The organism is Buttiauxella sp. S19-1, assembly GCF_022134725.1.
GTDB classification, from domain to species: Bacteria; Pseudomonadota; Gammaproteobacteria; order Enterobacterales; family Enterobacteriaceae; genus Buttiauxella; species Buttiauxella ferragutiae.
The window spans coordinates 1-49,251 of sequence record NZ_JAHWLU010000025.1; the positions used below are offsets into that span (position 1 = coordinate 1).

General features: G+C 50.1%; 40 protein-coding genes. 22 read left to right on the forward strand and 18 right to left on the reverse strand.

Annotation, left to right across the window (positions count from 1 at the left end; genetic code table 11):
- The first annotated feature begins 115 nt into the window (after nt 1-115).
- Complete coding sequence (locus MES37_RS08375) at nt 116-1,417, forward strand: MFS transporter (RefSeq protein WP_064545025.1); 1,302 nt, start codon at nt 116-118, stop codon at nt 1,415-1,417.
- Nucleotides 1,418-1,434: 17 nt separating this feature from the next.
- Entirely contained in the window at nt 1,435-3,798 is a 2,364-nt protein-coding gene (locus MES37_RS08380) for a glycoside hydrolase family 31 protein (protein ID WP_237931025.1), read from the forward strand.
- A gap of 136 nt (nt 3,799-3,934) precedes the next feature.
- Here MES37_RS08380 and MES37_RS08385 read toward each other — a convergent pair whose 3' ends face one another.
- Complete coding sequence (locus MES37_RS08385) at nt 3,935-5,530, reverse strand: ABC-F family ATPase (protein WP_064545022.1); 1,596 nt, start codon at nt 5,528-5,530, stop codon at nt 3,935-3,937.
- A 232-nt stretch (nt 5,531-5,762) separates the two neighbouring features.
- Between MES37_RS08385 and ldtB the strand changes: the two genes are divergently transcribed.
- The 6 genes from ldtB to MES37_RS08415 all read left to right on the forward strand — a co-directional run bounded on the left by ldtB (nt 5,763) and on the right by MES37_RS08415 (nt 10,628).
- A complete protein-coding gene (gene ldtB, locus MES37_RS08390; protein ID WP_064545113.1) occupies nt 5,763-6,683 on the forward strand; it encodes a L,D-transpeptidase in 921 nt (306 codons plus the stop codon).
- Nucleotides 6,684-6,877: 194 nt separating this feature from the next.
- Nucleotides 6,878-7,279 carry a CidA/LrgA family protein gene (locus MES37_RS08395; RefSeq protein WP_133521928.1) on the forward strand — a complete coding sequence of 134 codons (402 nt, stop codon included), beginning with the start codon at nt 6,878-6,880 and terminating at the stop codon, nt 7,277-7,279.
- Nucleotides 7,276-7,971, forward strand: coding sequence for a CidB/LrgB family autolysis modulator (locus MES37_RS08400; protein WP_064545019.1), 696 nt, complete (start codon nt 7,276-7,278; stop codon nt 7,969-7,971). The genes MES37_RS08395 and MES37_RS08400 overlap by 4 nt, the downstream gene beginning before the upstream one ends.
- Nucleotides 7,972-8,101: 130 nt before the next feature.
- A complete protein-coding gene (gene cdd / locus MES37_RS08405) occupies nt 8,102-8,986 on the forward strand; it encodes a cytidine deaminase (RefSeq protein WP_121815220.1) in 885 nt (294 codons plus the stop codon).
- A 131-nt stretch (nt 8,987-9,117) separates the two neighbouring features.
- Entirely contained in the window at nt 9,118-9,831 is a 714-nt protein-coding gene (gene sanA / locus MES37_RS08410; RefSeq protein ID WP_133521930.1) for an outer membrane permeability protein SanA, read from the forward strand.
- Nucleotides 9,832-9,854: 23 nt separating this feature from the next.
- Nucleotides 9,855-10,628: a hypothetical protein gene (locus MES37_RS08415; RefSeq protein WP_121815219.1), complete on the forward strand. Its 774-nt coding sequence runs from the start codon at nt 9,855-9,857 to the stop codon at nt 10,626-10,628.
- A gap of 41 nt (nt 10,629-10,669) precedes the next feature.
- Here MES37_RS08415 and mglC read toward each other — a convergent pair whose 3' ends face one another.
- From mglC to MES37_RS08450, 7 genes are all read right to left on the reverse strand, one after another.
- On the reverse strand, nt 10,670-11,680 hold the full coding sequence (mglC, locus tag MES37_RS08420; RefSeq protein WP_064545011.1) for a galactose/methyl galactoside ABC transporter permease MglC: 1,011 nt from the start codon (nt 11,678-11,680) through the stop codon (nt 10,670-10,672).
- Nucleotides 11,681-11,699: 19 nt separating this feature from the next.
- Nucleotides 11,700-13,220 (reverse strand): galactose/methyl galactoside ABC transporter ATP-binding protein MglA, encoded by a 1,521-nt coding sequence (gene mglA / locus MES37_RS08425; RefSeq protein ID WP_064545008.1) that lies wholly within the window; start codon nt 13,218-13,220, stop codon nt 11,700-11,702.
- A gap of 203 nt (nt 13,221-13,423) precedes the next feature.
- Nucleotides 13,424-14,422, reverse strand: coding sequence for a galactose/glucose ABC transporter substrate-binding protein MglB (mglB, locus tag MES37_RS08430; protein WP_064545006.1), 999 nt, complete (start codon nt 14,420-14,422; stop codon nt 13,424-13,426).
- 290 nt (nt 14,423-14,712) lie between these two features.
- Nucleotides 14,713-15,735, reverse strand: coding sequence for an HTH-type transcriptional regulator GalS (gene galS, locus MES37_RS08435; protein WP_064545004.1), 1,023 nt, complete (start codon nt 15,733-15,735; stop codon nt 14,713-14,715).
- A 155-nt stretch (nt 15,736-15,890) separates the two neighbouring features.
- On the reverse strand, nt 15,891-17,048 hold the full coding sequence (gene yeiB, locus MES37_RS08440; protein WP_133521932.1) for a DUF418 domain-containing protein YeiB: 1,158 nt from the start codon (nt 17,046-17,048) through the stop codon (nt 15,891-15,893).
- A gap of 19 nt (nt 17,049-17,067) precedes the next feature.
- A complete protein-coding gene (gene folE / locus MES37_RS08445; RefSeq protein WP_064545000.1) occupies nt 17,068-17,733 on the reverse strand; it encodes a GTP cyclohydrolase I FolE in 666 nt (221 codons plus the stop codon).
- Nucleotides 17,734-17,849: 116 nt separating this feature from the next.
- Nucleotides 17,850-18,974 (reverse strand): YbfB/YjiJ family MFS transporter, encoded by a 1,125-nt coding sequence (locus tag MES37_RS08450; RefSeq protein ID WP_237931029.1) that lies wholly within the window; start codon nt 18,972-18,974, stop codon nt 17,850-17,852.
- A 106-nt stretch (nt 18,975-19,080) separates the two neighbouring features.
- Between MES37_RS08450 and fghA the strand changes: the two genes are divergently transcribed.
- A complete protein-coding gene (gene fghA / locus MES37_RS08455; RefSeq protein WP_237931045.1) occupies nt 19,081-19,911 on the forward strand; it encodes an S-formylglutathione hydrolase in 831 nt (276 codons plus the stop codon).
- A 76-nt stretch (nt 19,912-19,987) separates the two neighbouring features.
- Here fghA and cirA read toward each other — a convergent pair whose 3' ends face one another.
- From cirA to yieE, 4 genes are all read right to left on the reverse strand, one after another.
- A complete protein-coding gene (gene cirA / locus MES37_RS08460; protein WP_237931083.1) occupies nt 19,988-21,958 on the reverse strand; it encodes a catecholate siderophore receptor CirA in 1,971 nt (656 codons plus the stop codon).
- Nucleotides 21,959-22,453: 495 nt separating this feature from the next.
- Entirely contained in the window at nt 22,454-23,923 is a 1,470-nt protein-coding gene (locus MES37_RS08470) for an amino acid permease (RefSeq protein ID WP_064544994.1), read from the reverse strand.
- 205 nt (nt 23,924-24,128) lie between these two features.
- Complete coding sequence (locus MES37_RS08475) at nt 24,129-25,238, reverse strand: SDR family oxidoreductase (RefSeq protein ID WP_064544992.1); 1,110 nt, start codon at nt 25,236-25,238, stop codon at nt 24,129-24,131.
- Between the two features lie 170 nt (nt 25,239-25,408).
- Nucleotides 25,409-26,275, reverse strand: coding sequence for a DNA-binding transcriptional regulator YeiE (yieE, locus tag MES37_RS08480; RefSeq protein ID WP_064544990.1), 867 nt, complete (start codon nt 26,273-26,275; stop codon nt 25,409-25,411).
- Nucleotides 26,276-26,379: 104 nt separating this feature from the next.
- On the opposite strand from yieE, the gene MES37_RS08485 reads away from it, so the two are divergent.
- Both MES37_RS08485 and nfo read left to right on the forward strand, forming a co-directional pair.
- Complete coding sequence (locus MES37_RS08485) at nt 26,380-27,429, forward strand: YeiH family protein (RefSeq protein ID WP_121815216.1); 1,050 nt, start codon at nt 26,380-26,382, stop codon at nt 27,427-27,429.
- A 66-nt stretch (nt 27,430-27,495) separates the two neighbouring features.
- Complete coding sequence (nfo, locus tag MES37_RS08490) at nt 27,496-28,353, forward strand: deoxyribonuclease IV (RefSeq protein WP_064545109.1); 858 nt, start codon at nt 27,496-27,498, stop codon at nt 28,351-28,353.
- 52 nt (nt 28,354-28,405) lie between these two features.
- On the opposite strand, the gene fruA is transcribed toward nfo, so the two are convergent.
- The 3 genes from fruA to fruB are packed head-to-tail and all read right to left on the reverse strand — an operon-like array spanning nt 28,406 to nt 32,182.
- Entirely contained in the window at nt 28,406-30,097 is a 1,692-nt protein-coding gene (gene fruA / locus MES37_RS08495; RefSeq protein WP_064544986.1) for a PTS fructose transporter subunit IIBC, read from the reverse strand.
- 16 nt (nt 30,098-30,113) lie between these two features.
- Nucleotides 30,114-31,052, reverse strand: coding sequence for a 1-phosphofructokinase (fruK, locus tag MES37_RS08500; RefSeq protein ID WP_064544984.1), 939 nt, complete (start codon nt 31,050-31,052; stop codon nt 30,114-30,116).
- Complete coding sequence (fruB, locus tag MES37_RS08505) at nt 31,049-32,182, reverse strand: fused PTS fructose transporter subunit IIA/HPr protein (protein WP_064544982.1); 1,134 nt, start codon at nt 32,180-32,182, stop codon at nt 31,049-31,051. Before fruB ends, fruK begins: the two co-directional genes overlap by 4 nt.
- A 370-nt stretch (nt 32,183-32,552) precedes the next feature.
- Here fruB and setB point away from each other — a divergent pair, with 370 nt between their 5' ends.
- Complete coding sequence (gene setB / locus MES37_RS08510) at nt 32,553-33,734, forward strand: sugar efflux transporter SetB (RefSeq protein ID WP_064544979.1); 1,182 nt, start codon at nt 32,553-32,555, stop codon at nt 33,732-33,734.
- 13 nt (nt 33,735-33,747) lie between these two features.
- Here setB and MES37_RS08515 read toward each other — a convergent pair whose 3' ends face one another.
- Together MES37_RS08515 and MES37_RS08520 are read right to left on the reverse strand one after the other, a co-directional pair.
- On the reverse strand, nt 33,748-35,355 hold the full coding sequence (locus tag MES37_RS08515) for an ABC transporter substrate-binding protein (RefSeq protein ID WP_237931086.1): 1,608 nt from the start codon (nt 35,353-35,355) through the stop codon (nt 33,748-33,750).
- Between the two features lie 138 nt (nt 35,356-35,493).
- Complete coding sequence (locus tag MES37_RS08520; RefSeq protein ID WP_237931088.1) at nt 35,494-35,748, reverse strand: YkgJ family cysteine cluster protein; 255 nt, start codon at nt 35,746-35,748, stop codon at nt 35,494-35,496.
- A 166-nt stretch (nt 35,749-35,914) separates the two neighbouring features.
- Here MES37_RS08520 and yeiP point away from each other — a divergent pair, with 166 nt between their 5' ends.
- Nucleotides 35,915-36,487, forward strand: coding sequence for an elongation factor P-like protein YeiP (gene yeiP, locus MES37_RS08525; protein ID WP_064544972.1), 573 nt, complete (start codon nt 35,915-35,917; stop codon nt 36,485-36,487).
- A 113-nt stretch (nt 36,488-36,600) separates the two neighbouring features.
- Here yeiP and uxuA read toward each other — a convergent pair whose 3' ends face one another.
- On the reverse strand, nt 36,601-37,794 hold the full coding sequence (uxuA, locus tag MES37_RS08530) for a mannonate dehydratase (protein ID WP_064544970.1): 1,194 nt from the start codon (nt 37,792-37,794) through the stop codon (nt 36,601-36,603).
- 208 nt (nt 37,795-38,002) lie between these two features.
- Here uxuA and MES37_RS08535 point away from each other — a divergent pair, with 208 nt between their 5' ends.
- The 9 genes from MES37_RS08535 to MES37_RS08575 form a co-directional block, all read left to right on the forward strand.
- The gene (locus tag MES37_RS08535) at nt 38,003-39,466 is read left to right on the forward strand and encodes a mannitol dehydrogenase family protein (RefSeq protein WP_232887294.1); all 1,464 of its coding nucleotides are present in this window, start codon (nt 38,003-38,005) and stop codon (nt 39,464-39,466) included.
- A gap of 132 nt (nt 39,467-39,598) precedes the next feature.
- A complete protein-coding gene (locus MES37_RS08540) occupies nt 39,599-40,579 on the forward strand; it encodes a CobW family GTP-binding protein (RefSeq protein WP_133521939.1) in 981 nt (326 codons plus the stop codon).
- A gap of 42 nt (nt 40,580-40,621) precedes the next feature.
- A complete protein-coding gene (locus tag MES37_RS08545) occupies nt 40,622-41,329 on the forward strand; it encodes a phosphatase PAP2 family protein (protein ID WP_064544964.1) in 708 nt (235 codons plus the stop codon).
- 421 nt (nt 41,330-41,750) lie between these two features.
- Nucleotides 41,751-42,317: a bifunctional murein DD-endopeptidase/murein LD-carboxypeptidase gene (mepS, locus tag MES37_RS08550; protein WP_064544962.1), complete on the forward strand. Its 567-nt coding sequence runs from the start codon at nt 41,751-41,753 to the stop codon at nt 42,315-42,317.
- Nucleotides 42,318-42,559: 242 nt separating this feature from the next.
- Nucleotides 42,560-44,137: a cyclic di-GMP phosphodiesterase gene (locus MES37_RS08555; RefSeq protein WP_064544960.1), complete on the forward strand. Its 1,578-nt coding sequence runs from the start codon at nt 42,560-42,562 to the stop codon at nt 44,135-44,137.
- A 157-nt stretch (nt 44,138-44,294) separates the two neighbouring features.
- Nucleotides 44,295-46,103, forward strand: coding sequence for an extracellular solute-binding protein (locus MES37_RS08560; protein WP_121815212.1), 1,809 nt, complete (start codon nt 44,295-44,297; stop codon nt 46,101-46,103).
- An 8-nt stretch (nt 46,104-46,111) separates the two neighbouring features.
- Nucleotides 46,112-47,209, forward strand: a complete 1,098-nt coding sequence (locus tag MES37_RS08565) for a microcin C ABC transporter permease YejB (RefSeq protein WP_064544956.1) — start codon at nt 46,112-46,114, stop codon at nt 47,207-47,209.
- A complete protein-coding gene (locus MES37_RS08570; protein ID WP_121815211.1) occupies nt 47,206-48,231 on the forward strand; it encodes a microcin C ABC transporter permease in 1,026 nt (341 codons plus the stop codon). The genes MES37_RS08565 and MES37_RS08570 overlap by 4 nt, the downstream gene beginning before the upstream one ends.
- A gap of 1 nt (nt 48,232) precedes the next feature.
- Nucleotides 48,233-49,251 (forward strand): ATP-binding cassette domain-containing protein (locus tag MES37_RS08575; protein ID WP_237931099.1); only part of this gene is annotated, 1,019 nt, incomplete at its 3' end.

The following is a 49,251-nucleotide window of genomic DNA, read 5'->3' on the forward strand; positions in this document are numbered from 1 at the left end:
GCTATTTCTTGGCAAGCATTCATTAAAATAATTATTAATCAATGAGATACAAATTTATTCAATCAATGAATGGATAAATTTTTCCGATAGATACAGCTGCTTCGTGGAGAACGACATGAGTCATGGCATTAATCCGGGTGTCACTGCCGTAAAGGGCAGGCGCACCATCCGCAACCTGCGTTGGTGGGTTCTGGTGCTGTTCTTGTTAGGCGTTACCGTTAACTACATTACCCGGAACTCACTGGGTATTTTGGCTCCAGAGCTGAAAACCAGTCTTGGTATTACCACTGAACAATATTCCTGGATTGTCGCTTCATTCCAGCTTGCTTATACCCTCTTCCAACCGATTTGTGGCTGGCTGATTGACGTAATCGGCCTCAAGCTGGGCTTCTTAATTTGCGCAGGTCTTTGGGCGGTAGTGTGCATCATGCACGCAGGTGCCGGAAGCTGGCTGCATCTGGCTATTTTGCGCTTCTTTATGGGCGGTGCTGAAGCTGCGGCAACCCCGGCTAACGCCAAAACGATTGGCGAATGGTTCCCGAAAAAAGAGCGCCCTATTGCTGCGGGTTGGGCAGGCGTTGGTTTCTCGATTGGTGCCATGCTGGCACCGCCAATTGTCTATTTTGCGCATGCCTCTTTCGGCTGGCAGGGCGCGTTTATGTTCACCGGCGTGTTAGCCATGTTGTGGGTTATTTTGTGGTGGATGTTCTATCACAACCCGGAACAGCACCCGAACCTCAGCAAAGAAGAACTGGAGTTCATCAAACAAGATAACGAACCTGCTGCGGTGAAACTGCCTTTCCTGACTGCACTGAAAACCGTCGGCAAAAACAAGCGTTTCTACGGTATTGCTATCCCTGCTTTTATGGCCGAACCGGCATGGGCAGTGTTGAGCTTCTGGGTTCCGCTGTATCTGGCAAACGAACGTGGAATGGATCTCAAACAAATTGCCATGTTCGCCTGGCTGCCGTTCCTCGCCGCCGACCTCGGCAGCGTGGCAAGTGGCTATCTGACCAAGCTTTATACCCGCTGGTTCGGTTACTCACGCACCAACTCCATCGTCGCCAGTTCGGTGACCGGGGCTTTCCTGATGATCTCGCTGGCACTGGTTGCCATCACTAAAGATCCGTACGTCACCATTGCATTGATTTCGATTGGTGGCTTCGGGCACCAGATTATTTCCTGCATGTTGAGTGCGCTGGTTGTGGACTCCTTTGATAAAGGCCAGATGGCGACGGTCAACGGCATGCGCGGTTCTGCGGCCTGGATCGCCAGCTTCTTATTCTCACTGTTGATTGGCGTCACCGCCGACAAAATTGGCTACAACCCGCTGTTTATCGCCATGGGCTTCTTTGACCTGATTGGCGCTGTATTCCTGGTTTCTTTTATTGCTGAACGCCGCACTAAGCGCGCCTGATAGATGGATTGTGAACGATGAAAACGTTGAAAACCTGGACACTATTAAAATCTGATGCCCACCACGTGGAGTTAAGCGTGGATGGCAAACATCGCCTGAATTTGTTCGTGCTGGAGCAAGGCATGTTCCGCGTGCTAATTAAGCGCGAAAACAAACTGGCACTGAACCGCACCTGGAGCATTGCGCCAGAAAGTGATGTGCCGTGGGAAGGCCGCGACCGTGAAAGCCTGCAAGGTTTCGCTCTGCCTGGTTTCACGGTAGAAGAATTAGATGACACTCTGCGCATCAGCACCGATAAACTGCGCGTCACTGTTCACCAGCCGCTGTGGCTGGAGTGGGAATATCTGAATCAGGATTCCCAGTGGCAATTGCTGGCAAGCGACCGCCCAACCAGCGCTTATCTGCTGAACGCCCATGGCGATGGCGTGGCGCATTATCAGCGCCGCTTCAAAGAAGAACGTTATTACGGCCTGGGCGAAAAAGCTGGCCCGTTGCAGCGCACCGGTAAGCGTTATGAAATGCGCAACCTCGACGCAATGGGCTATAACGCGGAGTCTACCGATCCGCTGTACAAACATATTCCGTTTACCATTACGCGCCGCCCGGACGTGAGCTTCGGGATGTTTTACGACAACCTGAGCTGCTGCTGGCTGGATTTGGGTAACGAAATCGACAACTACCACCTGCCCTACCGCCGCTGGCAGGCAGAATCAGGCGATGTCGATTATTACCTGTTCCTCGGCCCGCAGGTTTTAGACGTCACCAAAGCGTTTGTGCGCCTGACCGGTAAAACGCTGTTTGGCCCGAAATGGAGCCTCGGCTACAGCGGTTCAACCATGCATTACACCGACGCACCGGATGCGCAAAACCAGCTGATGAGCTTTATAAAACTGTGCGACGAACACGCGATCCCATGCGATTCGTTCCAGTTGTCATCGGGCTACACTTCCATCAAAAACAAGCGTTATGTGTTCAACTGGAACTACGACAAAGTGCCGCAACCAAAAGTGATGAGCCAGGCATTCCACGATGCGGGCATCAAACTGGCGGCGAACATTAAGCCGTGCCTGTTGCAGGATCATCCTCGTTATCAGGAAGTGGTTGAGCAAGGTCTGTTTATTAAAGATTCCGAGCAAGATAGCCCGGAACGCTCGATCTTCTGGGACGATGAAGGTTCACACCTCGATTTCACCAACCCGGCAACGGTCAAATGGTGGCAAAACGGCGTCACTACGCAACTGCTGGAAATGGGTATCGACTCCACCTGGAACGATAACAACGAATACGAAGTGTGGGATGGCGAAGCACGTTGCTACGGCTTTGGCCAGGAAATCGCCATCAAAAATATTCGCCCAGTCATGCCGCTGTTGATGATGCGTGCCTCACTCGAAGCACAACAAGCCTTTGCACCGGAAAAACGCCCGTATTTGATTTCGCGTTCAGGTTGCGCCGGGATGCAGCGTTACGTGCAAACCTGGAGCGGCGATAACCGCACCAACTGGAATACGCTGCGCTACAACACTCGTATGGGCGTGGGCATGAGCCTGTCAGGTTTGTATAACGTCGGGCATGACGTCGGCGGTTTCTCTGGCGACAAACCAGATGCCGAGCTGTTTGTCCGTTGGGTACAAAATGGCGTGATGCACCCGCGCTTCACCATTCACTCATGGAATGATGACCAGACTGTCAACGAGCCGTGGATGTACGCAAGTGTGACTCCGGCAATCCGTAGCGCGATTGAAACACGCTATCGCCTGCTACCGTATTTCTACACGCTGCTGTGGCAAGCCCATGCTGACGACGAACCGATGCTGCGCTCCACCTTCCTTGATCATGAGCACGACGCGAAAACCTTCGAAGAGTGTGATGACTTTATGCTGGGCCGTGATTTGCTGGTCGCAAGTGTGGTGGAAGAAGGCCAACGCGAGCGCGAAATCTGGCTGCCAGAAAACGGCGCGGGTTGGTACGATTACTACACCGGCCAGTGGTATAGCGGCGGCCAGACAATTGTGGTTGATGCTCCGCTCGAACGCCTGCCGCTGCTGGTGCGCGCCGGTGCTGCCCTGCCGCACTCTGCACGCATTACGCATGTGTTAGCGAGCGCTGATAATGTGCGCGAGTTGAAAGTGTATCCGTTGCAAGGGACTGGCGTTTCACACGGCAGCCTGTTTGAAGACGACGGCGAGTCATGGGGTTATCAGCAAGGTAATGCGTTGTGGCTGAGCTGGGAAATTCGCTGTACGGCAGATGAGATTCATGTGTCGTTTAGCCGTAAAGGGGATTATCAACCGGCATGGAGCGAGATGAAGTTGACGCTTCCTGCTGGGGAAAAACGCCGTTTGGTTGTTGATGGCATTGAGCAGGATTTATTGAAGATTTAAGATATAAAAAAACCGCCGAAAGGCGGTTTAAAACTGCTGACGAAGCTATTTCGTAGGTCGGATAAGCGCAGCGTCATCCGACAATCAGGTGCAAATGGAGGATGACGCTAGCGCTTATCCACCCTACAAAACTAAATTAACCGTCAATACCTTTACTGCGCAGGTAATCTTCGTACCCGCCGGTAAAGTCAATCACACGCTCTGGGGTAATCTCAATCACACGCGTTGCCAGCGAGCTAACAAACTCACGGTCGTGAGAAACGAAGATCAGCGTGCCTGGGTACATTTCCAGCGCCATGTTCAGCGACTCGATAGATTCCATATCCAGGTGGTTGGTAGGTTCATCCATCACCAGAACGTTCGGGCGTTCCATCATTAACTTACCAAACAACATGCGGCCTTTTTCACCACCGGAAAGCACTTTAGCAGGCTTTTTGATGTCATCCTGGCTGAACAGCAGACGGCCAAGAATGCTGCGCACCGCTTGCTCGTCGTCGCCTTCCTGCATCCACTGGCTCATCCAGTCGAACACAGTCAGGTCATTTTCGAATTCGTATTCATGATCCTGCGCGTAATAGCCGATTTGCACATTCTCAGACCACTTCACAGTACCTGCGTCTGGAGTCAGTTCAGCAACCAGGGTTTTAAGCAGAGTGGTTTTACCCACGCCGTTAGTACCCAGAATCGCCAGTTTTTCACCCACTTCCAGCAGCATGTTAACGCCTTTGAACAGTGGGCCGTTATCAAAGCCTTTAGACATAGCTTCAACTTCAAGCGCATTACGGAACAGTTTCTTGTCCTGCTCGAAGCGAATGAACGGGTTCTGACGGCTGGATGCTTTAACTTCGTCGAGTTTGATTTTATCAATCTGACGCGCACGAGAAGTCGCCTGGCGAGATTTAGAGGCGTTGGCACTAAAACGGCTAACGAAGGATTGCAGGTCTGCAATCTGCGCTTTTTTCTTCGCGTTGTCAGACAGCAGGCGTTCACGCACTTGTGTTGCTGCCGTCATGTATTCGTCGTAGTTGCCTGGATAAACACGCAGTTCGCCGTAGTCCAGATCCGCCATGTGAGTACACACCATGTTCAGGAAGTGACGGTCGTGCGAAATGATAATCATGGTGCTGTTACGTTCGTTCAGCACGGTTTCCAGCCAACGAATGGTGTCGATGTCCAGGTTGTTCGTCGGTTCATCAAGCAGCAGAATCTCTGGGTTTGAGAACAGTGCCTGCGCCAGCAACACACGCAGTTTCCAGCCTGGAGCAACTTCGCTCATCGGGCCGTAATGTTGTTCTACAGGAATGCCGACACCTAACAGCAGTTCGCCCGCGCGTGCTTCAGCGGTGTAACCGTCCATTTCGCCGTACAACACTTCCAGGTCAGCCACTTTGTAGCCGTCTTCTTCGCTCATCTCTGGTAACGCGTAAATGCGGTCGCGCTCTTCTTTTACTTCCCAGAGTTCAGCGTGGCCCATGATTACCGTGTCGAGCACGGTGAATTTTTCAAAGGCGAATTGATCCTGACGCAACTTACCGAGGCGTTCGTTCGGATCAAGTGAAACGTTACCCAGCGTTGGCTCTAAATCGCCACCGAGGATCTTCATAAAGGTAGACTTGCCGCTACCGTTAGCGCCGATCAAGCCGTAACGGTTGCCGCCGCCAAATTTGACAGAAATATTTTCAAACAGCGGCTTACTGCCGAACTGCATTGTGACGTTGCTGGAAACTAGCACAGAGATGTCCTGGTAAAAGAAGTTTTAAGATGTGAGATCCGGCACATTATGCCATAACTCAATGTGCAGATCGCCCTGCTTGTTCACTGGCGATAAAATAATCAATATGGAAAAAAATGTGATTTAATCCACATCTGATTTCCCTGGTCGCGAGAATGCACATATAATGCGCGGCTAAACCGCTCCGTTTCTTCACTAACTAGCCTGCATGGCCGTAAATAATTCGCATACCATGAATATGAAACTACGCACTATTTTACTGGCATTTGTGGCTGTCGTGTCTTTTAGCAAAACAGCTTCTGCCGTGACCTATCCTCTGCCTACTGATGGCAGCCGTTTGATTGGTCAAAACCAGGTTGTCACCATTCCTGAAGGTAGCACCGCACCGCTGGAAGAATTCGCAGCACGTTACCAGATGGGTCTTTCCAACATGTTGGAAGCAAACCCGGGTGTTGACCCGTATTTGCCAAAGCCTGGTACCATCCTGAATATTCCTCAGCAGCTGATTCTGCCGGACACCGTCCATGAAGGTATTGTTATTAACAGTGCTGAAATGCGCCTCTACTATTACCCTGCTGGCTCCAACACGGTTATCGTGCTGCCAATCGGTATCGGCCAGTTGGGTAAAGACACCCCACTGAACTGGACAACAAAAGTAGAACGTAAGAAAGCGGGCCCAACCTGGACGCCAACGAAGAAAATGCACGCAGAATATATTGCTGCCGGTACGCCACTGCCAGCGGTTGTTCCAGCTGGCCCGGATAACCCGATGGGTCTGTATGCACTGTACATTGGTCGTCTGTATGCAATTCACGGTACCAACGCAAACTTTGGTATCGGCCTGCGCGTGAGCCACGGTTGTGTGCGTCTGCGTAATGAAGACATCAAATTCCTGTTCGAGAAAGTGCCGGTCGGTACCCGCGTTCAGTTCATCAACGAACCGGTTAAAGCCACCGTTGAGCCAGATGGTACGCGCTACATTGAAGTGCATAACCCACTGTCGACCACTGAAGCGCAGTTCAACTCCACTGAGATTGTCCCTATCACGCTGAAAAACAACGTGACCGCGATTACCGCTCAGCCTGACGTTGACAGCACCGTATTGGATCAAGCTATTCAGGGCCGTTCCGGTATGCCGGTACGCTTGAACTAAGCGAAGATTACAGCTTTGAAGAGCGGCCTACGGGCCGCTTTTTTTGTCCTCAAAATACGTGTTGTGATAATGCCCAAAACTTTCTGGAACGTTCCAGACAGGAATGTTTGGTATGCTAATAATTCATGATGTGACCGGTAGCACATTTTTGAGTTTAATTGTATGATGAATGCGTTTTCTAAAAGGTAATCACTATGCGTAACTCACTCACCGCACTATGGCAGTACCTGCGGGCATTTATATTAATTTACATATGCTTATATGCAGGTATTGCCATTTCGTCACTGCTTCCTATCACCATCCCCGGCAGCATTATTGGCATGCTGATTCTGTTTGTATTGCTGTCGCTGCAAATCGTCCCTGCCAAATGGGTTAAACCCGGTTGCCAAATATTGATTCGTAACATGGCGCTGCTGTTTGTGCCGATTGGCGTAGGTGTGATGCAGTATGTCGATGTAATAAAACAACAATTTGGCCCTGTCGTGGTCTCATGTTTTATCAGTACCCTGGTGGTGTTAGTGGTGGTGAGCTGGAGTTCCCAGTTAATGCATGGCGAGCGTAAAGTGGTGAGCGAGCGCGAGGGTGAGACAAAATGATTCATCATCTTTGGTGGTCTTTACCTTTAACACTGGCGACTTTTTTCCTGGCTCGCCAGGTTGCTGTCCGTTATAAATCGCCGGTTCTGAACCCGTTGCTGATTTCCATGATTGTGATAATCCCAATCCTGGTCTTGACCCGTACCCCTTACGAACATTATTTCGAAGGCAGTAAAGTATTAAATGACTTGCTGCAACCGGCCGTTGTTGCCCTCGCCTTCCCGCTTTACGAACAGCTTCACCAGATTCGCGCGCGCTGGAAATCCATTATCACTATCTGTTTTATTGGCAGCATGGTGGCGATGATTACCGGTACTTCGGTGGCATTACTGATGGGCGCAACTCCGCAAATTGCCGCTTCGATTTTGCCGAAATCAGTGACCACCCCTATCGCAATGGCAGTCGGTGGCAGTATCGGTGGGATCCCGGCGATTAGCGCAGTCTGTGTGATTTTTGTCGGTATTTTGGGTGCCGTATTTGGTCATACCCTTTTGAATTTAATGAACATTACCACTAAGGCGTCTCGTGGTCTTGCGATGGGGACGGCATCTCATGCCCTCGGCACCGCTCGCTGCGCGGAACTTGATTACCAGGAAGGGGCTTTTAGCTCATTGGCGCTGGTGATCTGCGGCATCATTACCTCACTGATTGCCCCGTTCCTGTTCCCGGTTATTTTGGCCGTGGTAGGTTAAAACTTGCGAGAGATCGCGCATTTTCATTCTTTATTTCATACGTTGCATTTGTAATTAGATGAAGATCACATATAAAGCCTATACAGACCCGTAAACTACGGGTCAATCACTTGTTATGAGGCTAATTTCCATGCGCTCACGTTTTCAGGCTGCTCTCGCACAACTCCCGGCTGCACTGCAAACCGCACTGCAACCCTTGATTACTGACTCTCATTTCCCAGCAATGTTTATTGCTTCCGAAGTAGAATCACTGAAAGCTCAGACCGGCCTTGATGACGATGCATTGGCCTTCGCCTTATTGCCACTCGCAGCCTCTTGTGCACGTGCTGATTTATCACAGTTTTATGTCGGCGCTGTGGCGCGCGGTGTAAGCGGTAACCTTTATTTTGGCGGCAATATGGAGTTTCTCGGCTCCACCATGCAGCAGACCGTTCATGCCGAGCAGAGCGCAATTACTCACGCGTGGATGCGCGGTGAAAAAGCACTCTCCGCCATTACGGTTAACTACACACCTTGTGGCCATTGCCGCCAGTTTATGAACGAGCTGAATAGCGGTGTAGCACTACGCATTAATTTGCCAGGCCGTAAACCCGCCACGCTTGGCGATTATCTGCCTGATGCCTTTGGCCCACGCGATTTAGAAATCAAAACCTTGCTGCTTGATGAAATGGACCATGGCTTTGAGTTGCAGGGCGATGAATTAAGCCGTGCCGCCATTGCCGCGGCAAACCGTAGCCATGCGCCGTACAGCAACGCGCCTTCAGGTGTGGCGCTGGAAATGCGTGACGGGACGATTTTCAAAGGGAGCTATGCAGAAAACGCGGCATTCAATCCTTCCCTGCCACCACTGCAGGCCGCACTGAATCTGCTGAGTCTTTCGGGTTATGACTATAACGATATTCAGCGGGCAATACTTGCTGAAAAAGCCGAAGCACCACTAACTCAATGGGATGCGACCGCTGCCACACTAAAAGCGCTGGGCTGTATGAATATTGACCGCGCACTTTTGAATTGATATTCACAGTACGGGCGTGCTTGCGTCCGTACTGTTTAAATTTAACGCAACCAACGCAGTGAATCTTGCTCTTACCCACCAGGTAAAGTAGCCTTGAATAAAATTCCCTCCTTTTTTAGAGCCGCAAGTCCATGTTGAAGCGCGTGTTTTATAGCCTGTTGGTGATAATCGGATTGGCTGTGGTCGCTGCGCTATGTCTTGACCGCTGGATAAGCTGGAAAACTGCGCCTTACGTCTATGATGAATTGCAGGACTTGCCCTACCGCCAGGTCGGCGTGGTGCTTGGAACCGCCAAATATTACCGCACAGGCGTGATTAATCAGTATTACCAATTCCGTATTCAGGGCGCGTTAAATGCTTATAACAGCGGTAAAGTAAATTACCTGCTGTTAAGCGGCGATAATGCCCAGCAAAGCTACAACGAACCCATGACCATGCGTAAAGATCTGATTGCCGGTGGTGTTGACCCGGCCGACATCGTGCTGGATTACGCTGGTTTTCGTACCCTGGATTCTATCGTTCGTACCCGCAAAGTCTTTGATACCAACGATTTCATCATTATCACTCAGCGTTTCCATTGCGAACGTGCGCTATTTATTGCCTTGCATATGGGTATTCAGGCGCAGTGTTACGCCGTTCCCTCGCCCAAAAATATGATGACTGTACGTATCCGTGAATTTGGTGCCCGATTAGGCGCGCTCGCGGATCTGTATATCTTTAAACGTGAACCGCGTTTTCTTGGCCCATTAGTGCCAATTCCTGCAATGCATGAAGTACCTGAAGATGCACAAGCTTATCCGGCTGTGACGCCAGAACAGTTGCTGGAGTTACAGAAAAAACCCTAAAGTAAGCCCTCAAGGAAGGAAGAATGGCTGTTAATAAAATATTACTGGCATTGGTTCCCGCACTCAGTCTGCTGGCTGCACCTGCACTGGCGCAGGCAGAAGAAGAATGCATGGCGCAGTTAAAAACACAGGCCGCGTTGCTGCATCCTACAAGTCAGCTAAATGAAAGTAACAGTGCCTGCAAAGTGTGGCCGTGGGCTCCAGACAAAACCATTATGGTGATGATGTTATCCGCACCCGACGCTGACCCCAATATGCCCATCTACGACGTCGATGTGTTAGTGACGGACACACATAGCGGTAAGGTAATTGCGCGCAATACCCACCCGCAAGCCATTCAGGATGATGCGATAGCAACTAGCTCTGTCACCATCGATACAGCACGTTACCAGCTCACCCCAGATTTACGCGCCTTTGCCATCCGCTTTGTCCATACTGGTTCTTCCAATGTTAACCAGTTCGGTGTTGAAAGCCTGAATATGTATGTGCTTAAAGACAAAACGCTGCCTTTGCTGGTTAATCACTTCAGTATGGTGATTGACAGCGGAGAGTGGGATGGGGCTTGCACGGGATATTTTACGAAAAACAAGCGAACTATTTCGGTGTTAAACACTACCAGCAACGGCTATGCCGATCTGCGAGTACACGATAAAAAAGTCTCAAATGAAACAAACCGGGATAAAGCCGGTAAATGTGCAGAAACAAAGGTTGGCGAAGAGGAAACAGATATTATTCTGCGTTTTGATGGGAAAGTTTATCCGGTGGATAAAAAAGAGCAGTTTGACAGTGCATTTTGATTAAATGATCAGGGTGAGCCTTCGCCCACCCTGACAATAAATTACTTCTTACGTGCGTATTTCAATGAATCCAGTGCGACCGCGAAGATAATGATCGCACCCTTGATGATGTACTGCCAGTAAGGGTTCACGCCGATATACGTCAAACCGTAGTTGATGACGGTGAAGATGATAACACCGGTCACCACGCCCACGACCGTCCCCACGCCGCCGCTGAATGACACACCGCCGACGACGCACGCCGCAATCGCATCCAGTTCGTACATGAAGCCAAGGTTGTTGGTCGCAGAACCGATACGCCCAGCTTCTAACATCCCGCCGAAGGCGTAGAACACACCAGACAGCGCGTAAATCATGATCAGGTTCAGTGCAACGTTAACACCAGAAACTTTAGCGGCTTCAGGGTTACCACCGATGGCGAAGATGTTCTTACCAAAGCGCGTTTTGTTCCACAGAATCCAGACAAAGCCAATCGCAATCAACGCATAGAACGTGATGTACGAGAGCTTAAAGTTACCCATCTTGATAAAGCCCTGGGTAAAGGTCGAGAACCCGCTATCGAACCCCGCAATTGGCGATGCGCCAACAAAGTCGTAGTACAGGGAGTTGATACCGTAAACGATGATCATGGTACCCAAAGTGGTGATAAACGGCGTCACGTTCAGGTAAGCAATGATAATACCGTTAACCAGACCAATGATTGCGCCGATAGCACAAACGATCAGGATAACCAACGGGATTGGCATGGTGCTCATTTCAGGGAAAACTTTGTTTACGTTTTCCATTGATTGCAGGAATGTCGCCGCGACAACCGCCGCTAAACCTACCTGGCGACCTGCTGACAGGTCAGTACCCTGAGTCACAATCAGCCCCGCCACACCCAATGCAATGATGATACGCACGGAAGACTGGGTCAGAATGTTACTTAAGTTCATCAAGCTTAAAAACGTTGGGTCCTGGAAAATAATAATCGCCAGCAGCACCAGCAATACGACATAAATGCCGCCTTCTTTCAGATAAGTTAGAAAACTTTTCTTATTTAACGCACTCATTTTAATAGCCCCTAAATTATCAAAGGTGCACAGACGCAAGACGTAATATTTCGTTCTGCGTGGTTGTTTTAGTGTCTACAATTCCGGCAACGAGACCATTGCTCATCACCAGGATACGATCTGTAATCCCTAACAACTCTGGCATTTCGGACGAAATAATGATGATTCCTTTCCCTTTTTTGGCGAGTTCAGCAATAAGCTGATAAATTTCAAATTTAGCCCCAACATCAATCCCGCGAGTCGGTTCATCTAACATTAAAATTTCTGGCTGTGTTAATAACCAACGGCCAATAATCACTTTTTGTTGGTTACCACCGGACAGCGAACCAATCGCCGTGCGATGACCTGGTGTTTTGACACGCATTGAGTCGATTACCCATTGGGTATCGCTTTTCATGCGCGAATTATCCAGTAAGCCAACTTTGTTTTTATAATTGCGAATATTAGAAATCAGTGAGTTAAAACCAATATCCAGGTACGCATAAATACCGGTTGAGCGACGTTCTTCTGTCACCAGGGCAAAGCCATGGTTAATCGCTTCGTTCGCGCTATGGTTATTAATCTTTTTGCCGTGCAACGTAATAGTACCGTCTGATTTTTCACGGATACCAAAAAGTGTTTCAACAATATCAGTACGTTTTGCACCGACCAGACCAGCAATGCCAAGAATTTCCCCTTTGTGCAAATCAAAGGAAACATCGCGAATCGAAGGCTGACGTAGTGAAGTCAGGTTACGGACTTCCATAATCACTTCACCCGGCACGTTTTCTTTTGTCGGGAAGCGTTGGTTTAGCGAGCGGCCCACCATCATGGAGATAATTTTATCCATATCCAGCCCTTCTAATGGCTGGGTGGCAATCCACTGCCCGTCACGTAAAATCGTGATTTCATCGCACAGCTGGAAAATTTCTTCCATTTTGTGGGAGATATAAACAATACCGCAGCCGCGTTCTTTTAATTTACGGATGATTTTGAAAAGGTGATTAACTTCTTTTTCTGTCAGCGAGGATGTTGGCTCATCCATAATGACGATTTTGGCATTGTAAGAAAACGCTTTGGCAATTTCGATCATCTGCATTTGTGATACTGACAATGTGCCCACACGTGCTTTAGGGTCAATATCAATATCCAGTTCATCGAAAATGTGTTTGGTATCGCGGTACATTTTGTCCTGGTCGACAAATACACCTTTAGTTGGGTAGCGCCCCAGCCACATGTTATCCATTACGGTACGTTGTAAAACCAGGTTTAACTCCTGGTGCACCATAGAAATACCATTTTCCAGCGCTTCTTTGGTGCTGGAAAAGTTAACTTCTTGTCCCTGAAAAAGAATACTGCCGGAATCTTTGGCATAGATCCCAAATAGGCATTTTAATAATGTTGATTTGCCTGCACCGTTCTCACCCATTAATGCGTGAATGGAATGAGGACGAACTTTTAAATTAACATTATCCAGTGCCTTAACGCCGGGGAATGATTTATTAATGTTGGTCATTTCCAACAAATATTCCGACGACTGATTTGTAATATTGTCGACCATAATTACGGTTCCAATAGTGTCACTGAGTGGATTGAGCCGGACGAAAATCACATCCGGCTCGACACTTTTTTTAAAACCATATCCAAAATAATTCGAGTTGCACAAAGGCGACAAGCTCGTGAGTCCCCGGCAGCTTACTTAAGTAAGTGACCGGGGTGAGCGAGTGCAGTTAACGCATCTGCGGCTCGAAGTATGAAGGATACTTATTTACCAGTAAATTCAGCCAGATTGCTCTGATCAACACCGACGTATGGGATACGAACGATTTTGTTCTCAATCTTCCACTTAGTGCCTTCAGCGGCAGGCTTACCATCGGCCAGGTTTTTAGCCAGATCGAAGGTTGCTTTAGCCTGGTTGTTGGCATCGTTCAGAACGGTACCGGCCATTGCGCCAGATTTAACCAGTGCCAGAGCTTCTGGCAGGGCATCAACACCAAAGACTGGAATAGAAGATTTGTTGTGCGCTTTCAGCGCTTCAACTGCACCCATTGCCATCGCATCGTTGTTGGCAATAACCACTTCGATTTTGTTAGCGTTCGGGCCAGACAACCATGCGTCCATCTTATCTTTTGCCTGAGCGGTATCCCACATTGCAGTATCTAACTGCAGCTGTTGAGTTTTCAGGCCTTTGGTATTCAGCTCTTTAATAACATAGGTAGTACGAGCTTCAGCATCCGGGTGGCCTGGTTCGCCTTTGAGCAGAACGAATTGAACCTGACCATCTTTGTTCAGATCCCATGCCGGGTTAGCTGCCCAATGTTTAGCAATCAGGTCGCCCTGGATGATGCCAGACTCTTTAGAGTCAGTACCCACGTAGTAAGCTTTGTCGTAGCTATCCAGCGCTTTACGAGAAGGTTCTTTGTTGTAGAACACGATTGGAATGTTCTGGCCGCGAGCTTTTTCGATAACGGTGCCCGCAGCAGCAGGGTCAACCAGGTTGATTGCCAGTGCTTTCACGCCTTTTGCCAACAGTACGTCAATCTGATCGTTCTGCTTGGACTGGTCGTTTTGCGAGTCGTTCATCAGCAGTTCTACGTCTGGAGAAGCTTTTGCGTCTTTCTCAATTGCTTTGCGAACCACTGACATGAAGTTATCGTCATATTTATAAATGGTCACACCAATACGGGTATCAGCTGCATGAGCGGCTGCGCCAAACAACATGCAAGACATAACAGCGGACAGGGTCAAAACCTTCTTATTCATGGTATCTCCGGTTTTTTGCAGGGTAGTACATTAGGTATTCAGGCAGGCAGCACTGTTACAAAAATGTTACTGAATGCCGAAAATTTTCTATAGTAAAAAACTCTTCCGTGTTCGGTAACGATCCATAACTGCTTTTATTGATGATTTTTTTGCTTAATACCTATGCGCAAACTGATGAGTCAGCGTTACATATAGTTTCAGCTGATAAAACGCTGACATCATAGTCATCGCAATGTTAATTAACTGTGAATTTACTCACAAATTGAAACCGGTTACATCAAAGACTTTATTCAGAGAGTGATCGATGCCGCAATTTGCCGTGGAGCCACCGAATGACGGCGCACCAAAGTCGGCATAAAACAGTGCGTTGCACCAATATCGAGCGTTCCTGCCGCCCCTTGTAGCGCCAGTTCCGTCGCCAGACGCGCCATTGAAACAATGGGGTATCGCACCGTGGTGAGTTGCGGATCGGTGTAACGCGCGATGGGAATATCATCAAAACCGATCACTGAAACATGATGCGGCACGACAATCCCGTTATCTTTCAAGGCGGTTAACGCTCCGGCCGCCATGCTGTCGTTGTAAGCAAACACCGCACTGAGTTGCAGATTGCGGCCAAGCAATTCCACCATTGCCGCTTCGCCGCCCTGCATATCCGGTGAACCTACGCCTACCCAGCTTTCTGGCGGGGTAATCCCCTGCTCTGTCATGCCACGCATCCAGCCTTCACGGCGTTGTGCGTTATCTTCAATCGCATGACTGGAGGCCAGATAACCAATGCGTTGATGACCTTGATTAAACAGCATTCGTGTTGCCATCAACGCACCACTGACGTTATCAAGCCCCACGCAACGGTGTTCGTAGCCCGGCACAATTCGGTTAACCAGCACCATGCCGGGAATTTGATCGAGGAACTCAGCTAATTCTTGATCGCCGAGAGCTTTAGCATGAACAATCAATGCGTTACAGCGCTGACGAATCAACACTTCAATGGCATGACGCTCTTTTTCTTCCTGGTGGTAGCTGTTGCCGATGAGCACATATTTGTTGTGCTGCTGTGCCACAACATCCACGGCCTTCACCAGCGCGCCAAAGAACGGATCGGACACATCCATCACCACCACGCCGATGGTATCGCTGACCTGAGTTGCCAGAGCCTGGGCGTTAGCGTTTGGCCGATAACCCAGTTGCGCCACCGCCTGCATTACGCTTTCACGGGTGTCCGCACTGACCAGCGCGCTGTTATTAAGTACACGAGAAACGGTCGCCACTGAGACACCGGCGATGCGGGCAACGTCACGAATGGTGATCATATTTTTCACCAGTCGAAAGAGGAGTTAGTCTCATGAATGCACCCTGTATTTGGCAAGGTGGCTATTCTGGCAGCGACGCGGGAATGACTACGTGAGGATGATCACATCGATGAAAACGGTTACATACAAATCGTTAACGTTTGTGATGTATATCATTATCTTGTTGTATGTTTCAGAGAAACCCCAGCAGCACGTGCTGTGAGTTGTCGCCATAGCCATTCAATTGGCCCCTGGCGGAAGAAACGCAGCCATAGCATTGAAAAGACAATGTTGATGACCCAGACGGCGGGAACGAAAGCCAGCAGCGACAGGCGGTCATACTTCATATAACCGCCCATCTGGAAGAAGAATGCGGTGCAAATCAGCGTTTGCAGCAAGTAATTCGATAGCGCCATGCGCCCGACATGCGCGACAGCATTCACCAGTCGCCAACGCGAAAGCTGCGGCCAGTAGCCAAATGCCAGCGCGGCATAACCGATAGTTTGAAACGGCGCACTCAATTCACGCGGGGCTTGCAGCAAGAAAGCACACCAGCGATAACCCCAGCCAAGGTGCCACTGGGCATAAATAGCCGGAATGTTGATTAACATACCGACGATAATCAGCCACCAGCCGGTGCGGCGGTAATGATGCAAACTGAACTCCCCACGCAACCAACCGCTACGCATTAATGACGCACCAAGCAGCATCATTCCAGCCAGTTGCCAGCCGTACTGCGCGCCTAACGCCACTAAATTTGAGGAAAGTAAGTCAATGCGATTACTGATTGCTTCGCTCCCGCCCTGCAATTTCCACCATTGCTCATACTGCAGGTTGGCCGCATCCGGCACCCAGGAACGGTTCGGCGCATCACCAGAGATAAAGCCCAGCAACAGCAATACCCCAATGCCGGTGAGATAGAGAATTACCCCGGTATTAAACAGTGAGCGAATCCCCGGCGCGTCGCGAATCAAGCGCCAGCACACCAGGCCGACTAAACCATAAGCCAGCAAAATATCGCCATCCCATAACAAGATAGCGTGCATGAAACCCAACAAGACTAATAACGTCAGACGTGACTGAATCCAGCGTTTGCCGCGATGTAACAACATCTGCAAGCCAGCGCCAAATAATAAAGCGAATAAGGTGAGGAATTTGACCTGGGCAAAGAGATCAAGAATGGCCCATGTCCAGGCCTCGCGGTCAGTAATAGCACCGGACCAGGCAGGGTTCAGATACGCCGCCTTCGGCAAACCGAAGGCCACGATATTAAGCAGCAGAATGCCGAGAATAGCGACGCCACGGACAAAATCCAGCGTACCGTTTCTCTCCATACACCCTGCCTGATAAATGTTAGTTATGACGCACAGCGCGCAGAAATTCCTGACGGGTATTCTGGCTGGATTTGAACAAGCCGCCTAACGACGTGGTCGTCGTGGCACTGGTTGCGTCCTGCACACCACGCGCTTTCACACAATAATGGACCGCATCAATAGATACCGCCACATTGTTGGTGCCAAGCAGCGTTTGCAGGGCAATCAGGATTTGCTGAGTTAAGCGTTCCTGAACCTGCGGGCGCTGGGCAAAGAATTGCACAATGCGGTTAATTTTTGACAGGCCAATGACGGTATCTTTTGGCAGATATGAAACTGTCGCTTTACCGTCGATAGTCACGAAATGGTGTTCACAGGTACTGGTGAGCGTGATGTTGCGCACGGTGACCATTTCATCGACCTTCATCTTATTTTCGATGACGGTGATTTTTGGGAAGTTGGCATAATCGAGGCCGGAGAAAATCTCATCGACATACATTTTGGCGATGCGATGCGGCGTTTCCATCAAGCTGTCGTCGCTCAAATCAAGATTCAGCAACTGCATGATTTCCGTCATATGCTCGGCAATCTGACGTTTGCGGGTTTCGTTATCAAGTTCACGCAATTGCGGACGCAGCGGGGTTTCCAGGCCGCGTGCAACTAATGCTTCGTGAACCAATGCGGCTTCTGGACTTAATGATGGCATACTATTTTCTCCTGCAGGTGTGGCTGACCTCGGCCCTACATGGGGCAAAGTGTGCGCTTATTGTGCGTGAGCACGGTCGCATAATCCAGTAGTGCGAACGATAATTAATGAAATCGTCAAAACCTTCGCCAAACTAAACCGCCACCAACCAACAATGCCAACCCTGCGACATATAAAGCTGGCTCCAGTTGCCCGGTTAGCGAAGTCGAGGTTGCCGATAACATTGGCCCAACCAACTGCCCCATCGCGTATCCGCTGGTCAGTAATCCCGCCATATAACGGGTATGTTGCGGTGCCAGTTCACGGCCATATTGTAATGACAATTGCACCGCACATAAGAACCCGCCGCCCACTAACAACGCCCCCAGAACCAGCCCGCTGATACCGGGAATGATATCTGAGGCGAATACTCCAAGCGCCTGCAACCAAAGTACCAGCGCTAAGCGTTGATGGGTTTGCAGCCAAAATCGTGTGGCAATACCCAGCAAAATACCGCATACCGCCGCACCGCCAAATATCGGCCAGACGAATTGCGCGAATACGCTACCAGGAAAACGTGCGCTAGCCATTTGCGATAAAAACGTCGCGGGCAGAATATAGCCAAATCCGGCGAGGCTGTAGCTCAACACCAGCCGTTTGAGCGGCGCGGTTAAAACCAGCGGTTCGGGTGCCGTTTCCGGGCGATGTAACTCCCCTTTGCGTGGCAAGTTGCGGGCGATTAATAAGATCAATAACAACGCCAGAACGCCATAAACCAACCAGCCGTGAGCTGCGGATAAACCATAACTGTGGATCGCCACCGCCAGCAAACCGCTGATAAATATCCCGGCACCAGGACCGGCAAATACCGCAGCGCTTAAACCGGGCTTGCCTAAACGCGCCAGTTGCTCGTTGCTCCAGGCGGCAATTAACACCATTGCCCAGCCACTGGCACAGCCAATCAGGAAGCGAATCAGCGCGTGCCACAATGCGGAATCGACGGTGGCGGATAACAGCGTCAAAACCACCGCCCCCCAAACACCGAGCATCAAACGGAATTCGACACGCCGGTGCGCGCGCATGGCATCCCACGCGCCAATCAGATAGCCGAGATAGTTAATCGCGGCTACCAAACCCGCACTGGTTAAGGTAAGTTGCCCTTCCGCTATCATCAGCGGGACTTGTGGCGTAAAGGCAAAGCGGCCAATGCCCATTGCCACCACCAACACCAGAAATCCCGTCAACGCGATACGAAGTGCCACACCGCCCCCAATTGTTACGATTTCGTTGCCAGCATGATGCCGCATGACTAGACTGGGGTGAAGTGAAAGTTATTCATTGATATTGAATATATTTAAGGACATTTATATGGAACTGCTTGAAGAACACCGATGTTTTGAAGGCTGGCAGCAGCGCTGGCGCCATGATTCCTCGGTATTGAAATGCCCGATGACGTTCAGTATTTTTCTGCCAACTCCGCGCACCACTCCCCCACCCGTTCTGTACTGGCTGTCAGGCCTGACCTGTAACGACGAAAACTTCACCACTAAAGCGGGCGCACAACGTGTCGCTTCTGAACTGGGCATTGTTCTGGTGATGCCGGACACCAGTCCGCGCGGTGAAAATGTGCCGAATAATGAAAGTTACGATCTCGGCCAGGGCGCAGGTTTTTACCTGAACGCGACAGAGCAGCCGTGGGCTGACCATTTCCGCATGTACGACTACATTAATCACGAGTTGCCCGCGTTAATTGCCGATAATTTCAGCATCAGCGATAAAGCCTCTATTTTCGGCCATTCGATGGGTGGCCACGGCGCACTGAGCATCGCGTTGAAAAACCCTGGCCGTTATTGTTCGGTTTCTGCATTTGCGCCGATTGTGAATCCAACGCGCGTCCCGTGGGGGAAAAAAGCGTTTGCGGCTTATTTAGGTGCAGACGAAGAGAAATGGCGCGAATGGGATAGCTGCTGTTTATTGATGCAGGCCGATAGCGCGCAGGCGATTCCGGTGCTTATCGATCAAGGGGATGCCGATCAGTTCTTAGCAGATCAACTACAACCCGCGCAGTTTGCTGAAGTGGCGCGGCAGAAAAACTGGCCGTTAACTCTGCGGGTGCAGCCAGGTTACGACCATAGTTATTACTTTATTGCTTCGTTTGTGGAAGACCATTTGCGGTTCCACGCGGAGCATTTGGGGTAACTGTTTGATTTAGTTTGCCCTCACCCCGGCCCTCTCCCACAGGAGAGGGAGAAGGTCAAAGGGCGAGGGGGGAAAATCAGAACGTGTAATCCACCGCCATAAAGTAACGACGACCATCTTCGTTATAACTGTAATCGTCGCGGCTCAAATCTTTATCGCCGAGGTTCAGCACACCCGCGCGCAATTTGATGTCTTTCGTCGCCTTCCATGCCACACCGGTATTCCACACCACATAACCGCCAGGTGTTGGTGCGCCATCAGTCGTGGCACGCTGCTCGCCGGTGTAGTTCGCAGAAACATAGAACGACCAGTCATCGAGCGGCAACCAATCCACCGTGCCGTTGGCGGTATGGAATGGCAGTGAAGCCAGCGGCTTATTGTCACCGCCACTCAAATCTCGCCCATCGTTATAGGTGTAATTCAGCGTCAATTTCCATTGATCGTTGAATGGTACTTTCACCTCAGTTTCTACGCCACGAACACGCGCTTTGTTAACGTTGTAATATTTGAAAATTGGCCGACCCGCGCTGTCAAAACCAACAAAGTTTGGATACGACGGCGCCAGTGCACGGTTCTGCGTGCGGTCAATATCAATCATGTCGTCGAGGTTGTTCTGGAAGGTGGTGATACTGCCAGACACACCATCCAGTAGACCTTCATCGCCTGCGTAATACAGACCGAACTCGAAGCTCTCACTGGTTTCTGGTTTCAGATCGGGGCTGCCGACAATCTTACAAGAGCCACGGCAAGAGTTGCTGGTCCAGTCGGGGCTCAGTTGCAGCAACGATGGCGCTTTAAATGCCGTTGCCCAGCCGCCTTTCATGGTGATGGTATCGGTCGCGCTATACACCAGGTAAGCACGCGGGCTCCAGTGATCGCCGTAAGTTTCGTGGTCGTCCATACGCACGCCGGTGGTCAACGCCAGCGGTTCGAAAATCCGCCATTCATCTTCCAGGAACAAGGCGTACTGGCTGGCAGAGGTTTCGCTGCTGTTACTGCCGGTGAGGTTAACTGGGTCAGTTAATTTATCGTGACGCCATTCGCCGCCAAAGGTCAGTAATTGGTTGATGTCGCCCAAAGGCAGCACCAGTTTGCCATCGAGGCTGTTGTTGCGCGAGGTGATAGGTGAACTGTTGCCTGGATTGAGGTTATCGATTTTATCGCCATAAAAACGCAGTTCGGTATTGCCGTAATCCCAACGCCCGTTATGGGAAATCGAGTAATCCTGGCGCTCCATACGGTTTTTATTCAGCGAGTCAGAATCACGGTCCTGGCGGTCAAAACCATAACCAAAGCTCATGTCCTGGTTTTCGGTTGGCGTCAGGGCAAATTCCGCACTGCCGCTGCGCGTGGTATAGCCTTCAATGCGCGGCGTTTCACCCGTAGTACTGGTGCTGGAAGATTCTTGTTTGTCTTTTTCGCGCTTGCCAAGGTTGCCGTAAACTTTGACGCCGAGCAGGTTGTCGATGATGGGGCCGCTGGCAAAGAAGTTGCTGTTATAAGAATCCCCGCGATCGCGATTTTCCTGAATGGTGGTATCTGCCGTCACGTTGCCGTGCCAGGCCTTGCCCACTTTGCGCGTAATAATGTTGACCACGCCGCCTAACGCATCGGAACCGTAAAGTGAAGACATCGGCCCACGTACCACTTCGATACGTTCAATGGCATCAACCGGGATCCAGTTCAGGTCAAAATCGTTATGACGGAAGACGGCATTACGCGAGTTCACCCGCTTGCCATCCACCAGAATCAGCGTGTAACTGCTGTCCAGACCACGAATACTGACGCCCTGGCGGTTATCCCCTTCGTTGGTCAATTGCACACCAGGAACTTCCTGCAAAACATCTTTCAGGTTCTGGATAGGCTTTTTCTTCAGATCTTCTTGAGTAATAACGCTAATACTGGCTGGGGCATCTTTGAGGTTTTGCTCGGTGGCAGACGCAGTCACCACCATCGTGTCTTCACGTTGTTCGGCAATTACCGGAAACGCAGCGGTGATTATTGACGCGCAGAGTCCTCCCCGGACGATGGGATTCAACCTTAACATTCCTTTCTCCATGAGGTGAATTACAAGCTAAAAGGCTCACATTCCTTGGTGCGTCGCCCGCTACATTGGCAAACGACGTCGAACCTTACTCACCGACATCCAGCCGGGGTAAAGCGTGGCGACACCATAAATTAAACGAGAATGGTTATCAATCAAATTGTTAAATTTTGTAAGGTATCGAGTGCAGTTGTAACGGCAGGAACGGGGTTTGTAGGGCGGATAAACGAAGTGTCATCCGCCATTGTGAAGTGAATTATTGACCGCTATTTATTGACCGTAATAGGCGCTTTTACCGTGCTTACGCAGATAGTGTTTATCGAGCAATTGCGGCTGCATATTGCCGACTGATACCCAAGAAACGGCGGTACGGCGAAGGAATATCCAATAGATAATCAGGGTAAAAAAGGGCTTTCTTGATAAATAAAAAAGGGCAACGAATATATCGTTGCCCTTTTTTTATTAACGAACCTTGTAATATTGTCGGTTCGAAATTTATTACTTCTTAAACGTTTTTGGGAATGTCATTTCGCTGTATTTCACAAAACGAGACCCTTTGGTAATTTTGTAGCCGAACCAAATTGCCAGGAACAGCGGGATACCGATATAGGTCGCTGTCACGCCAGCCCAGTCAATCTTATCGGCCAGGAACGCTTCGTAGTTCTGGCCCAGTGTGATAATCAGACACAGGGCGAAGGCAAAGATAGGCCCGACAGGGAAGAAGCCTGAAACATACGGCAGGTCGTTGAGATCCAGCCCTTGCTTCACATAACCACGACGGAAACGGTAGTGGCTGATCGCGATACCTAACCAGGCGATAAAGCCAGTCATACCGGATGTGTTCAGCAGCCACAGGTACACGGTCTGGTTGCCATACATTGATGTCAGGAAGCACAAGCCCGCCACAACCGTGGTTGCATACAACGCATTACGCGGCACACCACCAGCGGACAGCTTAGAGAAAATACGTGGCGCTTTGCCATCACATGCCAGGGTGTAAAGCATACGAGTCGATGCGTACATCCCGGAGTTACCCGCTGACAGTACTGCAGTCAGGATAACGGCGTTCATCACTGCCGCAGCAGAGAGCAGACCTGCATGTTCAAATACCAGAGTGAACGGGCTAACGCCGATGTCTTTCACATCGTTACGCAGCAGGCTCGGATCGGTATAAGGAATGATCAGGCTGATAATCAGAATCGCGAACACATAGAACAGCAGGATACGCCAGAACACCTGACGCACAGCGCGTGGAATGTTCTTACCTGGATCTTCAGATTCACCCGCAGCAACACCGATAAGCTCAGTCCCCTGGAAGGAGAAGCCGACGATCATCGCCACACCAATCATCGCGGAGAACCCACCCGCAAATGGCGCATCGCCTACCGCCCAGTTGCTCCACCCCGCAGGTTGTGCACCTTTGAAGATGCCAAGAATCATCATCACGCCGACAATGATAAAGATGATAACCGTCGTCACTTTAATCAGTGAGAACCAGTATTCTGCTTCGCCAAAGCCTTTAACAGAGATGTAGTTGAGCAGGAACATGATGCCGAGGAACAACGCACTCCAGATCCAGCCTGGGGTGTCCGGGAACCAGTAGTTCATCACCAATTGTGAGGCGACCAGGTCAACCGCGATAGTGACTGCCCAGTTGTACCAGTAGTTCCAGCCCAGCGCGAAGCCGAAGCCTTCTTCAACGTATTGCTGCCCGTAGGTGGCAAACGAACCAGAAACCGGCATGTATGCCGCAAGCTCGCCCAGGCTTGTCATCAGGAAGTACACCATCAGACCAATCAGCATGTAGGACAACAGCGCGCCGCCAGGACCCGCCTGAGAAATGGTTGCACCAGAGGCAACAAATAGCCCGGTACCGATGGATCCGCCAATGGCGATCATCGTTAAGTGGCGCGCTTTTAGCTCACGTCGTAAGCCAGGCGCTTGTGTTGTTTGATCTTGAGAAACCATAGAAAATTGTGGTCCTTCCAAAAAATGAGGCGCGATTGTAGCAAACCAGCCCTATACATGTAGTAGAAATACGAAGTTATAAGAGAGCTTCATGATCGGAGAAGAATTATAAGTAACGCACTTATGATAGTAGATGAAAAGAGGGAGTGAGCCAGGCTGTCGTGCTACGCGGGAATCCATTCCCCATGCGGTTTGGCGGGTTATTTTATTTAAAATCAACCTTCATTAATTCAGGGATACTGAAATCGCGGGTGGTGTCGACACAGCGATTAATGTAGTCAACGAAGCGCGGCGGCGGCGACATGCCTAAATCCAGCAGTTTTTTATTCGAGAAACGCACATTTAACATCGAGAATTCACCGTATAAACGCATCGCTCTTAGCATAAGACGCTCGTTACATGGCCCATAAATAGTTTTGAATTCTCTACGGTTTTTGACAAGCTCGCTATAATCTACTTGCTGATAAGTCGCATAAATAGGGTTCTGATCTAATGCAGCTGCCATAGCGCGGTCAATTTCAACAAATCGGGTACTTCCCGTATCCCCGGCAGAAATATGGTAAACCTTGTCAGTGAGTTCAATATGTTGAGTTAATAACAACAAAGCTTCAGCGCAGTAATCCACCGGAATCACATCAATCTTATCTTCCATCGCGCACATGAATTTCCCAAGCATCAGAGCCATACGGAATACCCAGAAAATACTGCTGGATGGACGACACCCTTCTTCACTGTGGCCGACTACAATCGACGGACGTGCAATCACCAGCGGGAGTTGCGGGCATTGTTCGACGATTAATTGTTCGATGGTGGATTTAGACCAGGTGTATTGCACCAAATGCTCTTCTTCAGGCTTACGTGTCATGCTCTCAGTGACCAGGGTTCCCGCCTCAGGCACGCAAGACATAGCAGTTCCCACATGCACAAAGCGCACTAAACCAGAAACATCAGCCATGCGTTTAACGAATTTTAGTGTGCCTTCAACATTCACTTTCCAGATTAATGCGTTATCACCAAATGAAGCGACGGCAGCGGAGTTAATAACATGAGTCACCGAGGAAAGTCTTTCATCATTCAAAAAGTCTTCGGAATAAGCCAGGTCACCCAGCAATATATTTTTTTCATTAATTTTAGCGAGTAGTGTTTCGTTACACCCAAAATTAGCCAGGTTATTTCTGACACGAGCGACACCTTCACCAGCCGTGTTTGCTCTAACCAGTAGCAGAATGGATTCAAAAGATGAATCTGATAGCGCCCGCGCCAATACAGCGCCGCCCAGAAAGCCTGTTGCGCCGGTAATCAGTAGTTTGCTCATATTGAAATACTCTGAATTTAAAAACGCCATACTATGTGGCGCTTTATAAACAGCGAATCAATAAACGCAGCAATATAAAATAGATTTACGGTTAATCGTATTTTACACTGCACTGACTCCATTAATTAACTTTCGTTTAATTACGGTGTATTGATTTATATAAACCCATCTTACTCATCGCAATATTTCAAAAAACGCTGTAAGGCGTTGGATATATGCTTCTGGCGATGGTGAATACGATACAGCGTCCGCACCAGGCGTGGTAACGGCACAGGCACTTCCACCAGCGATCCCGCGGCCAACTGTTCTTCAATCACCCGACGTGACAGGCAGCTAATGCCCAGGCCATGACGCACGGCGTGTTTAATCGCTTCTGAATTGCCTAATTCCATACAAAGCTGGAATTGCGGCAAATGCGATAACAACAGGTAATCAACGATTTCACGCGTACCGGAGCCTTTCTCGCGCAGGATCCACGGCTGTTCCGCCAGGCTATCCAGGGTGATCGGCTGTTGCAAGAAAGGTGCACTCGGCGGCGCAAACACCACCAGCTCATCTTCAAGCCAGGGCTCGGTGACCAGATCCGTCATATGGCTCGGCCCCTCTATCAGGCCAATATCGACACGGAAATCTGCCACTGCGTTAATCACATCCTGGCTATTACCGACGTTCATTTCCAACGGTAGCGCCGGGAAATCACGGCGATAGTGGGCAATCATTTCCGGCAGAATATAGTTGCCGATGGTGCTACTGGCATAAACGCGAATCGCGCCGTTATCTTCTTTAAATAACTGTTCGACTTCCGTTGCCTGTTCCAGCAAGCCCACGACGCGCGGATACAGCAAACGACCATGTTCGTTGACCACCAAACGTTTACCAACACGATCAAATAGCTGCACACCCAATTGCCCTTCGAGATCGGACAGCGCAGCACTTACTGCCGACTGCGACAGCGACAGCATCTGTGAAGCCTGGGTGGTAGAACCGCTTTTGAGGACTTCGGCAAAAACTTCGAGTTGCCGCAGAGTGATGTGCATCGTGATTGCGCCTTAACACTTATTCAGATTGGTTATAAATATATAATCAATTTTATTTTTAAGCCAGCAAGCCATACACTTTTGCCAACACTAAGGAGAAGGTTATGGCTACGTTATCAATTCCCACTCATCGTCATTCATTGTGGCATTTCCTGCCAGGTCTTGCGCTTGCAGGCGCAATTACTGCGCTGGCACTGTGGTTGGGTAACATTCCTTCCGTTGCTGGCCTTGGCCTTGGAGCACTAACTCTCGCCATTTTATGCGGGATGGTCATTGGCAATACGCTGTACCCAAAAATCTGGCAACACTGTGATGGTGGCGTGCTGTTTGCCAAACAACATCTGTTGCGCCTCGGCATCATTCTTTATGGCTTTCGACTGACGTTTTCGCAAATAGCCGATGTCGGGGTCAGCGGTGTGATTATCGATGTGCTGACATTAAGCAGCACCTTTGCCCTCGCCTGTTGGTTAGGTCAGAAAGTGTTTGGTCTGGATAAACAAACCAGTTGGTTAATTGGTGCCGGTAGCAGTATTTGTGGTGCCGCAGCGATTCTGGCAACCGAACCGGTAGTTAAAGCTGAAGCCAGTAAAGTTACGGTAGCTGTAGCGACGGTGGTGATTTTCGGCACGCTGGCAATCTTTATTTATCCGATGATTTATCCGTATGTGACGCACTGGTTTACACCGGAAACCTTCGGGATTTATACCGGTTCGACCATGCACGAAGTGGCGCAAGTGGTGGCGGCGGGTCATGCCATCAGCCCTGAGACTGAAAATGCTGCGGTAATTGCGAAAATGCTGCGCGTGATGATGCTGGCTCCGTTCCTGATTTTCCTGGCCGCTCGCGTTAAGCAGTTGGCTCCGGCAGGTCAGGCGCAGAAAAGTAAAATTACTATCCCATGGTTTGCAGTGCTGTTTATTGTCGTCGCGATGTTTAACTCGCTACACCTGCTGCCAACATGGGCTGTCAATGCCTTGATAACACTGGATACTTTCATGTTAGCCATGGCAATGGCCGCGTTGGGTTTGACCACCCACTTCAGCGCGCTGAAAAAAGCCGGTGTGCGCCCGCTGTTGATGGCCCTGGTGCTGTTTATCTGGCTCATCGTTGGGGGTGGCGCGATTAACCTCGGCGTGCATCATTTTATGTCCTGATATTTCCTGCCTAACCCGCTATCATTATCGCTTTCCCGGTAGCGGGTTTTGACAGGAGAAAGAATGATGAAGTTTATTGGCGCACACGTTAGTGCCTCTGGTGGTCTGGAAAATGCCGCGATTCGCGCACATGAGCTTGAAGCCACTGCTTTTGCCCTGTTCACCAAAAACCAACGTCAGTGGCGTGCCGCGCCGCTGACCGAAGAAGTTATCAGCAATTTCAAACGTGCCTGTGAAAAGTACCATTACGGTCCAGGCCAAATCCTCCCCCACGATAGCTACCTGATTAACCTCGGTCACCCCGTTGAAGAAGCGCTGGAAAAATCCCGTGAAGCCTTTATTGATGAGCTGGAACGCTGCATGCAGTTGGGCCTGTCACTATTGAACTTCCATCCGGGCAGCCACCTGATGCAAATCCCTGAAGAAGAGTGTCTGGCGCGTATCGCGCAGTCGATTAACATTGCGCTGGATAAAACCAAAGGCGTGACGGCGGTGATTGAAAATACAGCAGGCCAGGGTAGCAACCTTGGCTTCCGCTTTGAACATCTGGCGGCGATTATTGATGGCGTAGAAGATAAATCACGCGTTGGCGTATGCATCGATACCTGCCACGCCTTTGCTGCGGGATATGACCTGCGTACTGAAGCTGATTGTGAAAAAACCTTCGCTGAATTCGAGCGTATTGTTGGCTTCAAATACTTGCGCGGCATGCACCTGAATGACGCGAAAAGTGCCTTCGCTAGCCGTGTTGACCGTCATAACAGCCTCGGCGAAGGCAATATTGGCCACACGCCGTTTAGCTGGATCATGCGTGATAACCGCTTTGACGGAATTCCGTTGATTCTGGAAACCACGAACCCGGATATTTGGGCCGAAGAGATTGCGTGGCTGAAAGCACAACAGCATCAAGAAGCTGCTGCATAAGCAAAAAAAAAGCTCCCGGTGGATACCGGGAGCTTGAAATCAGTAAAGTGTATTACGCCGCTTTAACCGCTAATTCAGTTTCTGAGCGTTTGAGGAAGGCGTAAGACAACCCTGCCAGCAAGGTGCCTGCCACAATCGCAATCAGGTAACCGACAACCGGTGTAATCGCGCCAGGAATCAGCAACACAAACAGACCGCCATGTGGCGCCATCAGTTTGGCACCCACCGCCATGGAAATCGCACCTGTCACTGCACCACCAATGATACAGCACGGCAGAACACGCATTGGATCACGAGCCGCGAACGGGATAGCCCCTTCGGTGATAAAGCACAGGCCGAGAACCATCGCCGCTTTGCCGCCTTCTTGTTGTGCTTTGTCGAATTTACGACGCGCAACAAATGTTGCCAGGCCCATCGCCAACGGTGGCACCATGCCAGCAGCCATAATCGCCGCCATTGGTGCGTACGTTTGAGTGCTGAGCAAGCCGACGCCAAAGGCGTAAGCCGCTTTATTTACCGGCCCGCCCATGTCAGTACACATCATACCGCCAAGGATTGCGCCCAACAGAACCGCATTCGCCGTGCCCATGGTTTGCAGCCAGTGAGTCAGGCCCTCGAGGATTTTCGCAACCGGCGTACCGATCAGATAAATCATCGCCAGACCCACAATCAGGCTTGAGAACAATGGAATGATGAGGATCGGTTTCAGCGCTTCCATACTGGTTGGCAGTTTCAGCTTAGTGCTGATCAGCTTCGCAATGTAACCTGCGAGGAAGCCCGCAATAATACCGCCGATAAAACCTGAACCAGTACTAACCGCTAACATCCCGCCGATAAGACCTGGCGTCAGGCCTGGACGGTCAGCAATAGAGAATGCGATGTAACCGGCCAGAACCGGAACCATCAACGCAAAGGCTGAACCGCCACCGATTTGCATCAGTGCCGCCGCCAGCGTACCCGGCTCTTTAAACGCTTCGATACCGAAAGCAAATGACAGCGCGATACACAAACCGCCCGCGACCACCATCGGCAACATGAATGACACACCGGTCAACAAGTGGCGATAAGCGCCCGCTGACTCTTTCTTGCCTTCTTTGGCGGCAGTGTTGCTTTGCCCAACCGCTTCATAAGGTGTCGCTTCAGCAACGGCTTTATCCAGCTCCTGCGCGGTTTTCTTCAGCGCCAAACCGGTTGAGGTGCGGTACATCGGTTTTCCGGCAAACTTAGCCAGATCCACTTCGATGTCTGCCGCAACAATCACCAAATCCGCTTGCGCGACTTCTTCTGGCGTAATCGCATTACCCGCACCAACCGAACCGCGAGTTTCAACCTTTACCCACCAGCCGCGTTTTTTCGCTTCGGTTTCAATGGCTTCAGCAGCCATAAAGGTATGCGCGACGCCCGTTGGGCAAGCGGTTATGGCAACCACACGTTTCGGCCCTTTAGCCAAAGCCACAGGTGCTGCGTTTACCGGTGCCGTGTAAGGTTTGGCTTTGTCTTTCGCTTCACCTAAAAACAGTTCCGGGTGCTGAACTGCACGGTCAATATCACCCAGATATACCTTTTTGCCGTTCAGCGAGCTATCAGCAGGAATGGCATTACCTACCACAATCGCCATTTCGGCATCGTTCGGGTTGTCGATAATCTGTAGACGCGCCTTCTGAGCTGCGGAACCCAACAGCGTTTTAGCGAGGTAAGCGCGAGCCTGTCCAAGACCAGGTTCGATAATCAGCAGCGTTTTCATTGTTCCTCTCCTGCTGTCAGTTAAAAGGTTTCAGATCAACACGAGCCATCATGGCCGCCAGTTGAGTACGATCGGTAATACCGACGTTGCTCTGACTTACCGCCAGTGCCGCAACTGCCGTCGCCAGGCGTAAGGTATGTTCACTGGATTCACGCATTAACAGGCCGTAGATCAGCCCACCGACCATGGAATCCCCGGCACCTACGGTGCTGACGACTTCACAACTTGGTGGTTTCGCTATCCATTCACCGGATGCGTTAACCCAAAGTGCGCCTTCAGCACCCAGAGAAATCACCACATGAGCAATCCCCTGTTCACGCAGCGCGTGGGCAGCATCAATCACATCTTTCATATCCGGAAGTTTACGACCTGCCCAGATTTCCAGTTCACGGCGGTTCGGTTTCACCAGCCATGGTGCCGCTTTCAGACCGGCGACTAATGCTTCGCGGCTACTATCGAAAATAATGCACGGACACTGGCTGCGCAGACGGGTCATCCAGTCGGTGAAGGCTTCTGGAGAAACACCTGCGGGTAAGCTGCCACTGACGCAGACCATGTCGAACTGACCAAGCCAGCTCAGGGAATCAGCAACAAAGCGATCCCAATCCGACTGCGTGACTTCAAAACCAGAGAAGTTGAAATCGGTAACTTCACCGTCCTTCTCGGTTAGCTTAACGTTGATACGGGTACGGCCCTGCACCACCTGAAAACGGTTAGCAATGCCCAGTTCGCTGAACAGTTGCTGAAAACCATCCTGGTTGTCTTTACCCAGGAAGCCGCCAACGGTAACGTCGATGCCCAGATCTTTCAGAACCTTAGCAACGTTGATGCCTTTACCCGCAGCGTGCAAGCCAGTGGTACGTACCAGGTTAACTTCACCACGTTCAACTTCCGGGGTGTAACCGACAAGATCGTATGCCGGGTTCAGAGTAATTGTTGCGACGCGACGACTCATGCTGCCCCCTCGCCAAGACCGGCTGCGACTGCTTCACCAATCGCTTTCAGCGCTTGTTCAGCATCATCACCTTGTGCGGTAAAGCGCAAGTGATGGCCTTTCTTCACGCCAAGCGCCACAACTTTCATCAGGCTGCGGCCATTGGCAGGCTTGCCGGTGCCATCAAGGTTGGTCACGGTTATCTCACTGTTAAATTGTTTAATGGTATTCACCAGCACGGTGCCCGGGCGAGCATGTAAACCGTGTTCGTTACGGATCTGGAATTCGGCGCTCAGGCTATTTTGTGCAGGCGCTGCGTCACTGGTCAGCAGCGTCAGCAACTCTGGCGCATCTGCGTTCAGCAAGCGGTCAGCCGTGTTGTTGATCAGCATGTCGCTCAGGCGGTTAAGGACCTGTAAGGGTTGATCGTCGGCCACAGCAACCGTCATCAAAAGCGATACCGGCTGGCCTTCAGTTTCAAATACAGCTGCAGGACGGCTGATAGCGACAGCGCTGGCAAGGTTGCCTTCGGTGCTGTCGTTCAGCCAGATGCCCTGGCCTAAATAAAGGGGTTTGCTGGAAATAACATGGCTAACAAATTCGGTGTTTGCCGCACCAGCCTGTTTGATGCGCCCGGCATTTAATGCTTGCAGCGTCATCAAGTCGGTTGCGGTGACATCCAGCGCCAGTAATGAGTTATCGAACAGCAAAGATGCAGACTGTTTTTCGCCCATCAGCAAAGCGCGAAGTTCTTCTGCTGAAGTGGCGTTTTTAAGTTGTTCAGCTACCTCGTCATCGCTTAATACATGTGTCAGCTGACGCAGTAAACCGAGGTGCTCATCAGAGCTGGCGGCGATACCAATAGCGACATAAGCAGTCTGGCCTTCGCCCCACTCGATCCCTTGTGGGAACTGGAACACCTGAACGCCGGTTTTCAATACTAGATCGCGGGTATCAGTGGTGCCGTGCGGAATGGCAATACCGTTACCCAGATAAGTAGAGGTTTGCAGCTCGCGAGCCAGCATACCTTCAACGTAGCCAATGCTGACATTGCCAGCTTGCGCAAGTGCTGCGGCAACCTGACGTATCGCTTCTTCTTTATTTCCGGCACTAGCACCGGGATGTATGTCTTGCACAGATAACTGGAACATGGTTCTCCTCTCCTGCTGAATTGAAACGATTCAGCTGCAATGAGAAAAAATGCGCCATCCCACTCCTGATACAAAATAAGACGACGCTGAAACGTTTCAAGGAGTGTGAAGATTCCCCGCGATTCAGGCAAGTCATGTTGTGATTTCGTTGCCGAAATTTAGAGGTTACGCACATTTTTACCGCGATAGTCGCGGCAATTACAAACAACGACACGGTACGTTCAGCACTCAATGTAGAAACTTCAGCTTTTGCTGAACCTAAACAGGAACAGCGTTTTAACTTTTCGGGCTGCTTTTGATTTGAACAACTGTTTATTTCCTGACAAGGCGCGTAAACTCCGCGCGTTCATTGATAAGCGACACTGAGAGCATGCAAAACTCCCCGATAGCAGCAACCCGCAAGCCCCTTGATATCACTTCTTCTGCCTTTTTGATTGTAGCTTTTTTGACCGGAATTGCGGGTGCATTACAAACCCCGACTCTGAGCCTGTTTCTGACTGAAGAAGTTCATGTCCGTCCGGCGATGGTAGGTTTCTTTTTTACCGGCAGCGCGGTTATCGGTATTTTGGTCAGCCAGTTTCTTGCTGGCCGCTCCGATCGCAAAGGCGATCGTAAATCGCTCATTTTTGTTTGCTGTTTATTGGGCGCTTTAGCCTGCGTGCTGTTTGCCTGGAACCGTAACTATTTCGTGTTGCTGTTTGTCGGGGTTTTCCTCAGTAGCTTTGGCTCTACCGCGAACCCACAAATGTTTGCCCTGGCGCGCGAACATGCAGACCGCACTGGTCGCGAGGCCGTGATGTTCAGCTCTATTTTGCGTGCGCAGGTATCGCTAGCCTGGGTTATTGGCCCGCCAATCGCTTACGCACTGGCTCTTGGGTTTGGCTTTACCGCGATGTATCTCAGTGCCGCACTGGCGTTTGTGGTGTGCAGTGTGATGGTGCGAATGCTGTTACCGTCGATGCGCAAAGAATTGGCAGTGAAAACCACCACGCTTGAAGCCCCCCGCCGTAACCGTCGTGACGCCTTACTGCTGTTTGTTGCTTGCACCATGATGTGGGGCTGTAACAGCCTGTACATCATTAATATGCCGCTTTACATCATTCATGAATTACATCTGCCGGAGAAATTAGCGGGTGTGATGATGGGGACAGCCGCCGGGCTTGAGATCCCAACGATGCTGATTGCCGGTTACTACGCCAAACGCTTCGGTAAGCGCTTCCTGATGCGTATTGCGGGCGTTGCAGGACTGCTGTTTTACATTGGTATGCTAACGCTGCATAACGAATTTATGCTGCTGGCTTTGCAGCTGCTGAACGCGATTTTCATCGGCATTTTGGCGGGTATCGGCATGCTCTATTTTCAGGATTTAATGCCAGGCCAGGCAGGGGCTGCAACCACGCTGTATACCAATACCACGCGTGTCGGCTGGATTATTGCCGGGTCGATGGCCGGTGTGGTAGCTGAAATCTGGAACTACCACACCGTGTTTTATATCGCGCTGGGCATGATTGGCATCACAGCCTGGTGCATGGTACGCATCAAAGACATTTAGCCTGGTCGCTTATTTAGTGCTGCTTGATATACAGCTCCTTGCTATAGACGTAATCCTGCGGGTTATGCAGTGGGAAACCGCCGACATAAGGCTTTAGCACTTTGATCATTGGCTGATAATACAGCGGGATAAGCGGAGCTTGTTGATTGATTCTGCGTTCGGCTTCGGCGTACAACTCGTTGCGTTTTTTGGCATCAGTGCTGCTGGCAGCCTGCGTAATCAGTTGATTATACTGAGCATCCTGCCAGTGCCCGACATTTTCAGGGTTGTTTGCCAGTAGCGTATTCAAAAAGGTAGAAGGTTCGTTATAAGTAGCATCCCAGGACTGACGCGATAACATAAAATCCCCGCTCCGCCGGGAATCGAGATAGGTTTTCCACTCCATGTTACGCAGAGTGACGTTAGCTCGTAGATTTTTCTGCCAAATTGAGGCCAACGCTATCGCCGTTTTTTCATGCAGATCGTATTTGTTGTAAAAAATCTCAAACGACAGTGGATGCTCTGCATCATATCCAGCCTCCTTTAACAACGCTTGTGCCTCGGCGATACGCGTTCGCATGGGTTGCGACAGATCGGGTAATTCAGGAGGCATGAAATCCGCGACCTGAGCAGGCGTCAAAGTTGTAGCAGGCACGCGCAGACCTAGCACTTTTTCAGCAATCAGCTCCCGGTCTGCTGTCAGGTATAACGCACGGCGGACTCGCACATCGTTAAACGGTGCTTTCATGGTATTGAAGGTGTAAAACTCGGTATTCAGGCGTGGAAGAGTCAGTAACTCTTGTGGCGTTTGTCGTTGAATCGCAGAGATTTGCTGGGCGGGAACCCAGGTTAAATCAACATCCCCAGCCCGGTAGCGGTTATAACCTGAAACAGCATTGTCGATGACCAGATACTCAACCTGCTCCAGCACTGTTTTCTGATTATTCCAGTAATGTGGATTACGTTTCGCGATAATTTTCTCATTCACTATCCAGCGCTCCAACACGAACGCCCCGTTGGTCACAATATTCTCTGGCCGCGTCCAACGGTCACCATACTGCGCCACCTGGCGGTGCGGTACCGGGAATGTCGTGGGCCATGCCAGCATGGAAATAAACCATGGCGTAGCCTGGTCGAGCTTGATCTCCAGCGTATGTTGGTCCACAGCACGGATACCCAGTTCCTGAGGAGCGAGTTTTCCGCTGACAATCTGTTGGGCATTAACAACGTGTGCCGCGGCTAAATAGTCAGCAAAGGGGCTGGCAATCGCCGGGTCAACTGCCCGCTGCCAGCCGGTGACAAAATCTTGCGCCGTCAGCGCCGATCCGTCTGACCACGTTAGCCCGGGGCGTAAGCTGAAAATGTAAGTTTTTCCATCGTCACTTTTTTGCCAACTCTGTGCCTGCGCGGGTTGGGGATTCCCTTCGCCATCCAGCCATATCAGCCCTTCGAAAAGATCCAGTGCCACCTGCGCGGCAGTATTTTCCTCCACTTTTTGCGGATCAATGCTGTTCGGATCGCTGTGATTGTTATAGCGGAAAATTTGCTGGGGGGAGAGCACGGTTCCTGGTCGGATTTCAGCGGCCTGCAGAGGCAGCACTGCCATCAGGCTGACCAGCCATAACAGTAGATTTTTACTCATGGTATTTCCTTTTCCCAATGATTGATTCCTGCTGATAGATTCAGACAGGCAAAGGCAAGGAATTTATATCATGATCAACATGTTAAATATTTGACCCTATTCTGGTTATGGTAGAATAAACGGCCAGGTTATGGGCCGTTAAGGGGCCGTCGCCGCTTCGAGATATATCAGATAATCCATGGCTTGCAGGCGCGTGGTGCCACACATTTCACGCGTGGCTTGCAGACTGGCGCAGACCTTCGGCCTGAGCGGCGAAAGAAAAATTTTACAACGCATGTCAGCGCCAAGTTGAATGCAGGATGTATTGGCCGGCTTGCCATGCGGCATGCCAGGGATTGGGCTTGATACGGAAGGCGCGGTACAACATGCGCCGCAATCGGGACGACAGTCCATCTGCAATGCTCCGGTGGGCTGACAAGGATCTGGACTGTAGCAGTAGTCACGTGGCTTTACTATGTGCATTTATCGGCTTTCAGCAGTGAATCCGCTTGCCTGAAACTCGCCCCGCGAGTAATTTGTCGCAATATTTTCGACTCTCAATTTTTTACAGGAAACATCGATGGCAAGAGCTAACGAAGTCAAAAAAGGTATGGTACTGAATTACAACGGCAAACTGCTGATTGTTAAAGATATTGATATTCAGGCACCGAGCGCACGTGGCGCTGCAACCCTCTATAAAATGCGTTTTTCTGATGTCCGTACTGGCCAGAAAGTTGAAGAGCGCTTTAAAGGTGACGATATCGTCGACACCATTACCCTGACCCGCCGTTACGTTGATTTCTCTTACATCGATGGCAACGAATACGTGTTCATGGATAAAGAAGATTACACCCCGTATATCTTCTCTAAAGATCAGATTGAAGACGAGTTGCAGTTCATTCCAGAAGGCGGCATGCCAGACATGCAGGTTCTGACCTGGGATGGCCAACTGCTGGCACTTGAACTGCCACAGACTGTGGATCTGGAAATTGTTGAAACCGCACCAGGCATCAAAGGCGCGTCAGCAAGCTCCCGTACCAAGCCCGCAACGATGTCGACTGGCCTGGTGATTCAGGTTCCAGAATATATGGTGACCGGTGAAAAGATCCGCATCCATATCGCTGAAAAGCGTTCTATGGGTCGTGCAGATTAATTGCTGTTTAGAATGCAAAAACGCGCCAATTGGCGCGTTTTTTTATGTCTGTAAAACCCCCTCATCCCGACCTTCCCCCTGAAGGAGAAGGAGACAATCAGGGAATTTTTAGCTTACTTCAGCAAGTCCGGGAACAGGGTCTGTTTCAGAGCCAGTTCCACACCGCGTACTTCAGCCAGACCTTTCAGGCGGCCAATTGCTGAATAACCAGGGTTGGTTTTCTTGTGCAGGTCGTCAAGCATCTGGTGGCCGTGATCCGGACGCATTGGGATCGGACGCACATCACCGGCATTTTTACGACGCTGTTCTTCAGTCAGAATCGCTTTCACCACCGCAACCATGTTCACATCACCTTGCAGGTGCGCGCCTTCATGGAAGGTTTTCGGGTTATCTTCGCGGCAAGTTGCGCGCAGATGGGTGAAGTGAATGCGATCGCCGAAGGTTTCAATCATCCGCACCAGGTCGTTATCAGCGCGAACGCCATAAGAACCGGTACACATGGTGAAGCCGTTATAAATGCTGTTGACGGTTTCTTTCAGCCACTGCATATCTTCAATGGTAGAAACGATACGCGGCAGGCCGAGAATTGGACGCGGTGGATCGTCCGGGTGAACTGCCAGACGCACGCCAACTTCTTCTGCTACGGCAACAATCGCACGCAGGAAGTACGCCATGTTTTCGCGTAATTGATCTTTGCTGATGCCGTCATATTCCGCCAGACGCGCACGGAATTGGTCCAGGGTGTAACCCTCTTCCGCACCGGGTAAACCGGCAATGATATTGCGGGTCAGTTTTTCTTTTTCGGCATCAGACATATTGTTGAAGTAGTCCAGCGCCTGACGCTGCTCTTCTTCGCTGTAATCCGCTTCAGCGCCTTTGCGCTTCAGGATGTGCAGCTCAAATGCCGCAAAGGCAATCTGGTCAAAACGCAGGGCTTTTGAGCCATCTGGCAATTCATATTCCAGGTCGGTGCGCGTCCAGTCCAGAATTGGCATGAAGTTGTAGCACACGGTGTCGATGCCACATTCTGCCAGGTTACGAATGCTTTGTTGGTAGTTTGCGATATGCTTATCGTAGTCACCGGAGTGAGTTTTAATTTCTTCGTGCACCGGGATACTTTCTACTACAGACCAGGTCAGCCCTTTCGCTGCCAACACGGCTTGACGCTCTTTAATGTCAGCAACCGGCCACACTTCGCCATTTGGGATGTGATGCAGAGCAGTAACGACACCGGTCGCGCCCGCTTGACGCACATCATCCAGAGATACCGGGTCTTTTGGGCCATACCAACGCCATGTTTGTTCCATCGACAGTTCCTCAGTTAAGTTGTCATACCAATTATAAATGCTGTATTGACTACTACCATACCGGATTCTTCTTTTCGGTCAATTTTTGCGGTGATATTGGTTGATCCAGCTCACATTAAAGGGATAAAGCCAGCACACCAATTTAATTTGTTGTCATATAACTTTAGACTGCGCAATGTTACTAATTCGTTAATCAGGATTTACAATTATGAATACAATTGCTTCGGTCACGCTCCCCGCCAGCGTTCAGCAGCCACGCTATGATCGCAAAGCGTTAAAAACCCGCATCGTCCATTTTGGTTTTGGCGCATTTCATCGTGCACATCAGGCGCTGTTAACCGATCGGGTACTCAATAAATTGGCGGGCGATTGGGGCATTTGTGAAATTAGCTTGTTCAGTGGCGACAAACTGATGAGCGCGCTGCGGGCCCAGGATCATTTATATACCGTGCTGGAAAAAGGCCGTGACGGTAACCAGGCAATTATTATTGGTGCGGTGAATGAGTGCCTGAACGCAAAACTTGATGGCCTTGATGCAATCATTGAGAAGTTCTGCGAACCGCAGGTGGCGATTGTTTCCCTGACTGTGACTGAAAAGGGTTATTGCATCGACCCGGCGACCGGAAAACTCGACAATAGTAACGAACGAATTATTCACGATTTGCAAAATCCTGCCGAGCCCCATTCTGCACCAGGCATTCTGGTGGAAGCACTTAATCGCCGTCGCGAGCGCGGGTTGTGTCCCTTTACCGTACTTTCCTGCGACAACATTCCCGACAACGGCCATGTCGTTCGCAACGCGGTGATTGGCATGGCAGAAACGCGCAGCCAGGAGTTAGCCGACTGGATCCGTGAGCACGTGACCTTCCCAAGCACCATGGTCGACAGAATTGTCCCTGCGGCAACGCCGGAATCACTGCAAGAAATCACCGATGCCTTAGGCGTAGAAGATCCGTGTGCGATTTCAGGCGAACCGTTTATCCAGTGGGTGATTGAAGATAACTTTGTCGCTGGCCGCCCGGCATGGGAAGAAGTGGGTGTTGAGATGGTCGACGACGTGATGCCATGGGAACAAATGAAGCTGCGCATGCTTAACGGCAGCCACTCTTTCCTCGCGTATCTCGGCTATCTGGCGGGCTATCAGCACGTCAATGATTGTATGGCTGATAACAATTTCCGCCTGGCTGCGCATCGCTTAATGATGCAGGAACAAGCGCCGACACTGCGCGTGACTGGTGTCGATTTGCAGCAGTATGCACATAAGTTACTCGACCGTTTCGAAAACCCGGCGCTGAAACATCGCACGTGGCAAATCGCGATGGACGGTAGCCAGAAACTGCCGCAACGTATGCTGGAAAGTGTGCGCTGGCATCTCCAGCAAGGTGATGAATGGCCTTGTCTTGCACTGGGCATTGCAGGCTGGATGCGTTATGTCAGCGGCACTGATGACGCTGGCAATGAGATTGATATTCGTGATCCGCTGGCCGGAAAAATAAAAATGCTGGTTGAAAGCAGCACTACTGAAGAACGGGTACTCGCCCTGCTCAACCTGCATGAAATCTTTGGTAGCGACCTGCCTGTTGATGAACAATTTGTTGCCCGTATCCAAATTGCGTGGAGCGAATTATGCAACCTCGGCGCGCGCGAAGCAGTCGCAAAACTGGTCGATTAATTTAACGATCTATGCCCTTAAACGCGCTGAACAAGGAAGCGAGGCGCGTTCAGTCTTCCTTTTTTCATCAATATTGTTCAGGATTGTGATCATTCAATCACGTAAGGTTTACTAAACCTGTCCGGAGCACCTGTGACTAAAACCAACCTTATTACCGGCTTTCTCGGTAGCGGTAAAACCACCACCATTCTGCATTTGCTGGCCAATAAACCTGAGCATGAAAAATGGGCTGTGCTGGTGAACGAATTTGGCGAAGTCGGCATCGATGGTGCATTGTTAGCTGACAGTGGCGCATTGTTGAAAGAAATCCCCGGCGGTTGTATGTGTTGCGTGAATGGTTTGCCAATGCAAGTTGGCCTGAACACGTTGCTACGCCAGGGTAAACCCGACCGTTTGCTGATTGAACCAACCGGCCTCGGGCATCCCAAACAAATCCTTGATATGCTGACCGCTGAAGTTTACCAACCGTGGATAGAGCTCAACGCCACGCTCTGCTTGCTGGATCCTCGCCAATTGCTTGATGAACGCGCAATTAATAATGATAACTTCCGCGATCAACTGGCTGCCGCCGATATTATTATTGCCAATAAAGAAGACCGGGCCTGCGATGAAAGCCGCAATGCATTGGCCGAATGGCAACAGCGCGAAGCTGCGGGGCGTGAAATTATTGCAGCGAGTAACGGCAACATCGACATCCGTCTTCTCGATAGACCACGTATAAATCTCCGCGAGCTTCCTTCCAGCCCTGAACACAGCCACAGCCACGCCGCATCAAAGGGGCTTGCCGCGTTAAGCCTGCCGGAGCATCAACGCTGGCGACGCAGCATTAATAGTGGCCAGGGTTATGTTGGTTGCGGTTGGATTTTTGATGCCGATACACTTTTTGACACTGTCGGGATTCTGGAATGGGCCAGACTTGCCCCCGTCGACCGCGTGAAAGGTGTGCTGCGAATTGCGGAAGGTCTGGTGCGCATTAACCGCCAGGGACTTGATTTCCATATTGAAACGCAAAATGTCGCACCACCGGACAGCCGCATCGAGTTAATTCATAGCGGTGAAGTTGACTGGAACGCACTGCAAACTTCCCTGTTGAAGTTACGTTTAAGTTTGTAAGTCTACCCTTTCGCCCTTTGTTAAAATGCCTCGTGATATTGTATGAAAAATCTTCGATTATCGGCAATCCTGGCGCTGAACGCGCTGGGTTTAGCCCTCTTTTTTAGTTGGTATCTACCCCCAGGCCACGGCTATTGGTTCGTAATCGATTCAAACATTTTCCATTTCTTTAACCAGGCGCTGGTTAAGAGCCATACCTTTTTGTTACTTGTTGCTGTGACCAATAATCGGGTGTTTGATGGTATTTCGTTATTAGCGATGGGTTCACTGTTTTTCAGCTTCTGGCGTAAAGAATCAGCCACCGGTCGCCGCCGCATGTTCATCATGGGGATTGTGATGCTATTTTGCGCAGTGATTATTAATCAGCTCGGCCATTTGATTCCGGAATCTCACGTCAGCCCTTCGCTGTATTTCACCGATATTTATCGCGTCAGTGAATTGCTGCATTTCCCGACGAAGGATGCTTCCAAAGACAGTTTCCCTGGCGATCACGGGTTAATGTTGCTGATTTTCACTGGCTTCATGCTGCGCTATTTCGGCAAAAAAGCGTTTGGTATTGCCGTTATTATTTTCCTGATTTTCATGATGCCACGCATGATGATTGGCGCACATTGGTTTACTGATATCTTCGTAGGCTCGCTCTCTATTGCGCTTGTTTGTTTGCCATGGGTGCTATTAACCCCAATAAGCGACGGGTTAATTAGTCTGTTGGATCGCTATTTACCGGAACGCTCCAATACAAATAATTAACATCTGAAAAACACGAATGAATCCCAATCATCAGAGAATGGAATGAACTCTGATGATTTTTCATCTCGCCATCAAAAAAGGCTAATATTTAACCTTTACATTTCCCCACAAAAATGAAGTGATTGCACATATAAACACCAATCATGATTAACAAATGAGCAATATTCTTTATCGTTTATTAACATCACAATTTCTTATAAAAAATCAGTGAAAACCACTCGCCACGTCTGTGTTGATAGGGTACCCTCGGATACGTTTTGTGCTTAAAGCCAAATCATTCTCAGTGTGAATAAATTTGTGCGTCATGCCACAGTTTTGCGTATAAGCAATTGTTTCATGGCGTTCAGGTAATTAGTCTCGTCACGTTGGCATTTTGCATAACGATATTTATCGTTAAGGACTTCAAGGGATAACAAACATAATGGTCAAATCTCAGCCTATTTTGAGATATATCTTGCGGGCGATTCCCGCAATTGCTGTGGCAGTAATGCTGTCAGCATGTAGTTCGACAAACACCGCAAATATGCATTCTGAGACGCATGCAGTCGGCAATAAAGATGGTTTTTTACTGCAAGCTTCTCAGGATGAATTCGAAGAGATGGTCCGTAATGTAGATGTGAAAACACGTCTCATGGATCAATATGCAAGCTGGAAAGGCGTTCGTTATCGTCTTGGCGGCAGCAATAAAAGCGGTATTGATTGTTCAGCATTTGTACAACGCACATTCCGCGAACAATTTGGTTTAGAGTTGCCTCGTTCAACTTCTGAACAACAGGACTCAGGTAAATCGATTTCACGTAATAAATTACGTACTGGTGATTTAGTTCTGTTCCGTGCAGGTTCGACCGGTCGACATGTTGGTATTTATATCGGCAACAATCAGTTTGTACATGCTTCCACCAGCAGTGGTGTGACGATTTCAAGCATGGACGAACCGTACTGGAAGAAGCGTTATAACGAAGCCCGACGCGTACTGAGCCGCAGTTGATGCGGTTCTTGCAGACAGTTAATCCCTTGGCTGTTTGCAAGAAAACAATTCGACGAGACAAGAAGCGCTGCCCAGGCAGCGTTTTTTATTGTCTGAAATTCAGTAAGTTCTAACAGTAAACGATTCCAAAATGATCATAATTTCCGTTAGAAACTTTATGACGCAATGGCAGTTTTTGCGTTATAGTCCAAAAAAACGCAAATAAACCATAAGTCTCTTGCGCTTGCAGGAACCCGTTATCCATGTTTTCGAAGAATATATTTTCACGCTACTTTACCTCTATCCGGCAAATTGCCGCCTTCAGTATTTTGGCGGGTATCCTTGCTGCGCTATTGATTGGTGGAATAACCAGCCTCACGCTACACAGTAAGCGTGAAGCCAGTTATGACATGCTGACGCAAGATATACGTGACTATCTAAGCCGCTTTTTCAATGAACTTCAGTCCACCACCAGCAGTATCCAGCCGTTAACGCTTTCTGATTGCCATCAAGTTGCGGGTGAACTCACCTCGCGAGCCGCCTTTAACGCCAACGTCCGCGCCTTTGTGTTAGTGCGAAATGGTGAAGCTTACTGCTCTTCCGCAACGGGCAGCATGCTGATGGATATGCACCAAATCGTCCCTGACATCGATCTTAATCAAAGCGTCGATATTGATATCCTGCACGGCACGCCAATGATGCCCGGCAAACCGACAGTTACCGCATGGTTTAAAAACCCGGTGATTGCTGGCCGCGGCGTTTTCGCTACTCTGAATGTTGACCTCACGCCTTATTTATTATTCAGCACTCGTCAAAGCGATTTGGTTTCGATGGCGATTATCGTCGGCAATAAAGCACTAACCACGCAATCCAACAACGTAATGAATGTGTCAGAGTTGCCAACGCACCCTACACGCATCATTACTCTTCAGAATTACCCCATCAAATTAGCGCTATATGGTGAAACCTGGCCTGCTGAAGACATTCAAATATCCATTCTTACAGGTTTAGTTTTCGGCATACTGAGCAGTGCGTTATGTGCCTGGTTGCTTACTGTGCGCCTACGTTCAGGAAAAGAGATTCTGACCGGCATTAAACGCGGGCAATTCTCTGTGGTGTATCAACCCGTCGTGAATGCCAAAGAGCTTAAGATGTCCGGGGTTGAAGTGTTGATGCGCTGGAACCATCCTATTGCCGGCCCCATTCCTCCAGATGCATTTATCGCCTTTGCAGAAGCCCAGCAATTGATTGTTCCCCTCACCCGCCACTTGTTTGAACTGATCGCGCGGGATGCCAAAAAACTCCAGCATGTTTTACCGCCCGGTGCACGACTTGGTATCAATCTCGCGCCCAGCCATTTGCACTCGCCAACCTTCAAAGAAGATATTCAAGCTTTTGCCGCCTCGATGCCCCCTCATCACTTCCAGTTGATTTTTGAAATCACCGAACGCGATATGGTTAAAGAAAATGAAGCCAGTTGCCTGTTTACCTGGATGCACGAGCAGGGATATGAAATTGCTGTCGATGATTTTGGAACAGGACACAGCGCACTAATCTATCTCGAACGCTTTAAACTGGACTATCTCAAGATTGATCGTGGCTTTGTTAACTCGATCGGCTTTGAAACCGTCACCTCTCCGGTGCTCGACGCCGTGCTTACTCTGGCACGTAAACTCAGTATGACCACCGTCGCCGAAGGGGTTGAAACCCGTGAGCAAGCCAAATGGTTGATTGACCAGGGGGTGAATTACTTACAGGGTTACTACTTCTCCCGCCCTCTCACCTTTGAGCAATTGCAGGAATGGGAAGGCCAGCAAAAAGAGTACCAAGAGCTTACATAAGAAAGGACAGCACAGATGCAGCTTGAAGTCTGACGGGTATAACTTATGATTCATCATCATGAAGTTATTATGCGGTGGCGTGTTACCTGAGAATTGATATTATTTTGGGATAAAATAATGAGGTAATATCTCCGCTCTGACAAGGATAGGCCCATAGATGTTTGCCCGCGCCTTTGCTTTGCTAAGCCTTTGCCTGATTGCGACCTCAAGCCAGGCTGAAAACATCAAGGAAAGCTATTCCTTCGCCGTGTTAGGTGAACCTAAGTACGCCATTAACTTCACGCAGTTTGATTACGTCAACCCCGCAGCCCCAAAGGGCGGAAACATCACACTGTCGGCGATTGGCACCTTTGATAACTTCAACCGTTATGCGCTACGCGGCAATCCTGGCGTGCGTACCGAATCCTTGTATGACACGCTTTTTACCACCTCAGATGATGAGCCTGGCAGTTATTACCCGTTAATCGGTGAAATGGCGCGCTATCCCAGCAATTTTGCCTGGGCTGAAATTGAAATTAATCCCCGCGCACGTTTTCATGATGGGACGCCCATCAAAGCCAGCGATGTCGCTTTCACTTTCAATAAATTCATGACTGAAGGTGTGCCGCAGTTTCGCCTGATTTATAAGGGTGCAAAAGTTAAAGCCATCGCGCCACTCACGGTGCGCATCGAGCTGGCGGACCCCAGTAAAGAACGGATGCTGGGGCTATTCTCGCTCCCGGTGTTCCCTGAAAAATTCTGGAAAGATCATAAGCTCAGCGACCCGCTTTCTGCTCCTCCGCTGGCCAGTGGCCCTTATAAAATAACGGCATGGCGCATGGGGCAATATATTACCTACTCCCGCGTCAGAGACTATTGGGCTGCCAATTTACCGGTAAACCGTGGCCGCTGGAATTTCGACTCCATCCGTTACGACTATTACCTTGATGATAATGTCGCTTTTGAAGCTTTTAAGGCCGGAGCCTACGATTTTCACATCGAAGCAAGCGCAAAGAATTGGGCGACACGCTATACCGGAAAGAACTTTGCGAATCATTTCATTATAAAAGAAGAGCGGCCCAACGATGCCGCTCAGGACACACGCTGGCTGGCATTTAATATCCAGCGCCCGATCTTCGAAGACCGAAAAGTCCGCGAAGCGATTGGCCTGGCGTTCGATTTTGAATGGATGAATAAAGCGCTGTTTTATGGGGCCTACAATCGGGCGAATAGTTATTTCCAGAACACAGAATATGCCGCGCGGGATTACCCGAATGCCGATGAATTGACGATCCTGGCCCCCATGAAAGATGACTTACCGCCAGAGGTGTTTACCACTATCTACAACCCGCCAAAATCCCGCGGTGATGGCTTTGACCGTGACAACCTGCTCAAAGCGCTGAACTTGTTGAAAGATGCTGGGTGGGAACTCAAAGACCAGAAGCTCATCAATATGAAAACCGGGAAACCGTTTAGCTTCGAGTTGTTGATTGGCACCACCGGCAACACCCAGTGGGTTTTACCGTTCCAGCATAATTTACAACGCCTGGGGATCACAATGGAGGTGCGTCAGGTGGATAACTCGCAGCTCACCAATCGCCTGCGCAGCCGTGACTACGACATGATGCCGAGGGTTTACAGCGCCATGCCTTACCCTAGTGCGGATGTGCAAATTTCATGGGCCTCAGAATACATCGACTCCTCTTACAATGCGCCGGGAGTAAAAAGCCCGGTAGTCGATAAACTGGTCTCTCAAATTGTGGCGCATCAAGGTGACAAACAAAAACTGCTGCCATTGGGGCGTGCACTGGATCGTGTGTTGACATGGAATAATTACATGATTCCGATGTGGTACATGGCAGCAGACCGCTTCGCCTGGTGGGGAAAACTCTCCAAACCTGCCATCCATCCGTTATACACAACCGGCTTTGACACCTGGTGGTATGACGTCAATAAAGCCGCTCAATTACCAGAAAACCGGCGTTAAGGGAACCCATGGGAAGTTATCTGTTACGTCGCTTGCTGCTGATAATCCCGACACTGTGGGCGATTATCACCATCAATTTTTTCATCGTACAGATTGCACCTGGTGGCCCAGTGGATCAGGCTATTGCAGCGATTCAATTTGGCCGCGACGCAGGAGTCCCGGGTTTGACGACGGATAACATGGGGAGCGGTCATGCTCGTGTCGGTGTGGGTAACGTTGGCGACAGCCAGTACCGTGGCGCGCGTGGCCTCGACCCGGAAGTGATTGCTGAAATCACTCACCGCTACGGTTTCGATAAACCGATTCATGAACGCTACTTCAAAATGCTCGGCGATTATCTGCGTTTTGACTTCGGCGACAGTCTGTTCCGCAGCGCTTCGGTTCTGCATCTGATCAAAGAAAGCTTGCCGGTTTCTATCTCGATTGGTTTGTGGAGCACCTTAATTATCTACATGGTGTCGATCCCACTGGGGATCCGCAAAGCCGTTAGCAACGGCAGCAGTTTTGATATCTGGAGCAGTACATTAATTATTATTGGTTACGCCATCCCTGCATTCCTGTTCGCTATCTTGCTGATTGTTTTGTTTGCTGGTGGGAGTTACCTGGATTGGTTCCCACTGCGTGGCCTGGTATCGACAAATTTCGATACCCTGCCGTGGTATGGCAAAATCATTGATTATCTCTGGCACATCACATTACCAGTATTGGCAACAGTGGTGGGTGGCTTTGCGACCTTGACGATGCTGACGAAAAACTCGTTCCTTGATGAAATTCGCAAGCAGTATGTGGTCACTGCACGAGCCAAAGGGTTGGATGAAAGTAAAATTCTCTACCGCCATGTGTTCCGCAACGCGATGCTGCTGGTGATTGCAGGTTTTCCTGCCACGTTCATCAGTATGTTTTTTACCGGCTCGCTGCTTATCGAAGTGATGTTCTCACTAAACGGGCTGGGTTTATTGGGCTATGACTCCACCATTTCCCGCGACTACCCGGTGATGTTTGGCACCTTATACATTTTTACCTTAATAGGTTTGCTGCTCAATATTCTGAGCGATATCACTTACACGCTGGTTGATCCGCGTATTGATTTCGAGGGCCGTGGATGAGCCATTTAAGTCCTGTCAATCAAGCCCGCTGGGCACGGTTTCGGCAAAATAAGCGCGGCTATTGGTCACTGTGGATTTTCACGTTTCTCTTTTTGCTCACGTTAGGTTCCGAACTGATAGCCAACGATCGCCCGTTGATTGTGCATTATCAGGAACGGCTTTATTTCCCGTTTATCGCCAGCTACAGCGAAAGCGATTTCGGCGGCCCTCTGGCAACACCTGCCGATTATCAGGATCCGTGGCTTACGCAGCAGCTGAGTCAAAAAGGGTGGGTGCTGTGGGCACCGATCCGCTTTGGCTACAATGCGATTAACTTTGCCACTTCTGTCCCCTTTCCTTCACCACCGAGTAGCCAAAACTGGCTGGGGACGGATGCCAACGGCGGAGATGTGCTGGCGCGGATCCTCTACGGCACCCGCATTTCTATCCTGTTCGGGCTGATGCTGACACTGTTTTCCAGTGTCATTGGGATACTTGCCGGTGCGGTTCAGGGCTATTACGGCGGGCGTGTGGATTTGTGGGGCCAGCGGTTTATCGAGGTTTGGTCAGGCATGCCGACGCTATTTCTGATAATCCTGCTTTCAAGCGTTATCCAGCCGAATTTCTGGTGGCTACTCGGCATTACCGTACTGTTTGGCTGGATGAGTCTGGTCGGCGTGGTGCGCGCTGAATTTTTAAGGACCCGAAACTTTGATTACATTCGTGCCGCTCAGGCGATGGGTGTGAGTGACTGGTCGATAATCACGCGCCATATGTTGCCAAACGCCATGGTCGCCACGCTGACATTCCTGCCATTTATTCTGTGCGGTTCGATTACCACCCTCACCTCACTGGATTTCCTCGGCTTTGGTTTACCGCTTGGCTCACCGTCACTCGGTGAGCTGTTGTTGCAGGGGAAAAATAATCTTCAGGCTCCGTGGCTTGGCATCACTGCATTCCTCTCGTTGGCCATCTTGCTGACACTCCTTATTTTTATCGGTGAAGCAGTGCGCGACGCCTTCGACCCGAGCAAGGTGTACTGATATGACAACCCCGCTGCTTTCCATCAGTCATCTGTCTGTCGCTTTCCGTAGCGGCGATACCGTCCGGCAAGTGGTGGACGATTTATCCCTTGAGGTGAATGCCGGTGAAACGCTGGCGCTAGTTGGGGAATCGGGTTCCGGAAAAAGCGTTACCGCGTTATCGGTGCTGCGTTTATTGCCAGCCCCTCCGGTTGTCTACCCTGCGGGTGAGATTTTCTTTAAGGGTCAGGAGCTACTCCACGCACCTGAACGCACACTTCGCGGTGTGCGTGGCAATAAAATCGCCATGATTTTTCAGGAACCAATGGTTTCGCTCAATCCACTTCACAATATTGAAAAGCAGCTATATGAAGTGTTATCGCTGCATCGTGGCATGCGCCGTGAAGCCGCTCGCGCGGAAATGCTGACCTGCCTGGATAGAGTAGGGATTCGTAACGCGGCAAACCGTTTATCCGATTTCCCCCACCAGCTTTCCGGCGGAGAACGCCAGCGCGTGATGATTGCCATGGCGTTGTTAACCCGCCCGGAATTGCTGATTGCCGACGAACCGACAACGGCGCTGGATGTCACGGTGCAGGCTCAAATTCTGCAATTACTGAAAGAGCTCAAGCAAGAGCTGAATATGGGACTGCTGTTCATCACCCATAATCTGAATATCGTCAAAAAGCTGGCGGATAACGTCGCCGTAATGCGTAACGGAAAATGTGTTGAGCAAAACTCGACGATGAGATTGTTAGCCTCACCGCAGCATCCTTACACCCAACAATTGCTAGCCGCAGAACCAGGGGGAAACCCGCGACCCGTCGATGAAACCAGCACGCCACTATTAACGGTTCGTGATTTACAGGTTGCCTTCCCGATTCGCCGTGGGCTACTCAGGAAAACCGTCGGCCACCACTATGGGATTAAAAATCTGAGCTTTGCGCTGCGCGCGGGTGAAAGCATCGGTCTGGTTGGGGAATCCGGTTCGGGGAAAAGCACCACGGGGCTTGCGCTGTTGCGCCTGATTCACTCCAGCGG

Excerpts from the sequence above, each read along its gene's own strand:
- MES37_RS08375 (WP_064545025.1), top strand. The coding sequence starts at position 116 with ATGAGTCATGGCATTAATCCGGGTGTCACTGCCGTAAAGGGCAGGCGC.
- MES37_RS08380 (WP_237931025.1), top strand. The coding sequence starts at position 1,435 with ATGAAAACGTTGAAAACCTGGACACTATTAAAATCTGATGCCCACCAC.
- ldtB (WP_064545113.1), top strand. The coding sequence starts at position 5,763 with ATGAATATGAAACTACGCACTATTTTACTGGCATTTGTGGCTGTCGTG.
- MES37_RS08395 (WP_133521928.1), top strand. The coding sequence starts at position 6,878 with ATGCGTAACTCACTCACCGCACTATGGCAGTACCTGCGGGCATTTATA.
- MES37_RS08400 (WP_064545019.1), top strand. The coding sequence starts at position 7,276 with ATGATTCATCATCTTTGGTGGTCTTTACCTTTAACACTGGCGACTTTT.
- cdd (WP_121815220.1), top strand. The coding sequence starts at position 8,102 with ATGCGCTCACGTTTTCAGGCTGCTCTCGCACAACTCCCGGCTGCACTG.
- sanA (WP_133521930.1), top strand. The coding sequence starts at position 9,118 with ATGTTGAAGCGCGTGTTTTATAGCCTGTTGGTGATAATCGGATTGGCT.
- MES37_RS08415 (WP_121815219.1), top strand. The coding sequence starts at position 9,855 with ATGGCTGTTAATAAAATATTACTGGCATTGGTTCCCGCACTCAGTCTG.
- mglC (WP_064545011.1), bottom strand. The coding sequence starts at position 11,680 with ATGAGTGCGTTAAATAAGAAAAGTTTTCTAACTTATCTGAAAGAAGGC.
- mglA (WP_064545008.1), bottom strand. The coding sequence starts at position 13,220 with ATGGTCGACAATATTACAAATCAGTCGTCGGAATATTTGTTGGAAATG.
- mglB (WP_064545006.1), bottom strand. The coding sequence starts at position 14,422 with ATGAATAAGAAGGTTTTGACCCTGTCCGCTGTTATGTCTTGCATGTTG.
- galS (WP_064545004.1), bottom strand. The coding sequence starts at position 15,735 with ATGATCACCATTCGTGACGTTGCCCGCATCGCCGGTGTCTCAGTGGCG.
- yeiB (WP_133521932.1), bottom strand. The coding sequence starts at position 17,048 with ATGGAGAGAAACGGTACGCTGGATTTTGTCCGTGGCGTCGCTATTCTC.
- folE (WP_064545000.1), bottom strand. The coding sequence starts at position 17,733 with ATGCCATCATTAAGTCCAGAAGCCGCATTGGTTCACGAAGCATTAGTT.
- fghA (WP_237931045.1), top strand. The coding sequence starts at position 19,081 with ATGGAACTGCTTGAAGAACACCGATGTTTTGAAGGCTGGCAGCAGCGC.
- cirA (WP_237931083.1), bottom strand. The coding sequence starts at position 21,958 with ATGTTAAGGTTGAATCCCATCGTCCGGGGAGGACTCTGCGCGTCAATA.
- MES37_RS08470 (WP_064544994.1), bottom strand. The coding sequence starts at position 23,923 with ATGGTTTCTCAAGATCAAACAACACAAGCGCCTGGCTTACGACGTGAG.
- MES37_RS08475 (WP_064544992.1), bottom strand. The coding sequence starts at position 25,238 with ATGAGCAAACTACTGATTACCGGCGCAACAGGCTTTCTGGGCGGCGCT.
- yieE (WP_064544990.1), bottom strand. The coding sequence starts at position 26,275 with ATGCACATCACTCTGCGGCAACTCGAAGTTTTTGCCGAAGTCCTCAAA.
- MES37_RS08485 (WP_121815216.1), top strand. The coding sequence starts at position 26,380 with ATGGCTACGTTATCAATTCCCACTCATCGTCATTCATTGTGGCATTTC.
- nfo (WP_064545109.1), top strand. The coding sequence starts at position 27,496 with ATGAAGTTTATTGGCGCACACGTTAGTGCCTCTGGTGGTCTGGAAAAT.
- fruA (WP_064544986.1), bottom strand. The coding sequence starts at position 30,097 with ATGAAAACGCTGCTGATTATCGAACCTGGTCTTGGACAGGCTCGCGCT.
- fruK (WP_064544984.1), bottom strand. The coding sequence starts at position 31,052 with ATGAGTCGTCGCGTCGCAACAATTACTCTGAACCCGGCATACGATCTT.
- fruB (WP_064544982.1), bottom strand. The coding sequence starts at position 32,182 with ATGTTCCAGTTATCTGTGCAAGACATACATCCCGGTGCTAGTGCCGGA.
- setB (WP_064544979.1), top strand. The coding sequence starts at position 32,553 with ATGCAAAACTCCCCGATAGCAGCAACCCGCAAGCCCCTTGATATCACT.
- MES37_RS08515 (WP_237931086.1), bottom strand. The coding sequence starts at position 35,355 with ATGAGTAAAAATCTACTGTTATGGCTGGTCAGCCTGATGGCAGTGCTG.
- MES37_RS08520 (WP_237931088.1), bottom strand. The coding sequence starts at position 35,748 with ATGGACTGTCGTCCCGATTGCGGCGCATGTTGTACCGCGCCTTCCGTA.
- yeiP (WP_064544972.1), top strand. The coding sequence starts at position 35,915 with ATGGCAAGAGCTAACGAAGTCAAAAAAGGTATGGTACTGAATTACAAC.
- uxuA (WP_064544970.1), bottom strand. The coding sequence starts at position 37,794 with ATGGAACAAACATGGCGTTGGTATGGCCCAAAAGACCCGGTATCTCTG.
- MES37_RS08535 (WP_232887294.1), top strand. The coding sequence starts at position 38,003 with ATGAATACAATTGCTTCGGTCACGCTCCCCGCCAGCGTTCAGCAGCCA.
- MES37_RS08545 (WP_064544964.1), top strand. The coding sequence starts at position 40,622 with ATGAAAAATCTTCGATTATCGGCAATCCTGGCGCTGAACGCGCTGGGT.
- mepS (WP_064544962.1), top strand. The coding sequence starts at position 41,751 with ATGGTCAAATCTCAGCCTATTTTGAGATATATCTTGCGGGCGATTCCC.
- MES37_RS08555 (WP_064544960.1), top strand. The coding sequence starts at position 42,560 with ATGTTTTCGAAGAATATATTTTCACGCTACTTTACCTCTATCCGGCAA.
- MES37_RS08560 (WP_121815212.1), top strand. The coding sequence starts at position 44,295 with ATGTTTGCCCGCGCCTTTGCTTTGCTAAGCCTTTGCCTGATTGCGACC.
- MES37_RS08565 (WP_064544956.1), top strand. The coding sequence starts at position 46,112 with ATGGGAAGTTATCTGTTACGTCGCTTGCTGCTGATAATCCCGACACTG.
- MES37_RS08570 (WP_121815211.1), top strand. The coding sequence starts at position 47,206 with ATGAGCCATTTAAGTCCTGTCAATCAAGCCCGCTGGGCACGGTTTCGG.